The organism is Streptomyces sp. NPDC024698, from assembly GCF_055559015.1.
The window spans coordinates 112,855-169,702 of the sequence record NZ_JBVHLK010000007.1 but is presented as its reverse complement, the minus strand read 5'-3'; the positions used below and the strand labels follow the sequence as shown (position 1 = coordinate 169,702).

Sequence of the window (56,848 nt, the reverse complement as noted above, 5' to 3'; positions counted from 1 at the left end):
GTGGCGCCCTCGAACAGGGCCATGAGCTTCTGGAGCGGGTCGTAGCCCTCGGCGCGCCGGTCGTGGATGAGGTCGAGGGCGGTGGTGACCTCCTCCTCGCTGAAGCGGGCGATCGGCAGGATCTTGGAGGCGTGGACGATCGCGGAGTCCAGGCCGGCCTTGACGCATTCGTCCAGGAAGACCGAGTTGAGCAGGATGCGGGCGGCCGGGTTGAGGCCGAAGGAGATGTTGGACAGGCCGAGCGTGGTCTGGACGTCGGGGCGGCGGCGCTTGAGCTCGCGGATCGCCTCGATGGTCGCGATGCCGTCCTTGCGGGACTCCTCCTGGCCGGTACAGATCGTGAAGGTCAGGGTGTCGATGAGGATGTCGGACTCGTGGATGCCCCAGTTGGTGGTGAGGTCCTCGATGAGCCGTTCGGCGATGGCGACCTTGGTCTCGACGGTGCGGGCCTGGCCCTCCTCGTCGATGGTCAGGGCGATCAGCGCGGCGCCGTGCTCGCGGGCGAGCCGGGTGACCTTCGCGAACCGGGACTCGGGTCCGTCGCCGTCCTCGTAGTTGACGGAGTTGAGGACCGCGCGTCCGCCGAGGCGCTCAAGGCCCGCGCGGAGCACCGGGACCTCGGTGGAGTCGAGCACGATCGGCAGGGTGGAGGCGGTGGCGAAGCGGCCGGCCAGCTCGTCCATGTCGGCGACGCCGTCGCGGCCGACGTAGTCGACGCACAGGTCGAGCATGTGCGCGCCCTCGCGGATCTGGTCGCGGGCCATCTCCACGCAGTCGTCCCAGCGGGCCTCCAGCATGGCCTCGCGGAACTTCTTGGAGCCGTTGGCGTTCGTGCGTTCGCCGATCGCCATGTAGGCGGTGTCCTGGCGGAACGGGACCGTCTGGTAGAGGGAGGCGGCGCCGGGCTCGGGCTGCGGGCTGCGCTCGGGGGGCGTGAGGCCGTTCACCCGCTCCACGACCTGGCGCAGGTGCTCCGGGGTCGTGCCGCAGCAGCCGCCGATGAGGGACAGGCCGTAGTCCCGTACGAAGTTCTCCTGGGCGTCGGCGAGTCCCTCGGCGTCGAGCGGGAAGTGGGCGCCGTCCTTCGTCAGGACCGGCAGACCGGCGTTGGGCATGCACAGCAGGGGGATGCGGGAGTGGCGGGTGAGATAGCGCAGGTGCTCGCTCATCTCGGCGGGGCCGGTCGAGCAGTTCAGGCCGATCATGTCGATGCCGAGGGGTTCCAGCGCGGTCAGCGCGGCGCCGATCTCGGAGCCGAGCAGCATGGTGCCGGTGGTCTCGAAGGCCATCGAGACCAGCAGGGGCACGCGGACGCCGGTCGCCTCCATGGCGCGGTGGGCGCCGAGGACGGAGGACTTGGTCTGGAGCAGGTCCTGGGTGGTCTCGACGATCAGGGCGTCGGCGCCGCCGGCGAGCAGGCCCTCGGCGTTGGCCTGGAAGCCGTCGCGCAGGGTGGCGTAGGGGATGTGGCCGAGCGTGGGCAGCTTGGTGCCGGGGCCGATCGAGCCGAGGACCCAGCGCTGGCGGCCGTCGCGGGCGCCGAACGCGTCGGCGACCTCGCGGGCGATCCTGGCCCCTGCCTCGGAGAGTTCGTGGACGCGTTCGGCGATGTCGTACTCGGCCATCGCCGAGTGGTTGGCCCCGAAGGTGTTCGTCTCGACGCAGTCGACGCCGACCTCGAAGTAGGCCTCGTGGACGGAGCGCACGATGTCGGGGCGGGTGATGTTGAGGATCTCGTTGCAGCCTTCGAGGTCCTGGAAGTCCTCGAGGGTGGGGTCCTGCGCCTGGAGCATCGTGCCCATCGCGCCGTCGGCCACCACGACACGGGTGGCGAGCGCTTCTCGAAGGGCGTCGGTTCGCTGCGGGCCTTCGAAAGGACCGGACGAAAGGGACGGGTTCGGCAACGAGGCCATGAAGGTGCTCCCTGGAGTGCGACGGCTGTCGGCTTTGCGCTTCCCATGGAAGGCGCACGCCGTCAGGGTAGCCCGGAGCACCACGGATCGGTCCTGGGCGTCCACGAGGCGGACGGGTGTGGCGCGGATGACGTCGGCGTGGAGAGGGACGGAACGTGGGGCGACCACCCATTGGCGGGAGATCGGTGGCGACCGGTAGTGTTCGACATTGCCGAACGGCAGCGGGGTAGTCGCGCCGGCGGTCGAAGGGGACGGAGGCAGCACGGCGATGGCACGGAACATCCAGTCGCTCGAGCGGGCGGCGGCGATGCTGCGGCTGCTCGCGGGCGGCGAGCGGCAGCTCGGCCTGTCGGACATCGCCTCCTCCCTTGGCCTGGCCAAGGGTACGGCCCACGGCATCCTGCGCACCCTCCAGCAGGAGGGGTTCGTCGAGCAGGACGCGGTGTCCGGGCGCTATCAGCTGGGCGCGGAACTGCTGCGTCTCGGCACCACCTATCTGGACGTGCACGAACTGCGGGCGCGGGCCCTGGTGTGGACCGACGACCTGGCGCGTTCCAGCGGTGAGAGCGTGTATCTGGGTGTGCTGCACCAGCAGGGCGTGCTGATCGTGCATCACGTCTTCCGGCCCGACGACAGCCGTCAGGTCCTGGAGGTCGGGGCGATGCAGCCGCTGCACTCCACGGCCCTGGGCAAGGTGCTGTCGGCGTACGACCCGGTGGCGCACAGCGAGGTCCTGGAGGTCGAGCGCAAGGCGTTCACCCCCCGCACCATCAGCGAACTGGACGACTTCGAGGGCGTCCTCGACATGACCCGCGCGCGCGGGTACGCGGACGACGTCGAGGAGACCTGGACGGGCGTCGCCTCGGTCGCCGCCCCGATCCACAACCGGCGGCGGATGCCGGTCGGCGCGGTGGGCATCACCGGGGCCGTGGAGCGGGTGTGCAAGGACGGGGAACTGCGTCCGGAGCTGATCGCGGCGGTGCGCGACTGCGCCCGCGCGGTGTCGCGCGACCTGGGCGCCGGGCGGTTCTGACGCGAACGGCGTTCGCGGTGCCCGTACGGGGCCGCGAACAGCGCTGACGGGTCCGTACGGGCGAGCACACCGTCCATGGGCCGTCCCTGGCGTCCGCGTCCGCGACCTCGGGCGCCGGCGCGTACGGCTCCGGCGGAGCGCGGTGGCGCGCCGGCCCCCGGCCGGACTCACCGTCGCGCACGCCGGCCGCCCCGTCTCACGCACCGGTCGGCCGTCTTTTTCACATACGTCGGTCCCGTTTCGTACGGGCCGATGTCCGGGATCCACAGGAGTCGAGGCCGGGAAGCGGAATGCTTCCCGGCCTCCTTCGTATGCCCTCGGACGTGCGACGACGCATCGATAGCACACAGCAATCAATAACGATCCCGTTTTCGATAACCGAACCCTTGACGAGGTGGTGAACCGAGAGCAAGACTCCCGTCCATCGGTCGACATTGTCGAACACCTACCGGCAATAGGCGTTAGGGTGTGGCAATGCCAGGGCCGAGATCGCTCTCACTCCCCGAGAGCACGAACCACCGGAGGGACCCGGGGTTCGGCTTCCCCTGGACGAAGGACAAAGGAGTCGCGGGTGTCCAGCTCCGACATCTTCATCGGCGAGACCATCGGTACCGCCGTTCTCATCCTGCTGGGCGGTGGCGTGTGCGCCGCCGTCACGCTGAAGGCATCCAAGGCGCGTGGCGCCGGATGGCTGGCCATCGCCTTCGGGTGGGGCTTCGCGGTCATGACCGCGGTCTACATCTCGGCGCCGCTGTCCGGCGCTCACCTCAACCCGGCCGTGACCCTCGCGCTCGCGATCAAGAACGACGACTACAGCAACCTCGCCACCTACTGGGGCGGCCAGCTCCTCGGCGCCATGATCGGCGCGGCACTGGTCTGGGTCGCCTACTACGGCCAGTTCCTCGCGCACCTCACCGACAGCGAGATCGTCGGCGGCCCCGAGGAGCGGACCACGAAGGCGGTCGAGGCCGAGGAGCCGGGCGCGGGCCCGGTGCTCGGTGTCTTCTCCACCGGCCCCGAGATCCGCAACGTGGTGCAGAACCTCGCCACCGAGATCATCGGCACCGTCGTCCTGGTCCTCGCGATCCTCACGCAGGGACTGAACAACAACGGCGACGGCCTGGGCGTCCTCGGCGCGCTGATCACCGCCTTCGTCGTGGTGAGCATCGGTCTCTCCCTCGGTGGTCCCACCGGCTACGCGATCAACCCGGCCCGTGACCTCGGTCCGCGCATCGTTCACGCCCTGCTCCCCCTGCCCAACAAGGGTGGTTCCGACTGGAGCTACGCCTGGATACCGGTCGTCGGCCCGCTCATCGGCGGCGCGATCGCAGCAGGCATCTACAACGTCGCCTTCGCCTAGGAGCCCCCGCTCCAGCACGCTTGGAAGCCGCGCCCCATGCACCATGAGCCGCACAGCACCGCTTTGAAGCACCGCGCCGTACACAGCCCCTCATCCACGGACACCAGGAGCACACCGTGACCGACGCACACACCGCCGGCCCCTTCATCGCCGCCATCGACCAGGGCACCACCTCGTCGCGCTGCATCGTCTTCGACCGCGACGGACGCATCGTCTCCGTCGACCAGAAGGAGCACGAGCAGATCTTCCCGAAGCCGGGCTGGGTCGAGCACGACGCCACCGAGATCTGGACCAACGTCCAGGAGGTCGTCGCCGGAGCCATCTCCAAGGCTGGCATCACCCGGGACGACATCAAGGCCATCGGCATCACCAATCAGCGCGAGACCACGCTGCTGTGGGACAAGAACACCGGTGAGCCCGTCCACAACGCGCTCGTCTGGCAGGACACCCGCACCGACGCCCTGTGCCGGGAGCTCGGCCGCAACGTCGGCCAGGACCGCTTCCGCCGCGAGACCGGCCTGCCCCTCGCGTCGTACTTCGCCGGACCCAAGGCCCGCTGGCTGCTCGACAACGTCGAGGGGCTGCGCGAGCGCGCCGAGGCCGGGGACATCCTCTTCGGCACCATGGACACCTGGGTCATCTGGAACCTGACCGGCGGTGTCGACGGCGGCAAGCACGTCACCGACGTCACCAACGCCTCGCGCACCATGCTGATGAACCTGCACACCCTGGCCTGGGACGAGAAGATCGCCGAGTCGATCGGTGTCCCGCTGGCGATGCTGCCCGAGATCCGCTCCTCCGCCGAGGTGTACGGCGAGGTCACCGGCGGCCCGCTCGGCGAACTGCTCGGCGGCATCCCGGTCGCCTCCGCGCTCGGCGACCAGCAGGCGGCCCTGTTCGGCCAGACCTGTTTCGCCGAGGGCGAGGCCAAGTCCACCTACGGCACCGGCACCTTCATGCTGATGAACACCGGTGACAAGATCATCAACTCGTACTCGGGCCTGCTGACCACGGTCGGCTACCGGATCGGCGACCAGGAGCCGGTCTACGCCCTGGAAGGCTCCATCGCCGTCACCGGCTCGCTCGTGCAGTGGATGCGCGACCAGATGGGCCTCATCCAGTCCGCCGCCGAGATCGAGACACTCGCGTCCTCGGTCGAGGACAACGGCGGCGCCTACTTCGTACCGGCCTTCTCCGGTCTGTTCGCCCCGTACTGGCGTCCCGACGCCCGCGGTGTGATCGCCGGCCTGACCCGGTACGTCACCAAGGCGCACATCGCGCGCGCCGTCCTGGAGGCCACCGCCTGGCAGACCCGTGAGATCAGCGACGCCATGACCAAGGACTCGGGCGTCGAGCTCACGGCGCTCAAGGTCGACGGCGGCATGACCTCCAACAACCTGCTGATGCAGACCCTGGCCGACGTCCTGGACGCACCCGTGGTGCGCCCGATGGTCGCCGAGACCACCTGCCTCGGCGCCGCCTACGCCGCCGGTCTGGCCGTCGGCTTCTGGACCAACACCGAGGACCTGCGCGCCAACTGGCGCCGGGCCGCGGAATGGACCCCCAACATGGCCGCGGACGTCCGCGACCGTGAGTACAAGAGCTGGCTCAAGGCCGTCGAGCGGACCATGGGCTGGATCGAAGACGAGAACTGACGAGGAGTAAGAACCCGCAATGACCAGCCAGTCCACCACGCAGTCCGTGCCTGCCCTCGGTACGCACCCGGCCTCCGGCTCGAACCCGAGCCGTGCCGAGACCCGGGAACAGCTCTCCAAGGCGACGTACGACCTCCTCGTCATCGGCGGCGGCATCCTGGGCATCTCCACCGCCTGGCACGCCGCGCAGTCCGGGCTGCGGGTGGCTCTGGTCGACGCCGGCGACTTCGCCGGCGCCACCTCCTCCGCATCCTCCAAGCTCCTCCACGGCGGTCTGCGCTACCTCCAGACCGGCGCGGTGAAGCTGGTGGCGGAGAACCACTTCGAGCGCCGTGCGGTCTCCCGCCAGGTGGCACCCCACCTGGCGAATCCGCTCACGTTCTACCTCCCCGTGTACAAGGGCGGGCCGCACGGCGCGGCGAAGCTCGGAGCGGGCGTCTTCGCCTACTCCGCCCTGTCGGCGTTCGGTGACGGCGTGGGCCATCTGCTGAGCCCCTCCAAGGCCGCTCAGGACGTGCCCGAGCTGCGCACCGACAACCTCAAGGCCGTGGCCGTGTACGGCGACGACCAGATGAACGACTCCCGCATGGCCCTCATGACGGTCCGCGCGGCCGTCGAGTCGGGGGCCGCGGTCCTGAACCACGCCGAGGTCACGGGCCTTCGCTTCACCCGGGGACGGGTGACGGGGGCGGAACTGCGGGACCGGCTGTCCGGCGAGGAGTTCGGGGTGAACGCCCGGCTCGTGCTGAACGCGACCGGCCCGTGGGTCGACCACCTGCGCAGGCTGGAGGACCCGAAGGCGGCTCCCTCGATCCGGCTGTCCAAGGGCGCGCACCTGGTCCTGAAGCGCACCTCCCCGTGGAAGGCCGCGCTGGCCACCCCGATCGACAAGTACCGCATCACCTTCGCCCTCCCGTGGGAGGACATGCTCCTGCTCGGCACCACGGACGAGGAGTACGAGGGCGACCCGGCGGACGTCTCGGTCAACGAGAAGGACACGGCCCAGATACTCGACGAGGCCGCGTTCTCCATACGCGACCAGCAGCTCTCGCGCGACCTGATCACGTACTCCTTCGCCGGTCTGCGGGTGCTGCCCGGCGGCCCCGGCGACACGTCGAAGGCCAAGCGCGAGACGGTCGTCACGGAGGGCCGGGGCGGGATGCTGTCCGTCGCGGGCGGCAAGTGGACCACCTTCCGGCACATCGGCCGCACCGTCATGAAGAAGCTGGAGTCGCTGCCGGGCCACCCGCTGGGCGAGGACTTCGAGCCGATCTCCGAACTGCCCAAGAGGATGCCGCTCCCCGGCGTCGCCAACCCGCGCGCGGTCGCGCACCGCCTCCTGGTGGACGGCCCGGCGCCCGGTCCGCGCATGGCCGCCGACACGGCCAGGCATCTGGCCACCCACTACGGCTCGCTGGCCTTCGACATCGCCCGCCTGGCGAACGAGAACCCGGCGCTCGGCGAGCGCGTCCACCCGGACGCCCCGGAGATCTGGGCGCAGGTCGTCTACGCCCGGGACAACGAGTGGGCCGAGACGGCGGACGACGTGCTGCGCCGCCGTACGACGCTGACGATCCGGGGTCTGGCCACGGACGAGGTCCGCGGCCGGGTCCAGGATCTGCTCGACGACAAGTAGGCACCCGTCGACGGGTGAGGGGCGGCTCCCACGGGGGGGTGCCGCCCCTCACCCGCGCGCGGGCGGCGCGCGTTCTCGCGGGGCCCGTCCGGCGCGGCAATGGGTGCCGTCGCCGGGCGAGTTGACCGGTGGCGGCGCGGGCGGGTGCGCCGGGCGGGGTGGCCGGCGCGCGTGTTTCCGGGGCTTCGACGGGGCAGTGATCCGTTCACTCCCCCGTGCAAGGGGGCTGCGGAGGTCCCCTCGGCACGCCGTAAGGTTGAGGCGTACGCGAGGGCACATCGGAAGGAGGCGCTGGGTGATCGAGCTGGAGGGGGTTCCCGAGCTGATCGACCCAGTCATGGTGGCCGCGTTCGAGGGCTGGAACGACGCCGGCGACGCCGCCTCCGCCGCGGTCGCGCATCTGGACCGGGAATGGAAGGGCGAGGTGTTCGCGGCGCTGGACGCCGAGGACTACTACGACTTCCAGGTGAACCGGCCGACCGTGTGGCTGGACGCCGGCGTACGCAAGATCACCTGGCCGACCACGCGCCTGTCCGTGGTCCGGATCGGCGGCGAGAAGCCGCGCGATCTGGTGCTGGTCCGCGGTATCGAGCCGTCGATGCGCTGGCGCTCTTTCTGCAACGAACTGCTCGGCTTCGCGCACGAACTGGGCGTGGAGCTGGTGGTGATCCTGGGCGCGCTGCTCGGCGACACCCCGCACACCCGTCCGGTGCCGGTCAGCGGGGTCACCTCGGACGCCGATCTGGCGCGCACGATGGATCTGGAGGAGACCAAGTACGAGGGTCCCACGGGCATCGTCGGCATCCTCCAGGAGGCGTGCACGCACGCGGGTGTGCCCGCCGTGTCCCTGTGGGCGGCCGTACCGCACTACGTGTCGCAGCCGCCCAACCCGAAGGCGACCCTGGCACTGCTCAACCGTCTGGAGGACCTCATCGACCTGCGCATCCCGCTGGGCGAGTTGCCCGAGGACGCGCGGGCCTGGCAGCTGGGCGTCGACCAGCTCGCCGCCGAGGACAGCGAGGTCGCCGAATACGTGCAGACGCTGGAGGAGGCCCGGGACACCGCCGAGCTGCCCGAGGCGTCCGGCGAGGCGATCGCCCGCGAGTTCGAGCGCTATCTGCGCCGCAGGGACGGCGGCGGTCCGGCCGCGGGAGCCCCGGGCCACGCCACGGAGAGCGGCGAGCCGGCCACGTACCTCCGGGACAATCCCGGGGGCTTCACCCGGCCCCCGCTGACCCAGCGGCCCGAGTCCGGCAGCGGGCAGGAGGCCGGGGCGGACGCCCGGGACCACGATCCGGGCAGCGCATCCGGCACCGGGTCGGACAGCGAATCCGGCACCGAGGGCGGGGCCGAGTCCGGTTCCGAGGAGGGCTCGGACACATCGAGGACGCGGAACACGCCGGAGTCCCCGGACACTCCGGACGCCTCCGGCACCTCCGACCCGGAGGACTCCTCCGGGGACTGAACTGCGCTCCGGTCCCGGGGAATCGAGACCGCGGACCAGGCTGACGGCCGATCGGGAAGGGGCGGTACGCACACGCGTACCGCCCCTTCCGGCTCCCCGGCACCGGAGCGTTCCGAGGGTCGGCCACCGCTGCCGTCCCGGCACATGACACCCGTATCCACAGCCTTCGGCCGGAATTCGGCGTGACATCTGTTTCAGGACGGATTGCACACGTTGCCCAATTCAACTTGTTCTCAAACCAAGTTGGCGAATTCGGGGTGGACGGGATGCCGGGGGCGTGCCAGGTTGTGCGTCGAACGGCACACGCAGGGACCGGCACCCCAGGGATCGAAGGGAGCGGTACGCGATGACCGACCAGGTACAGCCGGCACGGGACCCGGGAACGTCCGGGCCGGGGCCCGACGGAGCGGGATTCACCTACCGAGGAGCCGAGCAGGAGCTGATCGTCGTCGCCCGTCCGGAGGCCAGGCTGCGCGCACGGGCCGAGGGCGTCCACTCGGCGGCGGGCGCCGACGTCTCGGCCCTCGACATGTTTCTCAGTGACGAACAGCTCGTCCTGGAGCCCCTGTTCGGCAGCGAGGAACGGCTTCGGCAGTCACCCACGGACACCGGGAACGGGCCCGGCCTCGCGCTCTTCTACCGGCTGCGCGGCACCCGGAACCGCGCCCAGGAACTGCGCGCGCGGATCGCGGCGCTGCCGGGGATCGAGGCCGCGTACGTGAAGCCCGGTGCCGTACCCGCGTCGCCCGAACCGGCGCCGTGGTCGGACCGGAGCACCGACGGCGGCGGGCGGCTGAAGGAAGGGACGCCGGTCACCCCGGACTTCACCGGCAGGCAGGGTTATCTGCGTCCGGCGCCCGAGGGCGTCGACGCGTACTGGGCGTGGCAGCGGCCGGGCGGTTCGGGCCAGGGTGTCACCGTGATCGACGTGGAGGGCGCCTGGCAGCTCGGACACGAGGATCTGTCGTCCAGGCTCGCGGGTGTCGTCGTCGGCACACCGCACACCGATCTCGCCTGGCGCAACCACGGCACGGCCGTCATCGGGGTGCTCGGCGGCGACCGCGACGAGCGCGGGATCACCGGAATCGTGCCGGACGCGGTGACCGCGGCCGCGTCCTTCCAGGGCATCGGGACGGCCGCGGCGATCCACGCGGCGGCGGAACGGCTGAGCCCGGGCGACATCATCCTGGTCGAACTGCACGCTCCGGGACCGCGGTTCGACTTCGAGGAGCGCGACAGCCAGGCGGGGTACATCCCGCTCGAATGGTGGCCCGACGACTTCGCCGCCGTCCAGGACGCGACCGCCCGGGGCATCGTGGTGGTGGCGGCGGCCGGCAACGGCGGCGAGTCGCTCGACGACGCGCTCTACGAACGGCGGCCCGCGGAGTTCCCCGAGTGGTGGCGCAACCCCTTCAACCCCTCGAACCCGTCCTCCGGGGCGGTCCTGGTCGGGGCGGGAGCGCCGCCTCCCGGCACGCACGGCCGCGACCACGGGCCGGACCGTTCACGGCTCGCGTTCTCCAACTACGGTGCGCGCCTGGACGCGCAGGGCTGGGGTCGCGAGGTCACGACCACCGGCGGCTTCTGGGACCGGCCCGGAGATCTCCAGGGCGGGGCCGAGGAGATCGCCTGGTACACGGACACGTTCTCGGGGACCTCATCCGCCTCCCCGGTGGTGGTCGGCGCCCTGGCCTCGCTCCAGGGCATGCTCAGGGCCGCGGGCCGGGCGCCGATGTCCTCGGAACGTGCGCGTGTCCTGCTGCGGGCGACGGGTTCCCCGCAGCAGGACGCGCCGGGCCGACCCGCCTCCCAGCGGATCGGCAGCCGGCCGGACATCAGGTCCGCGGTCACCCGGCTGCTGCCGGAGGCGGTCGGCTCGGGCCGGGCGGAGCGGTACTGGGACGAACTGCTGCCGTATCCGCGTGAACTCCCGCCGAGGCTCCGGCTGTACGTGTCCGGTGCCTGGCGCAGTCTCGACCGTCCGTCCCCCGAGATCCGCCAGGCGGTGCACTCCGCCTTCGCGCGGGGACGGCACGACGTGCGGGTCTGGTTCGCGGACGACGAGATCGTCGGCCTGGTCGTCACGGGCTGAGGACGTGGTCCCGACGGGCCCGACCCGACGGAACGCAACCAACCATGAACGGAAGGTGGCACCCAGCATGAGCACGATCCCGCAGATGAGCCAGCAGGGACAGCAGGGGCACCAGCAGTACCCGAGCACCTCGCCCTACCAGCAGCAGGGCTTCGGCCAGCAGATGCCCATCGGCCAGCAGATGCCGATGGCACAGCAGCAGATGCCGATCGGGCCGCAGACGCAGCAGCCCTTCGGGCGGCACGAGACCGGGCAGCAGATTCCGCAGCACCTCCAGCAGCAGATCCAGCAGCTCGGTCAGCAGCAGCCCTTCCAGCAGCTGCTCCAGCAGCTCGGCGGCCAGCAGCAGCACCAGCAGATCCAGCAGGGCGAGCCGCTGATCCTCCAGAGCGCCGTCGAGACCCGGTCCCTGGCCATCGGCACCGCCCAGCACTTCCAGGACGTCGTCACCCCGCTCCCCGGCCAGCCGCAGGCCCTCTACCTGTTCATCGACAACGGCTGGCGCAGGCTCGTGCACCCCGACCCGGTCACCCACGAGGTGGTCCAGCGGGCCTTCGCCTTCGGGCAGCAGGTCCACGGGATCTACGACACCGGCACCGGTGCCCTCCAGTCCGTCATCGTGACCAGGTAGGGGCGAAGGCTCCAGGAACGTGAAGAGTGCCGGGCGGAGGATCTCCGCCCGGCACTCGGGTGTCCCGCCCCGCCCGTGGAGCGGTGGGGGACGCGGGGTCCTACAGGGCGACGCCGAGGAGGGCGTCGACGGCCCGCGAGACGACGCCGGGGGCGCCCTCGTCGGTGCCGCCCGACGCGTGCTGGAGCGCGGCCCAGCGGTCGACCGCGGCGAGCGCGGCGGGTGCGTCGAGGTCCTCGGCGAGCGCGGCGCGGATCTCCTCGACGAGCGCCTCGGCGGGCGGCCCGTCGGGGCGGGACACCGCGGCCCGCCAGTCGGCCAGGCGCGCGACGGCCTCTTCGAGGACGCCGTCCGTCCACTCCCAGTCGGAGCGGTAGTGGTGCGCGAGCAGCGCCAGGCGGATGGCGGCGGGGTCGACGCCGTCGTGGCGCAGCCGCGACACGAAGACGAGGTTGCCCTTGGACTTCGACATCTTCTCGCCGTCCAGCGCGACCATGCCGGCGTGGACGTAGGCCTTGGCCATGGGGAACTCGCCGGTCAGCACCTGGGCGTGCGAGGCGCCCATCTCGTGGTGCGGGAAGGCGAGGTCGGAGCCGCCGCCCTGGACGTCGAAGCCCATGCCCAGGTGGTCGAGGGCGATGGCGACGCACTCGATGTGCCAGCCGGGGCGTCCGCGGCCCAGTGAGCCGCCGTCCCAGCTCGGCTCGCCGTCACGGGCGGCCATCCACAGCATCGGGTCGAGGGGGTTCTTCTTGCCGGGCCGGTCCGGGTCTCCGCCGCGTTCCGCGGAGAGCAGGCGCATCGTGGCGGCGTCCAGGTTGGACACCTTGCCGAAGTCGGGGTCGGCCTCGACGGAGAAGTAGACGTCGCCCTCGAGTTCGTAGGCGGCTCCGGCGTCGCGCAGCCGCTCGACGAGCGGCACGATGCCGGGTATCGCCTCGACGGCGCCTATGTAGTGGCGCGGCGGCAGCATCCGCAGGGCGGTCATGTCCTCACGGAAGAGGGCGGTCTCCTTCTCGGCGAGTCCCACCCAGTCGACGCCGTCGCGCTCGGCCCGCTCCAGCAGCGGGTCGTCGACGTCCGTCACGTTCTGGACGTAGTGAACCTGCCGCTTGGTGTCGAGCCACACGCGCTGCACCAGGTCGAACGCGTTGTAGGTCGCCGCGTGTCCCATGTGGGTGGCGTCGTACGGCGTGATGCCGCACACGTAGATACGGGCGACGGGACCGGGGTCGAGGGTGACGAGCCCCCCGGTCGCGGTGTCGTGGATCCGGAGGTCGCGGCCCTCACCAGGCAGGGCGGGGACCTCAGAAGCGGGCCAGGCATACATGTCATGAGCCTAACCGGACGGGACTTCCGTATACGAACCGGGCAGCGGTCGAGGGCCGTGAGACCCGTCCCACCGTGGCCCGCCCGCGTCCTGCGGACCGGGCCGCCGCGCTACACCGGGGGCCAGGGGATCGCGGGCCAGTCCCCGCTCGGCTCCGGGTGTCTCCCCGAGGCGAGCATGGCCAGGACCCGCGCGCGTGTGGCCTCGGTCTCGGCCGGGGTGACGAGTTCGGCCAAGCGGGTGGCCAGCGGGCCCCCGGGCGCCAGCGCGTCGCGGAGGGAGGCCAGGACCTCCAGTGCCTCGTCGGTGAGCGGCTCCCCCGCCCATCCCCACAGCAGGGTGCGCAGTTTGTTCTCGGCGTTGAAGGTGACGCCGTGGTCGATGCCGTAGAGGCGGCCCTCCGGCGTGGGCAGCAGATGGCCGCCCTTGCGGTCGGCGTTGTTGATCACGGCGTCCAGGACGGCGAGCCGCCGCAGCCGGACGTCGTCGGCGTGCACGAGCAGGGCCGTCTCGCCCTCGCCGACCTCGGCGAATCCGATGGCCTTCCAACCCTCGGCGGGCTCCTCGCCCTCCACGAGCGCGAGCAGTCCGTCCCCGTCCTGGTCGGCGGAGGGCTCGATCCACATCTGGCACATGCCCTCGCCGTACGGCCCGTCGCGCAGGACGGTGGTGGGCACGAGCCCCCAGCCGGTCGCCTCGGAGACCTCGTAGGCCGCGACCTCGCGCTGGGCGAGCGTGCCGTCGGGGAAGTCCCACAGGGGCCGCTCCCCGGCGACGGGTTTGTAGACGCAGAAGGCCTCACGGCCCTCGTAGGCCACGGAGCAGTACAGCACCGCGTTCGAGGCCTCGCGGATCTGTCCCCGTACCTTCAGCTCGCCCCGGGCGAGCAGCTCGGCGGTGGTCACGCTCCGCGGCGGTATCCGTTCTGGCGCGGACATACGTGTCCTTCCGGGTCGAGCGGGAGGCTGCACAGCGGGCAGGGGGGCCGGCCGGCGTTGACGACGTCGAGGGCGCGCTTGGCGAAGGCCCTGGCCTGCGCGCCGGTGAGCCGGACGCGGAGCATGGGCGGGCCGTTCTCCTCGTCCTGGAGGAGCCGTTCCTCGGCCTCGGCGAGGTCCTCGTCGGACTCCGCCTCGACCTCGACGAGGGCCTGCGCCTCGACGATCATGCGCTGTTCCTCGCCGTCCCAGGCCAGCGCCATGGTGCCGACCCGGAACTCCTCCTCGACGGGGGTGTCGAGGGGCGCGGTGTCGGACACCTCGGTCGGGGCCATCGCCGGGACCGGGGCGCTGCCCCCGGTGCGCCGGACGACCTCGTCGAGGAGTTCGTCCATCCGCTCGGCGAGGGCGGCGACCTGGGTCTTCTCCAGAGCCACGCTCGTCACCCGGGGGCCGGAGGATGCCTGGAGGAAGAAGGTACGGCGTCCGGGCAACCCGACCGTACCGGCCACGAAACGGTCCGGGGGGTCGTAGAGGAACACCTGACGGGACACGTCCTGTCTCCATTGAATCGGCATGAGGGCCGGCTGACCGCGCCGGCCCGCATCGGCTGAGAACGGGTTGACAACTGCTGTGCTGGTTCGACCGCTTCACCCTACTGCGGCCGACGATCACGGTGCGCCCGCACCGCCCCCGACCGGAGCGTCGCCGCCCGGGGTTTCCTCGCGCGGGGCCAGGGAGGCGAGATCACCGGTGTCCCCGAGACGCACGAGAAAGGGCCTGAGACGGGTGTAACGGATCGCTGTGATGGAACACGGTTCGACAGAGATCCGCTGAAAGAGGTCGAGATGAAGTCCGAGTGCGTCGGCGACGAGCGACTTGATGATGTCGCCGTGCGAACACATGAGGTAGACCGCGTCACCGCCGTGGTCGCGCTCCACGCGCGCGTTCCACTCGCGTACCGCCTCGGCGGCGCGGGTCTGCATCGCCCGCATCGACTCGCCGCCCGGGAACGCGGCCGCCGAGGGATGCGCCTGGACGACGTCCATCAGCGGCTCGTCCTTGAGCTCGGCGAGCTTGCGGCCGGACCAGTCGCCGTAATGCGCCTCCCCTATGCGTTCCTCGGTGTGGACCGGGACCTCGGGGCGGGCCTCCAGGAGCGGCTGGACGGTCTCCTGGCAGCGCTGGAGGGGGCTGGTGACGACCTCGGCGATCGGCAGCCCGGCGAGCCGGCCCGGCAGGGCGGCGGCCTGTTGCGTGCCGCGCTCGTCGAGGGCGACGCCGGGCGTCCAGCCGGCGAGCAGTCCCGCGGTGTTGGCGGTGGAGCGTCCGTGCCGGACGAGGATCAGGGTGGGCATGCGGCCCAGCGTAGACGGAGGGCCCCGGGAGGCGGCGGGCCCTGTGGAAAGCGGTCCCCGGGAGGGGGCGGGGCCTGTGGACAACGGTCCCCGGGAGACGGCGGGGCCCGGGCAAGGCGGTCCCCGGTGTGCGGGGGGACCATGGCGGCGGGAGAATGCGCACCGTGATCGTCGACTGCGCCATCTACCGCGACGGCCGCCGTACCGAGGGCGCCGACGACTTCTCCGACGCCCTGGCGCAGTGCCGGGCCGGTGGCGACTCCTTCGTCTGGATCGGCCTGCACGAACCCACGGAGGACGAGTTCGACCTGGTCACGCAGGAGTTCGGGCTCCATCCGCTGGCGGTCGAGGACGCCCTCAAGGCCCATCAGCGGCCCAAGCTGGAGGTCTACGAGGACTCGCTGTTCGTGGTCCTCAAGCCGGTCTCGTACGAGCCGAAGGGCGACACCGTCACCTCCGGCGAGGTCATGGTCTTCGTGGGCGACTCGTTCGTGGTGACCGTGCGGCACGGCGAGGAGTCGCCTCTCAAGGGGGTGCGGCGCCGTCTGGAGTCGGATCCCGAGATGCTGCGGCACGGGCCGACGGGGGTGCTCTACGCGATCGCGGACGACACGGTGGACCACTATCTGGAGGTGGCCACGGAGCTGGGCACGGACCTGGACGAGCTGGAGGCGGAGGTGTTCTCGCCGCAGCTCGGCGGGTCGCGCAACACCGCGTCGCGGATCTACGGGTTCAAGCGGCAGGTCCAGGAGTTCCGCCGGGCGACCGTGCCGCTGGCGGTGCCGCTCGGCCGTCTCTCGGGCACGGGCCTGAAGGGGGCGGCGGTGCCGTTCGTGGACGAGAAGGCGCAGCCGTTCTTCCGTGACGTCAACGACCATCTGCTGCGCGTCAACGAGTCCGTGGAGGCACTGGACCGGCTGGTGTCCGACATCCTGTCGGCGCATCTGGCGCAGATGAGCGTGCGGCAGAACGACGACATGCGGAAGATCTCCGCGTGGGCGGCCATGGCCGCGGTCCCCACGATGATCGCGGGGATCTACGGAATGAACTTCGACCACATACCCGAGCTGCACTGGCTGTGGGGGTATCCGGTGGTGATCGGGGTGATGGTCGTCCTGGAGATCCTGCTGTTCCGGCTCTTCAAGCGGCGGGGCTGGCTGTAGGCGCGCGGTTCAGGCGAATTCCGGTGCGGTGGTGACGGGGCCGTCGAGGGCTCCGCGCCGCTCGGGCATCTTCAGGGTGACCATGCGGCGCCAGCCGGCGGCTCGCTCGTAGGCGTACACGGCGTGGATGCCCGCGGCGAGGACGGCGGTCTTGGCCCGGGACCAGCCGAGGAGCCGGCCCATGCGGGCCATCACGGCGAGGCTGACGTCCCGGTAGATCCTGATCTCGGCGAGCGCGCACTCGCGCAGGGCCCCCTGGATCGCCCGGCCGTGGCCGGCGTGGGCGAAGCGCAGCAGTTCCTCGTGGCAGTAGGCGAGGTGGTTGTCCTCGTCGGCCGCGATCATCCTGACCGCGCGGCCGATGTCGGGGTGGCCGGCGAAGTGCCGGCGCAGCAGGTCCATCTGCTCGGAGGCGCGCTGTTCGGTGACCCGGCTGTGGGCCAGGTAGGTGACGATGTCCCGCACGGTGAGGGGCTGCTCGCCCTTGAGCCTGTCGTGGGCCAGGCCGATGCCGTGGCGCTCCAGGAGCATTGTGTAGTCGGTGTCGGGCGGTACGTCGACGGGTTCGAGGCCACGCTTCTTCAGGAGGGCGGTGAAGATCCGGCCGTGCTTGTCCTCGTCGGCGCCGTGCCGGGCGATCCTGGGGGCCAGCGCGCGTTCCCCGGCCGGGACCAATGCGGCGATCCGGGCGTTCTCCCAGCCGCCCTGGGACTCTCCGCTGGCCGCGATGGAGCAGAAGAGGCGGTACGACTCGTCGTGGTCGAGGATCTCCTGGAACAGGCTCTTGGCGGACAGCATCTTTGACACCCTCTCTCCGGAGTTGCGCAGAAAACGAGTCAAATGGGTTGTTCGCGACCCGGCAACCGATGTGTCCGACAAATCGGCCGAACGATGGACGACGGAGCGGGTCCGGATGCGTAACCAAGGGGCTGTCGGCGCGTTGTTCTCCGTGACGGCCGTGGCGGGGAAGACCCCCGAGCCCCCACCACGGCCGCAGAACTTCCCGGCGGGCCCTCGGCCGGGGTTACGCGAGTCCGGCCCGCTCCATGGCCTCGGAGCCGGCCCGCAGCGAGGCGAGCCGGTCGTCCAGCGTGAAGCCCGCGGGGGCCAGGGTGAGGGTGGTGACCCCGGCGGCGGCGTACGCCTTCATGCGGTCGGCGATGCGGTCCACGGAGCCGAGCAGGGTCGTCTGGTCGATCAGCGCGTGCGGGATCGCGGCGGCGGCGCCGTCCTTGTCGCCGGACAGGTACTTGTCCTGGATCTCGGCCGCTTCCTTCTCGTAGCCCATGCGCTGGGCGAGCTGGTTGTAGAAGTTCTGCTTGCGGCTTCCCATGCCGCCCACGTACAGCGCGGTGTACGGGCGGAACGTGTCGGCGAGCGCGGGGACGTCCTTGTCGGCGCCGACGGCGAGCGGAAGGGTCGGGCAGACGTCGAACCCCTCCATCGTCCTGCCCGCCTTCTCCCGGCCCGCGCGCAGATGCCGGATCGCCGTGTCCTCCAGGTGCTCGGCCGAGGGGAAGATGAGCAGCGCGCCGTCGGCGATCTCGCCGGTCTGCTCCAGGTTCTTCGGGCCGATCGCGGCGATGTACAACGGGATGTGCTCGCGCTCCGGGTGCACGGTCAGCTTGAGCGGCTTGCCAGGACCGCCCGGCAGCGGCAGGGTCCAGTGCTCGCCCTCGTACGACAGCCGCTCGCGCGTCATCGCCTTGCGCACGATCTCCACGTACTCGCGGGTGCGGGCCAGCGGCTTGTCGAACTTGACGCCGTACCAGCCCTCGGAGACCTGGGGTCCGGAGACACCGAGGCCGAGGCGGAAGCGGCCGCCCGACAGCGAGTCCAGCGTCGCGGCGGTCATCGCGGTCATCGCCGGCTGACGGGCCGGGATCTGGAAGATGGCCGAGCCGACGTCGATGCGCTCGGTCTGGGCCGCGACCCAGCTGAGCACGGTGGCCGCGTCGGAGCCGTAGGCCTCGGCGGCCCAGCAGACGGCGTATCCGAGCCGGTCGGCCTCCTTGGCCACGGCGAGATTGTCCGCGTCCATTCCGGCGCCCCAGTAGCCGAGATTGATGCCGAGCTGCATGGCCGATCCCCTTACTGATCAGTAACGTCCCTTGTGCCCGAGACCCTAGCGTGCGGGCACCCCGGGCGGGGAGCCCGTCCCGCGTGGCCTTCGCCGGGATTTCCGTTGTCCACAGGCCCCCACACCGCCGGTGCCGGACAGTAATCTCGGCGTCCATGGAGCAGAGGCATCTCGGCCGTACCGGCCTGCGTGTTTCCCGGATCGGACTCGGCACCCTCACCTGGGGCAGCGACACCGACGAGCATGACGCCGCGGACCTCTTGAAGACGTTCTGGGAAGCAGGCGGGAACCTCGTCGACACGGCGGACGTGTACGGCGACGGGGAGGCCGAGTATCTCCTCGGACAGCTGATGGAAGGGCTCGTTCCGCGCAGGGATCTGGTCATCTCGACGAAGGCGGGGAGCGTGCGCGATCCGGACCGCCGCTTCGACGGCTCGCGCAGTCATCTGCTGTCGGCCCTGGACGCCTCGCTGGCCCGTCTGGGCACCGACCACGTGGACGTGTGGCACGTGCACGCCTACGACCCCGAAACTCCCCTCGACGAGACCCTCCAAGCCCTCGACCTGGCCGTCAGCAGCGGCCGTGCGCGCTACGCGGGCGTGTCCAACTTCTGCGGCTGGCAACTCGCCAAGGCCGCCACCTGGCAGCTCTCCGCGCCCGGCATACGCACCCGGCTGGCCAGTACGCAGATGGAGTACTCCCTGCTTCAGCGCGGTATCGAGCGGGAGGTGCTGCCCGCCGCCCTGGACCTGGGCATCGGCCTGCTGCCCTCCTCGCCGCTCGGGCGCGGTGTGCTCACCGGCAAGTACCGGGGCGGCACACCGGCCGACTCCCGGGGCGGTTCGGAGCACCTGGCGCCCTTCGTCGCGCCATATCTGGACGACACGGCGAGCGGCGTCGTGGAGGCGGTGACGACCGCGGCGGACGGTCTCGCCGTGAGCGCGCTCCAGGTGGCGCTCGCCTGGGTCCGCGACCGGCCCGGGGTCGTCGCCCCCATCGTCGGCGCGCGCAACGCGCGGCAGCTCGCGGCCGCGTTGTCAGTGGAGACGCTTAGTCTTCCTGACGAGATCTGCCGGGCGCTCGACGACGTGTCGGCCCCGGTGCACCACTATCCCGATCACGACTGGAGCACGCTGTGAGCACGGAGCCCGAGACCACTCAGGACGCGGAGCCGGGGACGCCGGGCGCGGACACGGCCACCGACGCCCCTGAGCCGACGGGCGACGACGCGGACCGGGCGGACGCGCCCTCCGGGAACGCGGACGACTCCGACGGCGAGAGCGGCGAAGGCGGCGACACGGAGACGGACGCCGGGGCGGCCGGGACCGGCGAGGGCGGCGAAGTCGCCGCGCAGGTGACGGAGGCCGCCGCCGAGCTGGCCGCCCAGCGGGTGGAGCGGGAGCGGATCGAGCGGCGCAAGGCGGAGAAGCAGTCGCCGATCGAGGCCGGTGGCAAGCTCAGCGGCACGGCCGCGGACCTGCTCGCGGCGGTGCGGGCCGTGGAGAGCGGCGAGAAGCCCGTGGCCACCGCCTTCCGCGAGCCGGATCCCGCGCCGCGCAGGGCCGCGCCGGAACCCGTACGGCGGCCGCAGCCGGCCCCGGAGCGGACCGCACCGGCACCGGGCGCGGCACCCGAAGCCGTCGCCGCCGTCCGCTCCGTGCTGGCCGGGGGCGGCGCCCCCGAAGCGCTCGCGGCACCGGTCGTCGCGGTTCTGGGCGAGGGCGCCGACGGCGTGCTGCGGGAGGACCCCTGGCAGCTGCTGCGGGTGCCGGGGACGCGGCCCGAGCAGGCCGACGGGTTCGCCCGCGCGCTGCTCGGCGCGGAGTGCGGCCCGGACGACGAACGCCGGGGCACGGCGCTGACCGTGTGGCTGCTGGAGCAGGCGGCCGTCGCAGGACACACCGCGCTGGACGCTCCGGCGCTCGCCGCGGCGCTGTCCCAGCACGCGGTTCCGGACCCGGACACGGCCGTGCAGAGCGCCCTCGCGGAGGGCGAGGCCCTGGTCTTCCAGGACGCGCTGGACAGCGCTCCCCCGGCCCCGCCGGCCCAGGACGAGGAGGAGGAGCCGCAGGAGCGCCCGGTGCGGATCCTGATCGGCCTGGAACGGTACGCGCTGGCCGAGGAGAGCCTCGCCGACGGACTCGCCCGGCTGATGAACTCGGTGCCCAAGGAGGACGGTTCGGCCGCCGACTGGGAGGAGGCCGCGTCCTCGGCACCCCGCTCCGCGGCGGAGCTGGTCCGCGCGGCCGGCGCCCACGGTCTGGTGCTGCACACCGGCGGCGAGGCCTCGCGGTCCGAGGCGGAGGCACTGCTGCGCGCGGCACGCGCGCTCGGTCTGCGCGGCTGGGCCGCCGCGCACACCTCGGGCGGACGCGACGGCTTCGCGGCCCGGTTCGAAGGGGCCGAGGACTCCGCCGGCCCCGCCACCGGGGCCGCCACGGTCACCGGGCTTCTTTCCGGCGCCGAGGGCCCCGGCCGGGACGCGGACGGCGCCCTGGACCTGGACGTCCTGGTCGTCCTGGACGCGCCGCAGCTCGACGTGGAGACGGCGGCCATGCTCGTGGAGTCGCTGCCGGACGGGGCGCGCCTCGTGCTGAGCGGTGATCCGGGTGTGCTGTGGTCGGCCGGCCCCGGCCGGGTCTTCGCGGACCTGCTCGCCGCCCGCGCCTGCCCGCAGGTGGCCTCGCGGACCCCCGACCCCGGACCCATCGGGGAACTGGTCTCCGGGATCGGCATCGGCGAGCTCAACCAGGTCGAGGCGCCCGGCAAGGAGGTCGTGATCGTCCCGGTGCGCGACGCGGGCGAGGCGGTCCACCGCACGGTCCAGCTCGTCGCGGACTCGGTTCCGCGCGCGATCGGCGTCCCGGCCGAGCAGACGCAGGTCATCACCCCGGGCCACGGGGGCGCGGTCGGCACCCGCGCCCTGAACGCGGCGCTCAAGGAACGGCTGAATCCCGGTCCCGGCCGCTTCGGCGGCTTCGACCCCGGCGACCGGATCGTGCACTCCCCCGCCCCTGGCCGTGCGCTGCCGGGCCGCGTCGTGAAGGCCGACGCCGAGGGACTGCACCTGGACTGCCCGGACGGCCCCGTGGTCGTACCGAAGGAGCGGGTGGAGCAGACCGTGCGGCACGGCTGGGCGCTCACCGCGCACCAGGCGGTGGGGCTGCGCTGGCCGGCCGCGGTCGTGGTGCTCCCGGGGGACGCGGCGGCGGCCCTGACCCGGCCCTGGGTCTACACGGCCTTCGGACGGGCCGAGCGTCACCTTTCCGTCGTGCACGGGGTGGAGCAGGCGCTGCCGCACGCGGTGGCGGAGGTCCCCCAGAAGCCGCGCACGACGCGCCTCCAGGCCCTGCTGAAGGCACAGACGCCGACGGCGGACTGAACCGGCACCGGGCTTGCGTGGGGTCCCTGAGGCGAAAACGCGCGGGTGGCGGTCACCGGATCGGTGACCGCCACCCGCGCGAACCGTGCCGGAGCGCTCCGTGCCGGACAGGCCCGGCCCTCACGGACAGGGCCGAGCCGGGCGGGGCACCTCTCAGCGATCCGCGTCCAGCGGGTCGAGGGAGTCGGTCTCCCCGTCGGGGCCGAGGTCGTCGTCCAGATCGTCGTCGTCCGCGTCCTCGTCGAACACGGCGCTGACGTCGAAGCGGCAGACGACCCGCTGCGGATCGATCGACTCGAACGGCGTCTCCAGCCACTCCCCCGGCTCGGCGGGTTCGTCGGCGGCGGTCACCCAGAGCGTGGAGTCACCCTCCTCCAGCCCGAATTCCTTGTGCCGGGTGGCGATCTCGTCCGGCTCGAACTCTCCGAACAGGACCCCGAGCGCGCCGTGAACGGTGCCGGCCGCCGCGTCGAAGCCCTCACTGACGGTGGCGCCGTCCTCCTCCACCGCCTCCACCCGCTGGGCCTGCGCCAGAAGTCGCTGCGGCTCCACCACGGCGTAGTCCCGGCGGATCACCACGCTGAGCGCGTTCGGCTCCTCGGGACCGGTGTACGGGGGCAGGGTGTCGTCACCACCGGGGATCTCGAAGGGCGTGACCTCGTCGTAGCGGTCGTAGAGGAGCTCGTCGTACTCCTCGGCGGCCGCCGCGAGCTCGTTGAAAGCCTCGTAGACGTCCGGGTCGTCGTCGCCCGTCCTGCGCTCGACCGCGGCCAGGTGGCGGTCGAGTGCGGCCTTGACAGCCTCGGCGGCGGCGCGTACCTCGGCAGCGGTGGGCTGCACAGCATCAGACATAGTGCAGACGCTATCCGTACCGGGCCTCTGCCCGCACAATAGATGCGATGCCGGAATACGAATTTGTCGACGTGTACGTACCTCGCGGGGTCTCCCGCAAGGAGACGACACGTCTGCTGACGGACCATGCCGAGTACGGACACTGGGAGTTGGACCGCCTGAGCCTGCTCCGTGACGGCAGCCGCAGAGTGCGGTTGCGCCGACGGATCATTCGTCAGGTACGCGCCACGTGGTGACAGACGGTCGCTGAACCGGTGCGGACCCCGTCGTCGCGGGGCCCGCACCGTCGCTCACGTCACGGGGAGGACCGTGGCGCCCCGGCCGCGACCGAGCCGCGCTGAAATCGCGGCTGCGCGCGCCGGGTCATGCCCACACCTCGCCCCCCGATGCGATCATCACACCGCCCTCGCGTCACGCCGCGGCGCGCGCCCGGCGGTAGAGCACGGCGCCGGCCAGCAGCGCGGCGGCTCCCGCCGGTACGACCGCTCCGATCGGCAGGTCGCTGCCCGTGTGGGCCAGCTGGGCCGCGCTGTCCGCGGCCGGTGTCCGCACGACGGCCCGCGCGCCCGGCCGTCCGACCTGGACGACACCGCCGCGGTGCTTGCCGCCGCCCGAGGTGGAGGTGCCGGGGTGGGCCGGGGTTCCGGGGGTGCCGGGCGTTCCGGGCTGGCCAGGGGTCCCGGGGTGGCCGGGGTGGCCGGGGTGCCCAGGGTGGCCAGGCTCTCCCGGGTGACCCGGGTGACCGGGGTGTCCCGGATGACCCGGGTGCCCGTGGTGTCCCGGGTGCTCGCAGTGACCGTGGTGGCCGGGCTGACCCGGGTGTCCCGGCTGGCCGGGGTGACCCGGGTGTCCAGGGTGGCCGGGGTGACCCGGATGTCCCGGCTGACCCGGGTGGCCTGGGTGGTGTGTCCCGTGGTCGCCCGTGGACGAGCCGTTCGCGCAGTTGTCACCCCCCGCCGCGTTGCCGATCCCCACGACGTTCACGCTGTTGCCGCAGGCATTGACCGGGACGTCGACCGGAACCTGTACGTGGTTGCCGGAGCCCACTCCGGGCGAGTGAGCTGTGCCGCCTCCGGCCCGCGAGCCACCGCCCGAGCCGGTCCCCCGGTGGTCGGACGAGCCGCCGCGGCCGCCGTGGTTGACACAGGTGTTGCCCATCGCCGGGTTGAGCAGCCCGACCACGTTCACGGTGTTTCCGCAGACGTTGACCGGCACGTGCACCGGAGCCTGCACCGAGTTGCCCGACAGCACGCCGGGAGAGTCCGAGGCGGAGCCGAACGCGCCCGAGTCGGCGTGTGCGGAGACGGCGGTGACCGCGAGTACTCCACCGGCCGCGGCCACGGTCATCAGGCCCTTGCGGGTGACCTGTCGCATAGCTGAAATCCCTGCCTTGAGTCCTTGGGACGTGGACCAACAGTCCTGGGGACGTGGACCATCGAGAACACGCGCACGCCACCTGACGTACGCGGGAAGCCGGTCGGCCCCGGAGCGCATGGCGCGCACTCCGGGGCGGACGGCTCAGACCTTCACGAAGTGACCCTCACGAGGCAACCCATGGGACTCATGGGCCTCACGGGATCCCCCCTCATGGGATGAGGCGACGTCAGTGGTTGAAGCAGGTGTTGCCGAAGGCGGGGTTCAGCAGTCCGATCACGGAGATCGTGTTGCCGCAGACGTTCACGGGAACGTGGACGGGAACCTGAACGACGTTGCCGGAGGCGACACCCGGGGAACCCACAGCGGCACCCTGCGCACCGGAGTCGGCGACGGCCAGACCCGCACCCGCGAGAACCAGACCACTCGTGGCGACGGCGGCGGCGACGATCTTCTTGATCATTATTCCTCCTGGTAGGCAAAACGCGGTCCAAAGCAGCGGATCGCAACACCTGTAACGAGGAGGGAGTAGTAGAGCTATGGGCTTATGGTCGCATTCACCCGTCCCGGGCGATCTCCGCACGCGCGGGCGAATGACCGCGTCAACACGCCGTTCCCGCCCGGCGGGACGAGGGCCCGACCCGGCGGCACGACGGCCCGAGCCGGCCGGCGGCACGGTGGTCCGGCCCGCCGGTGCGGGCCGGGGCGTGCCGCCGGCGCCCCGTCAGGACGCGTCGATGAACCGGCCGAGGACGCGGACGCCGAACTGGAGCGCGTCCACCGGCACCCGCTCGTCGACACCGTGGAACATGCCCGCGAAGTCCAGCTCCGGGGGCAGCTTCAGCGGCGCGAAGCCGAAACAGCGGATACCGAGATCGGCGAACGACTTGGCGTCGGTGCCGGCCGAGAGCATGTAGGGCACGGCACGCGCGATCGGGTCCTCGGCCGAGAGCGCGGTCTGCATGGCGTCGACGAGCGCACCGTCGAAACCGGTCTCCAGCGCCTTGTCCGCGTGCACGTCCTCGCGCTTGACCCGGGGGCCGAGGATCCGGTCGAGGTCGGCGAGGAACTCCTCCTCGTAGCCCGGCAGATACCGGCCGTCGACATGCGCGGTGGCCTGCCCCGGAATGACGTTGACCTTGTAGCCGGCGCCCAGCTGGGTCGGGTTGGCCGTGTTCTGGAGGGAGGCACCGATGAGCTTGGCGATACCGCCGAGCCTGGCGAGCGTCTCGTCCATGTTCTCCGGGTCCAGCTCGGTTCCCAGTGCGTCGCCGAGCTCGTCGAGGAAGTGCCGCAGGGTCTTCGTGACCCGCACCGGGAACTTGTGCCGGCCGAGCCGCCCGACGGCCTCGGAGAGCTCGGTGATCGCGTTGTCCTTGTGGATCATCGAACCGTGCCCGGCGGTGCCGTCCACGGTCAGCTTCATCCAGTGCATGCCCTTCTGCGCGGTCTCGACGAGATACAGCCGCAGCTTCTCGTTGACCGTGAAGGAGAACCCGCCGACCTCGCCGATCGCCTCGGTGACGCCGTCGAACAGGTCCGGGTGCTTGTCGACCAGGTGCCGGGCGCCGAACGTTCCGCCCGCCTCCTCGTCCGCGAGGAAGGCGAGGACGATGTCACGCGGCGGCTTGCGGCCGCTGCGCATCCGCTCCCGTACGACCGCCAGCGTCATGGCATCCATGTCCTTCATGTCGACCGCGCCCCGGCCCCAGACCATCCCGTCGGCGATCTCGCCCGAGAAGGGGTCGTGGGTCCAGTCCGCCGCGTTGGCCGGTACGACATCGGTGTGGCCGTGGATGAGCAACGCGGGCCGCGAGGGGTCCTCGCCCTCGATACGGGCCACCGTGGAGGCACGCCCCTGGTGGGACTCGAAGATCTGCGGTTCGAGTCCGACCTCGGCGAGCTTCTCGGCGACGTACTCCGCGGCCTTGCGCTCGCCGGGTCCGGAGTGGTCCCCGTAGTTGCTGGTGTCGATCCGGATCAGCTCACGACAGAGGTCCACGACCTCGTCCTCGCCCGTGACGTTCCTGGTCGTGCCGCTCTCGCTCACGCTGCTTCCTCCCGCTGTCGCCGCTGGTGGTCCCCCTCATCCTCTCCCCGACCCGCCCCCGGACCCAAGGGCGGGCCCCTCCCGTCACGTGCCGTTCACGCCGCGAGGGGGTGATCGGGGCCCCCGGAAAGCCTGGTAATGTTTCACCTGTCGCCGCGAGGGAAACCCCGCGCGAAAGACACCTTGTCCGGGTGGCGGAATGGCAGACGCGCTAGCTTGAGGTGCTAGTGCCCTTTATCGGGCGTGGGGGTTCAAGTCCCCCCTCGGACACCAGCGGGACCCCACTTCGGTGGGGTCTTTTGCGTTTCCGGGTCGCACTCCGCCCACTGGGCCCTCATCTCGCCCCTCACCTCCGGTCGAACGATTCGGGGAGTCTTCGAAAGTTTCGAAGACTTGATGAGGTCGCATTGATCTTGACAAGCGGGCCTTCACTGAACAGCCGTTACCCGGCGGGGCATACAACCCGTCTGAACAGGCATTACACCCCCCATAACCCTTACCGGGCGTGACGAATGTTTCGACTATCACGTCGAAACTATTGACACTTGACAGGGCCAGTTCAACACTGTGGGCGATTCGCAGCGCGCCACCTCACGAGGACGAGGAGGAAGAACGCACATGATCGACGCACCCGCACCCCCGCCGCGCCGCCGTAGCGCTCGCGCCGGGACGTTCCGTCGGTTCAGGCTGCTCATCAGCGGCGTCTGCACCATGCTGCTGGTCGCCGTGGCCGCGATGACGCTGCCCGGCACGGCCCAGGCGGACACGGTCATCACCTCGAACCAGACCGGCACCAACAACGGGTACTACTACTCGTTCTGGACCGACAGCGGCGGGACGGTGTCCATGAACCTGGGCTCCGCCGGCAACTACGGCACCTCCTGGAGCAACACCGGGAACTTCGTCGCCGGAAAGGGCTGGAGCAACGGCGGACGAAGGAGCGTCACCTACTCGGGCAGCTTCAACCCGTCAGGCAACGCCTACCTGTCCCTCTACGGGTGGACCTCCAACCCGCTCGTCGAGTACTACATCGTCGACAACTGGGGCACCTACCGGCCCACGGGGACGTTCATGGGCACCGTCACCAGCGACGGCGGCACGTACGACATCTACAAGACGACACGGACCAACGCCCCCTCCGTCGAGGGCACCCGCACCTTCGACCAGTACTGGAGCGTCCGCCAGTCGAAGCGGACCGGCGGGACCATCACGACGGGCAACCACTTCGACGCCTGGGCCCGCGCCGGAATGAACCTGGGCAGCTTCAACTACTACATGATCCTCGCCACCGAGGGTTACCAGAGCAGCGGGAACTCCAACATCACCCTGGGCGACTCCGGATCGGGCGGTGGGTCCGGGGGCGGCTCGGGCGGCGGCTCCGGCGGGTGCGCGGCGACCCTGTCGGCCGGGCAGCAGTGGAGCGACCGGTACAACCTCAACGTCGCCGTCACCGGCTCCAGCAACTGGACCGTGACGATGAACGTGCCGTCCCCGGCGAAGATCCTCTCGACCTGGAACATCAGCGCGAGCTACCCCAGCGCCCAGGTCCTGACGGCCAAACCCAACGGCAGCGGCAACACCTTCGGCGTCACCGTCCAGTCCAACGGCAACTGGACCTGGCCCACGGTCTCCTGCACCACGAGCTGACCCCTGCCCTCCCCCAAGGCACTAGGAGCACCTCGCATGAGATTCCGCACGAGATCCGGACGACTCGGCTCGTCACGCACGCTGGTCACGGGACTGGCCGTGGTGGCGTCGGCCGCCGCGGGCACCCTCGCCCTCGGCACCGGACCGGCGCGGGCCGCCACCTGCAACGGGTACGTCGGACTGACCTTCGACGACGGGCCGTCCAGCACCACGTCGGGCCTGCTCAACGCCCTCAAGCAGAACGGGCTGCGCGCCACCATGTTCAACGAGGGCCAGTACGCGGCGTCCAACCCCGCGCAGGTACGGGCCCAGGTCGACGCCGGCATGTGGGTGGGCAACCACAGCTACACCCATCCGCATCTCACCCAGGAGAGCCAGGCCCAGATCGACTCGGAGATCTCCCGGACCCAGCAGGCCATCGCCGGTGCGGGCGGCGGCACCCCGAAACTGTTCCGCCCTCCGTACGGAGAGACCAACGCGACGCTGAAGGCGGTCGAGGCCAAGTACGGTCTCACCGAGATCATCTGGGACGTCGACTCGCAGGACTGGAACGGCGCGAGCACCGACGCGATCGTGCAGGCGGCCGGCCGGCTCACCAGCGGCCAGATCATCCTCATGCACGACTGGCCCGCCAACACGATCGCCGCGATCCCGCGCATCGCTCAGGGACTGGCCTCGCGCGGCCTGTGCGCCGGGATGATCTCTCCACAGACCGGCCGCGCCGTGGCACCCGACGGTGGCGGCACGGGCGGTGGCGGTGGCGGCGGATGCACCGCGACGCTGTCCGCCGGGCAGCAGTGGAGCGACCGGTACAACCTCAACGTCGCCGTCACCGGCTCGAACAACTGGACCGTGACGATGAACGTCCCCGCTCCCGAGAAGATCCTCTCGACCTGGAACATCAGCGCGAGCTACCCCAGCGCCCAGGTCCTGACGGCCAAACCCGACGGCAGCGGCAACACCTTCGGCGTCACCGTCCAGACCAACGGCACGTGGACGTGGCCGACGGTCTCCTGCGCCACGAGCTGACCCGGGCGGAACCGCACCCGGGCCACACCTGGACCGCACCGAGGAACAGCGCGCCCCGCGTCACCCGGCACGCCCTGCGAGGGCTCCGATCACCGGATCGGGGCCCTCGCTCGCTGTGTTCACGGAGTTACGGAAAGATGTGGGGCAGATCTCGTCACGCTGACGTATTCCCACGTCACAGCGCTGCGGGAGAGGACCTGAGGACCCTCTCGGGAGGGCCTCGCATCGCTGATCCCCAGGTCAGAAGCTAGCGTCGTACTAAAATTGCAGGCTTGTTCGGAGCTGGACCGGAATATCCCCAGGCGTACCTGCGGGCCCACCGGCTCCCCGGAGTATCCGGGAACAACACGTGAGGACCCGATGGCAGCCCTCCAGCAAAGCCCCGCACTCGCGTTGTCCGACGACGAGGTGCGTGCGGAGCTCGGTGACCAGGCGCGCTTCTCCGCAGCCTCGGCCGCCTCGCCGCGCACGCTCGTCGACATCCTCGACGCCTCCGTACGGGCGTACCCCGAGGAGCCCGCCCTCGACGACGGCCGGCGCGCCCTCACCTACCGGGCCCTGGCCGCCGAGGTGGAAGGCGTGCGGTCGAGGCTCGCGGCGGCCGGGGTCGGACTCGGCGACCGGGTCGGCGTACGGGTCCCGTCCGGCACGAACGAGCTGTACACGGCGATCCTCGGCGTCCTCGCGGCCGGTGCCGCCTATGTCCCGGTGGACGCCGAGGACCCCGACGAGCGGGCCGAGCTGGTCTTCTCCGAGGCCGGGGTGCGCGCGGTCGTCGGCGCCGGGCACGAACTGACCGTGAACGGCCGCTCCGGGGTTCTGGCAGGGCGGCCGGGCGTCGAGCACGACGCCTGGATCATCTTCACCTCGGGTTCCACCGGAAAGCCCAAGGGCGTGGCGGTGAGCCACCGCAGCGCCGCCGCCTTCGTGGACGCGGAGGCGAGCCTCTTCCTGACCGAGGAGCCGATCGGGCCCGGTGACCGGGTCATGGCGGGCCTGTCCGTCGCCTTCGACGCCTCCTGCGAGGAGATGTGGCTCGCGTGGCGGTACGGGGCCTGTCTGGTGCCCGTACCGCGCTCCCAGGTGCGCAGCGGCGCCGACCTCGGCCCCTGGCTGGTCGAGCAGGAGATCACCGTCGTCTCCACCGTGCCCACCCTGGCCGCGCTGTGGGAGCCCGAGACCCTGAACGAGGTCCGGCTGCTGATCTTCGGCGGCGAGGCCTGCCCGCCCGAGCTGACCCAGCGCCTGGTGACCGAGGGCCGCGAGGTGTGGAACACGTACGGGCCGACCGAGGCGACCGTGGTGGCCTGTGCCTCGCTGCTGACCGGTGAGGAGCCCATCCGGATCGGGCTGCCGCTGAACGGCTGGGAGCTCGCGGTGGTCGACGAGGCGGGCGAGCCGGTGCCGATGGGCGGCAGCGGCCAGCTGGTGATCGGCGGGGTCGGGCTCGCCCGCTATCTCGACGCGGAGAAGGACGCGGAGAAGTACGCGCCGCTCCCGTCGCTCGGCTGGGAGCGGGCGTACCGCAGCGGTGACCTGGTCAGGGCCGAACCCGAGGGGCTGATCTTCCTGGGGCGGGCCGACGAGCAGATCAAGCTCGGCGGCCGCCGGATCGAACTCGGCGAGGTGGACGCGGCGCTCCAGGCGCTGCCCGGGGTCGCGGGCGCGGCGGCCGCCGTACGGACCGCGCGTGGCGGCAATCAGCTGCTGGTCGGCTATGTCGTCACCCAGGAGGGCTGGGACCAGGCGGCGGCCGTCGAGAAGCTGCGCGCCGAACTGCCCGCCGCGCTGGTTCCGCTGATCGCGCCGGTCGGGGACCTGCCGACCCGTACGTCGGGCAAGGTCGACCGGAACGCGCTGCCCTGGCCGCTGGAGGGTCTGGAGAGCGCCGGCGCCAAGGAGGAGCTGTACGGCACCGAGGCCTGGCTCGCCGAGCAGTGGAGCGAGGTCCTGGGCATCCCGGTGGGGGGCGCGGGCGACGACTTCTTCGCGATCGGCGGCTCCAGTCTGGCGGCCGCCCAGCTCACCACCCGGCTGCGCGCCCGCTACCCGAGCGCCGCCGTGCTCGACGTCTACCAGCAGCCCGTGCTGCGCAAGCTGGCCCGGCATCTGGAGAGATCCGGTCAGGACGACGGGGCGGAGCGGGTGATCGCGCCGGTCCCGGTGCGGGCCAAGCTGGTCCAGCTGCTCGTCCTGGTTCCGCTGTTCGCCCTGCTCGGACTGCGCTGGACGGTGGCCCTGGCCGCGGCCGGCAACGTGCTGCACCGGTTCGGCCCCTATCCGTGGGCGCCCGGCGCCTCGTGGTGGCTGGTGGGCGCCGGCGCGCTCGTCCTGTACAGCCCGCCGGGGCGGCTCGCCGTCGCCGCGGGCGGTGCGCGGCTGCTGCTGCGCGGGGTGAAGGCCGGCCGGTATCCGCGGGGCGGGAGTGTCCATCTGCGGCTGTGGACGGCCGAACGGCTCGCCGCGTTCAGCGGCGCGACCTCGCTGACCGGGTCCTGGCTGGAGCGGTACGCCCGTGCGCTGGGCGCCCGGATCGGTCAGGACGTGGATCTGCATTCGCTGCCGCCGGTGACCGGCATGCTCAAGATGGGCCGGGGCGCCGCCGTCGAGTCCGAGGTGGACCTGTCGGGGTACTGGCTGGACGGCGACCGGCTGGAGATCGGCCCGGTCAAGGTGGGCGCCGGTGCCGTGGTCGGGACGCGCAGCATCCTCTTCCCGGGGTCCCGGGTGGGCAAGCGTGCCGAGGTGGCGCCGGGTTCCGCCGTGACGGGCCAGATCCCGACCGGGCAGCGGTGGGCCGGGGCGCCCGCGGTCAAGCTCGGCAAGGCGAAGCGCGCGTGGCCCAAGGACCGGCCGCGGCGCGGCACGTACTGGCGGGCGATGTACGGCGCGGCCGGGTTCGGGCTGAGCGCGCTGCCGGTGCTGGCCGCGGTCGCGGCGCTGCTCGTGGCCCGGGTGTTCGTGAGCGCGGACGCCGGTCCGGGCGCGGCGCTGCGGGGTGCGGCGCTCGCCCTGGTCCCGGCGACGCTCGTGTTCGGGCTCGTGTACGCGCTGATGCTCCTGGTGGCCGTGCGGCTGCTGAGTCTCGGGCTGCACGAGGGCACGCATCCGACGCACAGCCGGATCGGCTGGCAGGCATGGACCGTCACCCAGCTCATGGACCGTTCCCGGGAGACGCTGTTCCCGCTGTACGCCGGGCTGATCACGCCGGTGTGGCTGCGGCTGCTCGGCATGCGGATCGGCCGGGGCGCGGAGGTGTCGACGGTGCTCGCGCTGCCGAGTCTGACGACGGTCGGCGACGGCGCGTTCCTCGCGGACGACACCCTGACGGCTCCGTACGAGCTCGGTGGCGGCTGGATGCGCATCGGGCGGGCGGAGATCGGGCGGCGGGCCTTCCTCGGCAACTCGGGGATGACGGCTCCGGGCCGCAGCGTGCCGGACGGGGGCCTGGTCGGGGTGCTGTCGGCGACGCCGAAGAAGGCGAAGAAGGGCAGTTCCTATCTGGGGCTGCCGCCGATGAAGCTGCCACGTGCGGCGCAGGGCGGCGACCAGAGCCGTACGTACGAACCGCCGGCCCGGCTGCTGTGGGCGCGTGGTCTGGTGGAGCTGTGCCGGCTGCTGCCGGTGTTCTGCTCGGCGGCGCTGGCCGTGCTGACGGTCGCCGCGCTGTGCGCGCTGGGTCCGTGGGCATGGGCGTTCGCGGGTCCGGTGCTGCTCGCCGTGGGGGTGCTCGGGTGCCTGGTCTCCATCGTGGCGAAGTGGCTGCTGGTCGGGCGGCACCGTGCCGGTGAGCACCCGCTCTGGAGCAGTTTCGTGTGGCGCAACGAGCTGGCCGACACCTTCGTGGAGGTCGTGGCCGTGCCGTGGCTGGCGGGATCCGTGCCCGGTACGCCGCTGATGACGGCGTGGCTGCGGGGGCTCGGCGCCAGGATCGGCCGGGGCACCTGGGTCGAGAGCTACTGGCTGCCCGAGTCGGATCTCGTGACGCTGGGCGACGCGGTCACGGTGAACCGGGGCTGTGTGCTCCAGACCCACCTCTTCCACGACCGGATCTTGCGGACGGATACTGTGGTCCTCCGTGAGGGCGCCACTCTGGGTCCGGGCGGAATCGTCCTGCCCGGCAGCACCGTCGGGGCCCGCTCCACCCTGGGTCCCGCGTCGCTGGTGATGGCGGCGGAGTCCGTTCCCGACGACACCCGCTGGCTGGGCAACCCGATCGAGGCGTGGCGTTCCTAGCAGAATCGACCTGATCGGACAGGAAGGGCGGTACAGCGGTACGTCGAGCACAGGGCAGGGAGCAGTCGCAGCAGTGAGCGTTCAGCAGACAGCGGGACCGGACCCCTATTTCCCGGCCAACGGAGATCCCCGTTACCGGGTGCACCGGTACGAGCTCGCGCTGGACTACCGCCCCGGCCCGAACCGGCTGTCAGGCACCGCGCGGATCAACGCCATAGCGGGCCGTTCCGCGCTGACCGAGTTCCAGCTGAACCTGGCCGACTTCCGGATCGGCCGGGTCCGTGTCGACGGCAAGGCCCCGCACTACACGCACCGGGGCGGCAGGCTGCGGATCCGTCCGCCGAAGCCGCTGCGGGCCGGTACCGCGTTCACCGTCGAGGTGCACTGGTCGGGCAACCCCAAGCCGGTGAGCAGCCCCTGGGGCGGGCTCGGCTGGGAGGAGCTGGAGGACGGGGCGCTGGTGGCGAGCCAGCCGGTCGGTTCGCCGTCCTGGTACCCGTGCAACGACCGGCCGGCCGACAAGGCCGCGTACCAGATCTCGGTGACGACGCCCTCCGCCTACGCGGTGGTGGCCGGCGGGCGGCTGCTGACACGGACGACGAAGGCGTCGACGACGACCTGGGTGTACGAGCAGCCCGCCCCGACCTCCAGCTATCTGGTGGGCCTGTCGATCGGCAAGTACCAGACGGTGCTGCTCGGCGACCCGGGCCTCGGGGGCGTGCCGCAGTCGGGGTATCTGCCCGCTCAGCTGCTGCCGGAGTTCTCCCGGGACTTCGCGCGGCAGCCCGCGATGATGGAGCTGTTCCAGGGCCTGTTCGGGCCCTACCCGTTCGGCGAGTACGCGGTGGTGGTGACCGAGGAGGAACTCGACGTCCCGGTCGAGGCGCAGGGTCTGTCGCTGTTCGGCGCCAACCATGTGGACGGGGCGCGGGGTTCGGAGCGGCTGATCGCGCACGAGCTGGCGCACCAGTGGTTCGGCAACAGTGTGACCATCGCGGACTGGCGGCACATCTGGCTGAACGAGGGGCTCGCGAAGTACGCCGAGTGGCTGTGGTCGGAGCGCTCCGGCGGACGCCCGGCGCGTCAACTGGCCGCCGCCGCGCACCGGAAGCTGGCCGCGCTGCCGCGGGATCTGCTGCTGTCGGACCCGGGCCGCAAGCTGATGTTCGACGACCGGCTCTACCAGCGCGGCGGGCTCACGGTGCACGCGATCCGCTGCGCGATGGGGGACGAGGCGTTCTTCCGCATGCTGCGCGGCTGGGCGACGCTGCACCGGGGCGGCACGGTCACCACGTCGGTCTTCACCGCGCACGTCTCGCGCTACGCGGCCGAGCCGCTGGACGAGCTCTTCACGGCGTGGCTGTACGAGACCGCGCTGCCGCCGCTGCCTGAGCCCGCCCCGCAACTGCCCGAGGCCGCACGTCGGTTGCCGGCCCGGCCCGCCTATCCGCCCACCTTTCCGCCGCCGGGCGCCGACCCGGCGCGGGTCCGGGGAGAATGACGCGATGACCAGCCGATCCTGCCCCTGCGGGCTCGCCGAGCCGTACGCGCGCTGCTGCGGGCGCTTCCATCGCGGTGAGGCCGCGGCGCCGAGTGCCGAGGCGCTCATGCGGTCGCGTTACAGCGCCTTCGTGCACGAGGACGAGGGATACCTGCTGCGCACCTGGCATCCGCGGACCCGTCCGGCCCGGGTGGAGTTCGACCCGGGGATGCGGTGGAGCGGTCTGGAGATCCTGGAGACGGGTCAGGGCTCGGCCTTCCACACCACGGGGACCGTGACCTTCCGGGCCTCCTACCGGGGCGGCTCCCTGCACGAGCGGAGCCGGTTCGAGCGGGTGGACGGGGCCTGGGTGTACGTGGACGGGGAGTTCCTGGACTGAGCCCCGCCGCGCGCCGGGCCTCAGGGGGCCAGCACGTCCAGTTCCTGGAGCGCTCCGGCCGTGATCTCCCGGGTCAGCCGCTCGGCACGTGGGGCGTCGCCCTCGCGGACGGCCTCGGCGAGCTGGACGTGCAGGGTGACGGCGGCGGGGTCGGGGTCCGCGAACATGACGTCGTGGTGGGTGCGGCCGGAGAGGACCTCCGCGACGACGTCCCCGAGGCGGGCGAACATCTCGTTGCCCGACGCCCTGAGGATCACCCGGTGGAAGGCGACGTCGTGGACCAGATAGCCCTCCAGCTGGTGCCCGCGTGAGGTGGCGACCATGCCGAGCGCGCACTCGGTGAGCTCCGCGCACTGCTCCGCGGTGGCGTGCCGCGCGGCCAGGCCCGCCGCGACGGGTTCGATCGCCGAGCGCAGGACGGTGAGGGATCGCAGCTGGTGGGGACGGTCGGCACCGGCCAGCCGCCAGCGGATGACCTGGGGGTCGTAGACGTTCCACTCGGACTTGGGGCGGACCGTCACGCCCACACGGCGGCGGGACTCGACCAGGTACATGGATTCGAGCACCCGGACCGCCTCGCGCATCACGGAGCGGGACACCTCGAAGCGCTGGGCGAGTTCGTCGGTGCGTAGAACACTCCCCGGCGGGTAGTCGCCCGCCGTGATCGCCGGCCCGAGGGACTCCAGTACGTGTCCGTGCAGCCCCCGGTCCCGTGTGGTCATGAGGTCAGGGTACGAGGCCGACGTCACGATTAAAAAGTCAGACTTATACGTCACACACTCTTGAATTTGTCGTACCTAATGCGTTTCAGTGGCGTCGACGTCAGATGTCGACGAAGACAGCGAGAGCGCGATGCAGCACAGTCCCACCCCCCATGTCGTCGTGGTCATGGGTGTCGCAGGCACCGGGAAGACCACCATCGGCCCGTTGCTCGCGGCCCGGCTCGGCGTTCCGTACGCCGAGGGCGACGACTTCCACCCGCAGGCCAACATCGCCAAGATGTCGGCCGGGACGCCGCTGACCGACGAGGACCGGTGGCCGTGGCTGGACGCCATCGGGCACTGGGCGCACGAGCGGGCCGGGCTCGGCGGGGTGGTCAGCAGCTCGGCTCTCAAGCGCGCCTACCGGGACCGGCTGCGCGCGGTCGCGCCCGGGGTCGTCTTCGTGCATCTGACCGGTGACCGCGAGCTCATCGAGAACCGGATGTCGCACCGCAAGGGGCACTTCATGCCCACAGCGCTCCTGGACTCGCAGTTCGCCACGCTCCAGCCGCTGGCGGCCGACGAGGCCGGGGTCGACGTGAACGTGTCCGGCGGGCCCGCGGAGATCACCGAGCGGGCCGTGACGGCGCTCGGCGCCCTCGAACCGCCCCGCCCGTAACACCCGGGCGCCGCCCCGGCCCCGGAGTACCCCGGGCTCCGACGCCCTACCCCGTGCCCTACCCCCGTGCCCGTGCCCGTGCCCGTGACAACGCTGTCCTGCGGGCGACAGCGCGCACCACCTTCCCCACGACCGTTTCTCAAGCAAGGGACAACCGTGACCAGACTCAGTGTCGAGATGCTGGCAGCGGACGCCGTCGAACCGATCACGTCGGCGGGCCACGCTCAACTGGGCATAGCCGTGCTGGCGGGCATCGCCGTCATCGTCCTGCTCATCACGAAGTTCAGGCTGCACGCCTTTCTCGCCCTGACCATCGGCTCGCTGGCGCTCGGCGCGTTCGCCGGCGCCCCGCTCGACAAGGTCATCGTCAGCTTCACCACCGGACTCGGCTCGACCGTGGCCGGTGTGGGTGTCCTGATCGCCCTCGGCGCGATCCTCGGCAAACTGCTCGCCGACTCGGGCGGCGCCGACCAGATCGTCGACACGATCCTCGCCAAGGCGGGCGGTCGCGCCATGCCCTGGGCGATGGTGCTGATCGCCTCGGTGATCGGCCTGCCGCTGTTCTTCGAGGTCGGCATCGTGCTGCTGATCCCGGTGGTCCTGATGGTCGCCAAGCGCGGCAACTACTCGCTGATGCGCATCGGCATCCCGGCCCTCGCGGGTCTGTCGGTGATGCACGGTCTGATACCGCCGCACCCCGGTCCGCTGGTCGCGATCGACGCGGTCCACGCGAACCTCGGCATCACGCTCGCCCTCGGCGTCCTGGTCGCGATCCCCACGGTGATCGTCGCCGGTCCGGTGTTCTCGCGGTACGCGGCCCGCTGGGTGGACGTCCAGGCGCCCGACCGGATGGTCCCCGCGCGAGCCTCGGAGGATCTGGAGAAGCGTCCGAGCTTCGGCGCGACCCTCGCGACCATGCTGCTGCCCGTGGTGCTGATGCTGGCCAAGGCCCTGGTGGACATCATCGTCGACGACCCGGCGAACATGACCCAGCGCGTCTTCGACGTCGTCGGGGCGCCGCTGATCGCCCTGCTCGCGGCCGTGATCGTGGGCATGTTCACGCTGGGCCGGGCGGCGGGCTTCACCAGGGACCGCATCTCGACGACCGTCGAGAAGTCCCTCGCGCCCATCGCCGGCATCCTGCTCATCGTCGGCGCGGGCGGCGGCTTCAAGCAGACGCTGATCGACTCCGGTGTGGGCCGGATGATCCTGGAGATCTCCAAGGACTGGTCGATCCCCGCGCTGCTGCTGGCCTGGCTGATCGCGGTGGCGATCCGGCTCGCGACCGGCTCGGCGACCGTCGCCACCATCTCGGCGGCCGGTCTGGTCGCGCCCCTGGCGGCCGACATGTCGACCACCCACACGTCCCTGCTCGTCCTCGCGATCGGCGCGGGCTCGCTCTTCTTCAGCCATGTCAACGACGCCGGCTTCTGGCTGGTGAAGGAGTACTTCGGCCTGGACGTCGGCCAGACGGTGAAGACCTGGTCCGTCATGGAGACGATCATCTCGGTGATGGCCGGAGGACTGGTGCTGCTGCTGTCGCTGGTTCTCTAGGACCGCTGTCCCCCCGGCCGTGTCCGACCCGGCTGACGACGGCGAACGGGCCGCGGGAAGAACCTGGACCGGTTCTTCCCGCGGCCCGTTCGCCGTCGTCAGCGCGTGCTCACGGCCGCCACAGCGGATGTTCACGCTCGGCCCACCGGCGGCTCACCGATCCCGTACGCAGGCCCCGCCTGGCCTCCGGATCCGCCAGCGCCATACCGATGTGGCCCCCGAGCACGATCCCGACGGTGAGGGCCAGCCAGTCGTGGACGAAGGTCGCCGAGGTGCGCCACATCAGCGGGGTGAGGTGGGTGAACCACATCAGCAGGCCCGTGCCCAGCATCACCAGCGTGGCGCCGGAGATCCAGGCGGCGTAGATCTTCTGTCCGGCGTTGAACTTGCCCGCGGGACGGGAGCCCGGATCCCTGTCGCGGCGCAGCGCCGCCCGCAGCCACACCCGGTCGTGCGGGCCGAAGCGGTTCAGGAAGCCCAGGTCGCGCCGGAACGCACGGGAGGCCAGGCCCGCCAGGACCGGCAGCGGAAGCATCACACCGGCCACCTCGTGGACCCGGACGACGAGTTCGCGGCGGCCGACGAGCTCCGCGAACTGGGGGATGTAGAGGCAGGCGGCGGTGGCCACGCACACGCCCATGAGCGCGCCGGTGACCCGGTGCACCCAGTGCTCGGCGCGGGTGAAGCGCCGTACGTGGGAGGAGTGCGCGGAGACGGCCGGGGATCCGTCAGCTCGTGGGTTCATCGTCGCGTCCGTTCGAACGGCCGACCCAGGCGTCGACGTCGTACCCCCGGTTCTCCCAGTACCCGGGACGGACGTCCTTGGTGACCGTGATGCCGGAGAGCCACTTGGCGGATTTGTAGAAGTACATCGGGGCCACGTAGAGCCGGACCGGGCCGCCGTGGTCGTGGCCGACGGGCTTGTCCTGCATGCGCAGGGCCACCAGGACGTCCGGGCGGTAGGCCTGGCGCAGGCTGAGGCTCTCCGTGTAGGTCCCGTCGAAGCAGGTGAAGCGGATGGCCCCGGCCGAGGGGCGCACTCCGGCGGCGTCGAGCAGCTGCGACAGGCGTACGCCCTCGAAGGGGGTGCCCGGCACGCGCCAGCCGGTGACGCACTGGACGTCGTGCACCAGCCGGGTCTGGGGCAGGGTGCGCAGGTCCGCGAGGGTGTAGTCGGCGGGGTGGTCGACCAGGCCGTCGACGGTGAGCCGGTAGTCCGTCTCGTTCTTGTGGGGGACGGAGGCGGCCACCGAGTAGTAGCGGAACCCGCCGCCGTTGGGCAGCAGTCCCGTCAGGCCCGTGGGGTCGCGCTGGGAGGCACCGGCGAGGAAGGCGTCCGTCGCGCGCTGGAGCGTGGGCGCGGCCAGGACGCCGAGGGCGCCGAGTCCGAGCGTGCCGAGCAGGACCCGGCGGCCGATGGGCCTGCCGTGCGCCTCGGACGCCTCGTGCTCCACGTCTCCGTGCTCCGCGTCGGTCTGCTCGTGGTGCTCCGGGCGCTCTTCGCGCTCGTGGTGCTCCGGGCGCTCCTCGTGCCCGCGCTGCTCCAGGGCTTCCTGGCGCCCCGAGCCTTCCTGGTGCTCCCGGCCGTCCTCGTGCTCCTGGCGTTCCTCGTCCTCGGGTTCCCGGGGCCGCTCTCGCTCCGGGTCCGGTTCCCCGGGCCTTTCAGTGTTCACCCCTTGATTCGAGCACCCGCGACCCCCAAAAAGCCAGCGGCGGCGGGTGCTCGTCAGCGTTCCGTCATTTCTTCTTACCGACGGTCCGGAATCAGCGGCTCCGAAGAGGACGGCGGGGCCGCATCAGGAGGCGGACTCGGCCGCCTTGTCCAACTGGAACGCCTCGTTCCCGAGGCCGATCCGGGCGTGCGCCTCGGGCTTGCGGGAGCGCAGCACCAGACCCTGGACGAGACCGGCGACCAGTGCGAGGCCGATGACGGCCGGCAGAGCCACGTTCAGGACCGAGTCGGGACCCGAGCCGACGAGCACGTCGAAGTCCTTGACGGTGTAGACCGCGATGACGAGCAGGGCGAGGCCCGCGATCGCGGAGGTGACCAGGCGCCAGGACTGGGCACGGGCCGCGCCGCGGCGGACGAAGAAGACGATGACCGAAAGGGAGGCGGCCGCCATCAGCAGGGTGACACCGAGCGCTCCGACGTTGCCGCCCCAGGTGAACAGCCGGAGCACGGGCGCGGTCGGGTCGCCGGCCGGCTTGTCGTCGGAGAGGGCGAAGCCGCCGACCACGATGAGGGACACGACGGTGTGCAGGAGCGAGCCGGTGCCGGGCGCGCCGCTGGCCTCGGAGGTGCGGCCGAAGGCGCTGGGCAGCAGGCCCTCGCGGCCCATGGCGAAGGCGTAGCGCGCGACCACGTTGTGGAAGCTGAGCAGCGCGGCGAACATGCCGGTCACGAACAGCACGTGCAGGACGTCGGTGAACGTGGAGCCGAGCCGTGACTCGGTGAGGAAGAACAGCAGTCCGGCGCTCTGCTTCTGGGACGTCCCGACGATCGCCGAGGGGCCGGTGGCGACGGTGAGCGCCCAGGAGCTGATGGCGAAGAAGACGGCGACGAAGCCGATCGCCAGGAACATCACGCGCGGCACGAGGATGTGCGGGCGGCTGGTCTCCTCGGCGTAGACCGGGGCCTGTTCGAAGCCGGTGAAGGCCGCGATGCAGAAGCACAGCGCGGTGCCGACGCCCGCTCCGGTGAGGGTGTCGGGGTTGAAGGCGTGCAGCGACAGGCCGGCCTTGGCGGGGTCGCCGACGGCCGCGACGTCGAAGACGACGACGAGGGTCACCTCGATGACCAGCAGCACGCCGAGCACCCAGGCGTTGACGTCGATCTTGAGCCAGGCCAGCGCGCCGACGACGAGCACGGCGGCCAGCGCCGGTATCCACCAGAGGAGATGGGTGTCGAGGTAGGTGGCGAACAGCCCGGAGACCTCGAAGCCGAAGAGGCCGTAGATGCCGACCTGGAGCGCGCTGTAGGCGACGAGGGCGACGGCGGCCGCGCCCGCGCCGGGGGTGCCGCCGAGTCCGCGCGAGATGTACGCGTAGAAGGCGCCCGCGTTGTGGACGTGCCGGCTCATCTCGGCGTACCCGACGCTGAAGAGCACGAGGACGATGCCGAGGATGACGAAGAGCAGCGGCTGTCCGACGATCCCCATCACCGCGAATGTGGTGGGCATGACACCCGCAACCACCATGAGCGGAGCGGTCGCCGCGAGGACGGACAGCAGGAGGCCCGCCGCGCCCAGCCGGCCGGCGCGCAGGGCCCGGTCCTGCCCCTTGAACGTGCTGATGCCGGCGCCGTCGGCGTCGGGTCTTCCCGTGCTCGACGTACTCGGTGTGCTCGAACTGCCCGTCGTCATCGCGGGGTCGTCCTTTCGGATGTCGGTCTTCGGGGGGCGTTCACACCGTGCCGAGCACGCGGTCGCGCGCGGCACGGAAGGCCTGGTACCCGTCGCGGTCCGGGTAGGACCACGGAGCCGCGGTCGGGTGCTCCGCGATGCGCAGGAACAGGGCGGCGGCCTCGCCGTCCCGGCCTTCGCAGATCTTGGCGTGGGCGAGGTAGTTGAGGTCGACGAGCCGGCGCGGGTGGTCGCCCTGCTGCCATTCGAGCCACCAGTCGAAGGCGGCCTTCATCACCTGGCGGGCCCGGCGCCCTGCCCAGTGTCCCGAGGTGACCGGGTCGGGGGCCTCGCTCCCGGCGCCGGCGAGCACCCGGTAGCGCTCGGCGTGCGCGACGACCGGAAGGATCGCGAGCGGCGAGTCGTCGGGCGCCTGCTCGGCCGACCAGTTGGCGAAGTCGTACACCTCGTGCAGCGGGTCCTGGCCCGCCGCGGCGCGGCGCTCGGCGAGCCGGGCGACCATCAGATGGTGCGCGTGGTGGTGGACGGCGTGCCGGTGGCGCACCTCGTCGAAGAGGCGGACCACGTCGTCCTCGGCGCCGAGGACGCGTTCGAGGAGCAGGAGCCCGAGCCAGGGGGTGGGGTCGTCGGGGACGAGGTCCGCCGCGCGACGGCAGGCCTCGCGGGCGCTGTCCGGGCGCTCCTTGCCGTGCAGGGCGCGTTCCACGGTGGCGCAGCCGAGCAGCACGGCGGCGTCGGCGGACTCCGGTTCGGCGAGCTGCCAGTCGCGGACCCAGGCGAGCGTCGCGGGCTCCTGCGCGAGGACGGTCACGCGGTGCCCGCGGCGGTCCCAGTCGTCACCGGTCGCGGCGAGCAGGTCGCGGACGTCGGTCCACCGCCCCTGGTTCAACGAGGTACGTGCGGCAACGAGTTCGGCGTCGTCGAGAGCGGCGTCGAAGGCCTGGGACGTCCGCTTGCGGCCGCGGCCCAGGGGAGGTGGGGGTGGTGACACCGCTGCTCAACCTCACAGGCGCGGTTCGTCAAAGGGTGATCACACACAGCAAACCCGGAGCCAGGCATTCAAGTCAAGCTCAGGCCAAGTCGCTACACGTGTCAACTGCTCCCGTGTACAGGCCAGTTACTCTCGCGCCGTCCCACAAAGTCCTGAACAGGCACCTTTTCCACCCGACTTGGGCCGTGCCGCTGCCCCGGAACGTCGGCGGGCCGCCGTTGTCCTGATGGCAACGGCGGCCCGTGTCCGACGACATGGACGTCGGCCGTGATCAGCCGAGCGCCTCGGCCGCCGCCCGGCCCGCCGTGCGGCCGGAGAAGAGGCAGCCGCCGAGGAAGGTGCCTTCGAGCGACCGGTATCCATGGACACCGCCGCCGCCGAATCCGGCGGCCTCACCGGCGGCGTACACACCCTCCAGCGGGTCGCCGCCCTCGGTCAGCACCCGCGAGGACAGGTCGGTCTCCAGACCGCCGAGGGTCTTGCGGGTCAGGATGTTCAGGCGTACCGCGATCAGCGGGCCGGCCGCGGGGTCGAGGATGCGGTGCGGGGGCGCCGTGCGGATCAGCTTGTCGCCGAGGTAGTTGCGGGCCCCGCGGATCGACATGACCTGGAGGTCCTTGGTGAACGGGTTGGCGATCTCCCGGTCCCGCGCGACGATCTCGTGGCGCAGCGCCGCCTCGTCGATGAGCGGCTTCTCGGTGAGCGCGTTCATCCCGCGCACCAGCGCGCCGAGGTCCTTCTCGACGACGAAGTCGACGCCGTTGTCCATGAACGCCTTGACCGGTCCTGGCACGTCCGCGCGGGCCCGTCCGATGACGCCCCTGATGGACTTGCCGGTCAGATCGGGGTTCTGCTCCGAGCCGGAGAGGGCGAACTCCTTGCCGATGATCTTCTGGTCCAGCACGAACCAGGTGTAGTCGTACCCGGTCCTCATGATGTGTTCGAGGGTGCCGAGCGTGTCGAAGCCCGGGAAGAGCGGGACCGGCAGCCGGTTGCCGCGGGCGTCCAGCCACAGGGAGGAGGGGCCCGGCAGGATGCGGATGCCGTGCTTGTCCCAGATGGGGTTCCAGTTCTGGATGCCCTCGGTGTAGTGCCACATGCGGTCGCGGTTGATGAGGCGGGCGCCGGCCCCCTCGGCGATCCCGAGCATGGCGCCGTCGACGTGCGCGGGCACACCCGAGATCATCCGCTCGGGCGGGGTGCCGAGCCGCTCGGGCCAGTTGGCCCGTACGAGGTCGTGGTTGCCGCCGATGCCGCCGGAGGTCACGATCACGGCCTGGGCGCGGAGCTCGAAGGAACCGGTGACCGCACGGCTGCTGGCCTGGCCGCGCTCGATGCCGGACGGCTCCAGGACCTCCCCCGTGACGGTGTCGACGGAGCCCGCGCTGCGGGACAGGCCGGTGACCCGGTGCCGGAAGCGCAGCTCGACCAGTCCGCGGGCCACGCCTTCCCGTACCCGGCGCTCGAAGGGAGCGACGAGGCCGGGACCGGTCCCCCAGGTGATGTGGAAGCGGGGCACCGAGTTGCCGTGCCCGTTGGCGTCGTAGCCGCCGCGTTCGGCCCAGCCCACCACCGGGAAGAAGCGCACACCCTGCGCGTGCAGCCAGGACCGCTTCTCGCCCGCCGCGAAGTCCACGTACGCCTCGGCCCAGCGGCGCGGCCAGTGGTCCTCGGGCCGGTCGAAGCCGGCCGTGCCCATCCAGTCCTGGAGGGCCAGCTCGTGCGTGTCCTTGATCCGCATGCGGCGCTGCTCGGGCGAGTCCACGAAGAAGAGCCCGCCGAAGGACCAGTGCGCCTGGCCGCCGATCGACTGCTCGGGCTCCTGGTCGAGAAGGATCACCCTGCGGCCGGCGTCGACGAGCTCCGCGGTCGCCGCGAGGCCCGCGAGCCCCGCTCCGATGACGATCACATCTGCGTCGTAGGCCATGGGCCCGTCCTCTCGCATTCCGACGGGTCTGACCGGGCCGGCGTCACGGGGACGACCTGATGACGTTTGTCACGAACCGATCGGCGGCGTCGCTGGTTGGTGAGACATTGGTGGTGACGGTGGTGGTCGACCGCGCGGCCGACCAGCACTTGTTACTGATCGGTCCGAATACTCGGCAAGAAAGGTGACCGAGTCAACCGCCTGGTTCCGGTTACTCCCGGGGCGGGGCCCCGGCCCTTGGCACTACAGTCGGCGGCATACGCACCACTGGCCCGCCCCGACTCCTGACGCATCGAGGTACCCAGCGTGTCGGTACTGGTTCTGGTCCTCTCGGTGAGCGCCGCCTGCTGTCTCGGCTTCGGCTTCGTGCTCCAGCAGAACGCCGCCTCGCACGCCCCGCTGAGCGACTTCCTCTCGCCCCGCATCCTGATCGACCTGATCCGTGTCCCGCGCTGGCTGGGCGGCATCGGGCTCATGGTGTGCGGCATGGTGCTCGGGGCGATCGCGCTCGGCAACGGCGAGGTGTCGCTGGTCGAGCCACTCCTGGCGACCAACCTGCTCTTCGCGCTCGCTCTTTCCCGGCATCAGACCAAACAGCCGCTCGGCCGGCAGGGCTGGGCCGGGCTCCTGCTGCTCGCGGGCGGAGTCTCGGCGTTCATCGTGGCCGGGCAGCCACAGGGCGGGGAGGCCATCGACGACCCGCTGCGGCACTGGCTGATCATCGGGATCGTGGTCGGTCTCGCGCTGCTGCTCACCACCTTCGCGAAACGGTCCCGGCTCAGCGCCGGCCCCGTCCTCCTCGCCACCGCCGCGGGGCTGCTCTACGGCCTCCAGGACGCCCTCACCCGGGTCAGCGGCCAGCGGTTCAGCGCGGGCGGTATGGGCGAGCTGCTGACCGGCTGGCAGCCGTACGCGGTGCTCGTCCTCGGCGTGAGCGGGCTGATCCTCGTCCAGAGCGCCTTCGAGACCGCGCCGCTGCGGATGTCGCTGCCCGCGCTCACCGCCGCCCAGCCGCTCGCCGGGATCGTCTGCGGGGTGGGATTCCTCGGGGACCAGCTGCGCACCGACCCCGGCGCCCTCGCCTGGCAGGCCGCGGGGCTCGCGGGCATCGTGACGGGGATCATCCTGCTGGGCATGCACCCGGCGATGCCCTCGGGCACGACGGAGCCGGAGCGCTCCCGGGACCTCCAGCCGCACTGACCGGCCCCCGGGCCGCCGGGAGCTGCTTGGATGGATCCCATGAGTGCCGCTGACGAGATCCTCGACATCGTGGACGAGAACGACGAGATCATCGGGCAGTCCCCGCGCGGGGAGGCGTACGCGCGCGGGCTGCGCCACCGGTGCGTGTTCATCGAGGCACGGGACGCCCAAGGCCGGGTCTTCGTCCACCGGCGCACCGCCACCAAGCTGGTGTTCCCCTCGTTCTACGACATGTTCGTCGGCGGGGTCGTCGGCGCGGGCGAGTCCTACGACGACGCGGCGCTCCGCGAGGCCGAGGAGGAACTCGGCGTCTCCGGGCTCCCGCGCCCGACCCCCCTGTTCACGTTCCTGTACGACGACGGGGCCGGCGCGAGCTGGTGGTCGGCCGTGTACGAGGTCCGCTGCGAGCTCCCGGTGAACCCGCAGGCCGAGGAGGTCGCCTGGCACGACTTCCTCACCGACGACGAGGTGGAGCGCAGGCTGGACGAATGGACCTGGGTGCCGGACGGCCTGGCGGCCCGCGAGCGGCTCAGGGACTACCGGGCGATGGACTGATCCGTCCGGCCGAACGCGGCCGGGCGGGATCAGGGACGCCCGCGCCGGGCTTCCCGTACGGGCACCCGGGGAGCCCCGCGCCGGGCTCGGCGGTAGGGTCCTGGGCGTGATCGAACTCGTGCGCAACGTCCGGATGTGGTTCGCGCCGCGGGAGATCCGGCACGAGGGCACGACCCCGGACTACCGGTTCTCCCTGGCCAACGAGCGGACCTTCCTGGCCTGGCTGCGCACCGCGCTCGCGCTCATCGGCGGCGGCTTCGCCGTGGACCAGTTCCTGCCGGACCTGCGCTGGGCCTGGCGCGCGGGCCTCGCCCTGGCGCTGCTGGCCTCGGGCGTGCTCTGCGCGCTGCGCGCCGTGAACCACTGGGTGCGCTGCGAGCGGGCGATGCGACGAGGCGAGGACCTTCCGGTGTCACGGTTCCCGGCGGTGCTGAGCATCGTCGTCGCGATCGTCGCGGTCGCGATGGTCGTCGTCGTCCTCGTCGGCTGGGCGGGATGAGCCCGCCGCCGAGGGACGAGCGCGACCCGGGCCTCCAGCCGGAGCGCACCCGGCTGGCCTGGCGCCGTACGACCCTCTCCTGCACCGTCGCCGCCGTGCTCGCCGCGAGGGCGGCCCTGCACGAGCGGCACTCGGACGCCGGGATCGTGGCCTTCGCGCTCTGCTGCCTTCTCTGGCTGCTGTTCCTGGCCCTCGCCCATCGCCGCATCCGCGCCCTGGCGGCCGCCGGCCCGGCGGGGCCGTCCGCGCTCACGCCCGGGCACACGGCGGCGGCGGCGCTGTGCACGGTGGCGCTGGCCGTGTGCGCGGCGGCGCTGGTGTTCTAGGCACGACACGAGGCGTGTTCCGGGCCGAGGTCCGCTTGATGTATTCCGATATGGGAATACGATGGCTGCCATGGCACGAGCAGCGACGACGTCGGACGCGTTCAACGCGATAGCGGAACCGCAGCGCCGGGACATCCTGGTGCTGCTGCGGGCGGGTGAGCGGCCGGTGACCGATGTGGCCCAGGAGCTGGGGATGAGCCAGCCGGGGGCGTCCAAGCATCTGCGGGTGCTCCGGGAGGTGGGGCTGGTGCGGGTCCGCGAGGCGGGCAAGCAGCGCCTCTACGGCCTCGACGCCCGCGGGCTGCGGCCGATCCACGAGTGGGTCGGCGGCTTCGAGCGGTTCTGGAACGAGAGCTTCGACCGGCTCGACACCTATGTGCAGGACCTCAAGCAGACACGGCAGGAGGACTGACCGATGACGGGAACAGGGCGACAGGCGCGGGCGGAGTCGGCGACGGCCGACCGGGAGATCGTGATCTCCCGGGTCGTCGACGCCCCGCGGGAGCTGGTGTTCGAGGCGTTCACCGAGGTCCGGCACCTGGCGCGGTGGTGGGGTCCGGAGGGGTTCACCACCACCACGCGGTCCTTCGCGTTCCGCGAGGGCGGGGAGTGGGTCTTCGTGCTGCACGGGCCGGACGGGACCGACTACCCCGAGTGGATCCGCTGGGTGCGGATCGTCCCGCCGGAGCGGATCGAGCTGCTGCACGGCGAGCGCCGCGACGACCCGGACGCCTTCGCGTCGGTCCTGACCTTCGCGCGCAACGGGGCGGGGACCCGGATCGTGATGCACACGGTGTTCCCGACGAAGGAACTGCGCGACGAGGCGGTCGAGAAGTACCGCGCGGTCGAGGGCGGCCGGCAGACCCTGGGCAACCTGGCCGCCTATGTCACCGAGACCCTCGCGAAGGGAGCTGAGGACTGATGGCCGGGAAGGTGTTCTTCAGCGTGTCGATGTCGCTGGACGGCTTCGTCGCGCCCGAGCCCGTCCCCGTCGAGAACGAGCTCTTCTCGCCGGACCGGCAGGACGACCCCGACGTCCGGCGCTGGATGGCGCAGTGGATGGAGCTCCAGCAGTGGATCTTCCCGCAGCGGTTCTTCCGGGAGAACCTGGGGCTGGGCGAGGGCGGCGAGGAGGGCGTCGACAACGACATCGCGCGGGAGACGTTCGAGCGCACCGGCGCGAGCGTCATGGGCAGGCGCATGTTCGATCTCGGCGAGCGGTCATGGCCCGAGGACGCGCCCTTCCACACCCCGGTCTTCGTCGTGACGCACAGCCGGCGCGACCCGTGGGAGCGGCCCGGCGGCACCACCTTCCACTTCGTCGACGACGGCGTCGAGCACGCCCTCGACCGGGCCCGCGAGGCCGCGGGCGACCGCGACGTCCGTATCGCCGGCGGGGGCGCGACGATCCTCGAGTACCTGAACGCCGGCCTGGTCGACGAGTTCTCGGTCACGGTGTCTCCGGTGCTGTTCGGCGCCGGCACCCGCCTCTTCGACGGCGTGGACGCGTCCCGGATCGCGCTGGAGCCGCTCCGCTCGGAGCCGTCGTCGCGCGTGACGCACCTGACCTACGCCGTACACCCGCGGTAGCCGCGCCACCGCTCCGCCCGGGCGAGACGCCGATCACGTTTCGGTCAGCCGCTGGACGACATACCGACTGGTCGGCATCATGGTCGATGTCCCGTTCCCGTGTGCTGAGGAGCAATGATGAGCCCGGACCACCCGCCAGGTCTCGATCTCGACCGGCTGCGCGGCCTGCTCGACCGTGAGCGGCCCGGACTCGTGACCGGTCCGCTGACCGGCCGGCTGATCGAGGGCGGACGGTCGAACCTCACCTACGCGGTCACCGACGGCACCGGCCGCTGGGTCGTACGACGGCCCCCGCTCGGCCATGTGCTGGCGACCGCGCACGACATGAGGCGCGAACACCGGGTGATCAGCGCGCTGCACCCGACGGCCGTGCCGGTCCCCGACCCCGTGCTCCTGTGCGAGGACGAGTCGGTGCTCGGCGCCCCGTTCTACGTCATGGAGTTCGTGGAGGGCACCCCGTACCGCACCGCCGACCAGCTCGCCCCGCTCGGCCCGCAGCGCACCCGCGACGCGGTGCTCGGCCTGGTGGACACCCTGGTCGAACTGCACGCGGTGGACCCCGCCGAGGTCGGACTCGCCGACTTCGGCCGCCCTGAGGGCTTCCTCGACCGGCAACTGCGGCGCTGGGGAAAGCAGTTGGACGCGTCGCGCAACCGCGAGCTGGCAGGCATCGACGAACTGCACGCCGCCCTGGGCCGCGAACTGCCCACCTCCCCCGCGCCCACCGTCGTCCACGGCGACTACCGGCTCGACAACGTGCTGATCGGACCCGACGACCGGATCAGGGCGATCCTGGACTGGGAGATGTCCACGCTCGGCGATCCGCTCACCGACCTCGGGCTGCTCGTCATGTACAGCACGCGCCTGGAACTGCCCGACTCCCCCATCAGCACGACCGCTTCGGCCGCCGGGCACCCCGAGGCCGCCGAGATCGTCGAACGGTACGCCGCGCGCTCGGGGCGCGACGTCTCCGCGGTCTCCTGGTACACGGCCTTCGCCTGGTTCAAGCTCGCCGTGATCCTGGAGGGCATCCACTACCGCTACACCAAGGGGCAGACGGTCGGCGGCGGCTTCGACCGCATCGGCGAACTGGTCCCCGCCTTCATCGAGCACGGCCTGACCACCCTTCAGGAAGGCTGACCCGCAATGGACTTCGCATTCGACGCGCGCACCGAAGAGCTGCGCGGGAAGCTGCTCGCCTTCATGGACGAGTACGTGTACCCGGCGGAGGCCGTCGCCGAGGAGCAGCGCGCTCTGCTGGCCTCGCCGTGGGACACGCCCGCCGTGGTCGGCGAGCTGAAGGCCGAGGCCCGCAGGCAGGGTCTGTGGAACCTGTTCCTGCCGGACTCCGAGTACGGTGCCGGGCTGACCAACCTCCAGTACGCGCCGCTCGCCGAGATCACCGGCCGCAGCCCGCATCTGGCGCCCACCGCGCTGAACTGCGCCGCCCCGGACACCGGGAACATGGAGGTGCTCGCCCAGTTCGGTGACGAGGCGCAGCGCAAGCAGTGGCTGGAGCCGCTGCTCGCCGGGGAGATCCGTTCCGCGTTCGCGATGACGGAGCCCGAGGTCGCCTCCTCCGACGCCACGAACATCACCACGCTGATCGAGCGGGACGGTGGGGGAGAGTACGTCGTCACCGGCCGCAAGTGGTACATCTCCGGGGCGATGAACCCCGACTGCAAGATCTTCATCGTGATGGGCAAGACGGACCCGGACGGCGCGGACATCCGCCGCCAGCAGTCGATGATCCTGGTCCCGCGCGACACGCCGGGCCTGGAAGTACGGCGTGCCATGCAGGTGTACGGCTACGAGGACCACTCGCACGGCGGGCACGCCGAGGTCGTCTTCGACCACGTCCGGGTCCCGGCGAGCAATCTGATCGGCGAGGAGGGCGGCGGTTTCGCCATCGCGCAGGCACGGCTCGGTCCGGGCCGGATCCACCACTGCATGCGGCTGATCGGCATGGCCGAGCGTGCCATCGAGCTGATGTGCCGCCGGGCGGTGTCGCGTACGGCGTTCGGCAAGCCGCTGGCCCAGCAGGGTGTCGTGCAGAACTGGATCGCCGATGCCCGGGTCACCGTCGAGCAGCTGCGACTGCTGGTCCTGAAGACGGCCTGGATGATGGACACGGTGGGCAACAAGGGGGCCCACACCGAGATCCAGGCCATCAAGATCGCCACTCCGCGCGCGGTCGTGGACATCCTCGACAAGGCGGTCCAGCTGCACGGTGCGGGTGGTGTCAGCCAGGACTTCCCGCTGGCCGAGCTGTGGGCCGCCGCGCGGACCCTGAAGCTCGCGGACGGCCCCGACGAGGTCCACCAGCGCTCGCTGGCCCACCGGGAGATCAAGAAGCACGTGTGACGCCGGTGGGGGCGGAGGGGAGAGTTCTTCGCCCCCTCCGCCCCTGCCCGACCCGTACCCGGGGGCGCTGCCCCCGGACCCCCGCTCCTCAAACGCCGGAGGAGCTGAATTCTCTCCTCCGGCGCCGGAAAGTTTCAGCCCGTCCGGCGATCGAGGACAGAGCTTGCTACGGGCGCAGGGCGCGGAGCAGCAGGTCGGCCAGGTGGTCGGCGACCTCCTGGGGAGCGAGGGGGCCGTCCGGGCGGTACCACGTGGACAGGTGGTGGACCGAGCCGAAGTGGTAGTCGACGACCAGGTCGGCGGGAGTGGCCGTGGAGAAGACGCCCTTCTTCTGGCCCTCCTCGACCAGCGCGCGGAAACGCTCGTGATAGCGGCGCCGCTCCGATCGCACCTGCTTGAGCTTCTCGGGCCCGAGCTGATGCATCGACCGGAAGAAGATCGAGGCGTCGTCGAGGTTGTCGATGGTCGTGACGACCACGTCGGCCGCCGCGCGCCGCAGCCGCTCCTCGACGGGCGCGTCCGCGTCGGCGAACGCGTCGAGCCGCTCCTGCTGGAGGCGCAGCACGCGGGCGTAGACCTCGTGCAGGAGGTCGTCCTTGGAGCCGAAGTAGTGGTAGAGCGCCCCCTTGGTGACGCCTGCCGCCTCGACGATCTCCTGCACCGACGTGCGGTCGTAGCCCTGCTCCGCGAAGAGCCGGGTGGCGGCGGCAAGGAGTCTCTGCGGGACAGGAGTCCCGTCACCGTCCGTCGTCCTGGGCACTGCCGCCACCTGCTTTCCGTGCGTTGGGTCGAACGTCGTCTGTCGTCCGCGAGGAGTCCTGGAGACTACTGGGAGTCCCGTGGCCGGGAACGCAGCTCCCGCCGGAGGATCTTCCCACTCGCCGTCTTCGGCAGTTCGGGCAGGATCTCCACCCGCCGCGGATATTTGTACGCGGCCAGTCTCTCCTTGCAGTAGGCGGCCAGCGCCTCGGGATCCTCGGTGGCTCCGGGCCGCAGGCTGATGTACGCCATGACGGTCTCCCCCCGGTAGCCGTCCGGGATCCCGACGACGGCGGCCTCGCGGACCGCCGGGTGGGTGTGCAGGACGTCCTCGACCTCGCGGGGCCAGACCTTGAAGCCGGACGCGTTGATCATGTCCTTCTTGCGGTCGACGACGTAGAGCCAGCCGTTCTCGTCCATGAAGCCGATGTCCCCGGTGCGCAGTTCGCCGTCCGGGAAGGTCTCGGCGGTCGCCTCGGGGCGGCGCCAGTAGCCGGGCACCACCTGCGGACCGCTGACGAGGATCTCGCCCTGCTCGCCGAAGGGGACCTCCTCGCCCAGGTCGTCGACGATGCGGACGACGGAGTCCGGTCCCGGCACGCCCACGGCGAGGGTCCCGGAGGCGGGGTCCACCGGCGCTTCGAGACCCGGTGGCACGGAGGCACAGGGCGCGGTGCACTCGGTGAGCCCGTAGCCGTTGCGGATGTACGGCCCGAAGCCGGCCCGGAACCGTTCGACGAGGGCGGGCGGCAGCGGGGCACCGCCGGAGGAGATGTTGGCGAAGGACGAGAAGTGGTCCGGTGTGACGTCCGGGTGGGCGGCCAGGGCCATGAAGGCGGTCGAGGGGCCGACGGTGTAGAGCGGCCGGTGCTCGGCGAAGGCCTCCAGGACGACCCCGGCCTCGAAGCGGTAGGCGAGGACCAGGGTGCCGGCGCTGTCGAGGCAGGCGGCGAGCTGGCAGACCATTCCGGTGATGTGGAACAGCGGCGCCAGCGCGAAGTACACGGGCGCCTCGGGCAGCGCGAGGCCGGTCCGCTGGCGTTCGGCGTTGTACATGATGTTGCCGTGCGTGTTGGTGGCTCCCTTGGGGGTGCCGCTGGTGCCCGACGTGTAGCTGATCAGCGCGATGTCCGACGGGCCGAGGACACGGTCGCCGGGCGCCTTGTGCCCCTGCCGGGCGACGGCGAGGAGGTCGTCGGCGGCCTCGTCGAGGGGCAGGCGCTCGAAGGTCAGGACGCGCGGGTCGTTCCGGGTCTGGAGGTCGAGTTCACAGGCCGTGAGGACGACGCGTACGGGCGAGTCGGCGGCGGTCTCGCGCAGATAGGCGTCCCAGGCGCGGTCGGAGCAGACGAGGGCGGCGACCTCGGCGTCGTGCAGGACGTGCCGGACCTCGCCGGACTTGTACATCGGGTTGACCGGTACGACGGTCGCGCCGGCCTTCCACGCGCCGAGCAGGGCGATCACGAAGTGCGGGGAGTTCTGGAGCATGACCGCGACCCGGTCACCCCGTTCCACGCCCCGGGCGGCGAGGTGCCCGGCCACGGAGTCGCTCAGCTCGTCGAGTTCGCGGTAGTCCGTCCGCCCGTCGAAGTAGGCGAGCGCGGTGCGGTCCGGGGTGCGGGCGGTCACCTCCGCGAGGGCGTGCACCAGGGTGTCGGCGGGGTTCACCGGGCCGCGCTGCGCCTCGCTGAGCAGCGCGGTCCAGGGCCGGTCCGCGTAGCGGGTCATTCGGCGGCCTCCCACTTCTGCTGGAGGTGGTTCATGTTCGTCATCCAGCGGTCGGGGTCGGCGGCCCGCGCCTGGTAGTAGGCGGCGACCTCGGGGTGCGGCAGGACCAGGAAGCGGTCCTCCTCGATGCCCTTCATGAGCGCGTCGGCGACGGCCCCGGGCTCGATGGCGGTCGGCTGGAGCACCAGGTCGCCCGCGCTGCCGGTGGCCTCCAGCATGTCGGTGCGCACACCCTGGGGGCAGATGGCGTGCACCTTCACCCCGCGGTGGCGGTAGGTCAGGGACAGCCACTCGGCGAAGGCGTAGGCGCCGTGCTTGGTGACGCTGTACGGGGCGGCGCCGATCATCGTGAGCAGTCCGGCGGCGGAGACGGTCGAGACGAACCGGCCGCTGCCGCGCTCCAGCCAGTCCGGGAGCAGCGCGTGGGCGGCGCGGACATGGGCCATCACGTTGACGTCCCAGGCCAGGGCCCACACGCTCTCGTCGGCGGCCTCGGAGCCGCCCGAGCCGACGCCCGCGTTCGCGCAGTAGACGTCCACGGTGCCGCCGAGTGCGTCCCGGGCCTCGGCCACGATCCCGGAGGCGTCGCCGACGACCGCGATGCCGCCGATCTCGTCGGCCACGGCCTTCACCCTGCCGGCGTCGAGGTCGTTGACCACCACCCGCGCTCCCTCGGCGGCGAATCTGCGGGCCAGCGCGGCCCCGATCCCGCCCCCCGCTCCGGTGACGACGACTCCCGCACCCTGCATGGCTTCCACCACGGGTCTCCTTCGACGCGACGTGACACGGCTCTGCTGCGATGCCAGACTAACCAGTCGGTATGTAGCAAGGGAAGGGTTCCAGGCCGCCGCACGAGCGGCCTGCGTCACGTCCGCCCCGGCAGCCCCGCACGGAGCCGCGACAGGCCGACGGTGTTCGTGCCCTACGAACTTCCCCCGCAAGCGCCTAGCGTGCTCGTGCCAGCCTTCCGCGATCACGGAGGTCCCACCATGCGCCTGTCCCGACGGTCACTGCTCACGGCCGGCACCGCCGCGGCCGCCCTGACCCCGCTGCCCGCCGAGGCGGCGGGGCGGGCCGCGAACCCCGGCACCCGGCTGCGCACCGGGTTCGAGCGCCTGGCCGGGAACGGGTACGCGCGGCTCGGCGGGCGGCGCGTCGGGATCGTCACCAACCCCACGGGCGTCACCCGGGACGTCCGGCACATCGTCGACGTCATGCACGCCGACGCCCGGGTGGACCTGACGGCCGTCTTCGGACCCGAGCACGGTTTCCGGGGCACCGCGCAGGCGGGCGGATCCGAGGGCCGTTACGACGACCCGGCGACCGGACTGCCCGTCTACGACACGTACTTGAAGAGCGGTCAGTCCCTCGCCGACGTGTTCACCGCGTCGGGCGTGGACACCGTCGTCTTCGACATCCAGGACGTGGGGGCGCGCTTCTACACGTACATCTGGACGCTGTACGACTGCATGGAGGCCGCGCGGCTCGCCGGGAAGCGGTTCGTGGTCCTCGACCGGCCGAACCCGGTGACCGGCCGCTCGGCCCGAGGGCCGGTCCTGCACAGGGAGTTCGCGACGTTCGTCGGGCGGCAGCCGATCGCGCAGGCGCACGGGATGACGGTGGCGGAGCTGGCCCGGCTCTTCAACGGGGAGTTCCTGACCTCACCCGTGGAACTCGACACCGTGCTCATGTCGGGCTGGAACCGCGGGGACTTCTACGACGCCTCGGGCCTGCCCTGGGTGCCGCCGAGCCCGAACATGCCGACGGCGGACACCGCGTTGGTGTACTCCGGGACCTGTCTGTTCGAGGGGACGAACCTCTCGGAGGGGCGGGGCACGACCCGGCCCTTCGAACTGCTGGGCGCAGAGGGCCTCGACGGGCGCTGGGCCGCCGCGGCCGGTGAACTGGGCCTTCCCGGCGTGCACTTCAGAGAGGCGTACTTCGCCCCCACCTTCTCCAAGTTCCAGGGCAAGACCGTCGGAGGCGTCCAGATCCATGTGCACGACCGGGCCGCCTACGAGCCCGTACGCACCGGAATCGCCCTCCTGGTGACCGCGAAGAAGGTCTGGAGCGGCTTCGCCTGGCGCTCCGACGACTGGATCGACAAGCTGACGGGCTCGGCGCTGGTGCGCACGATGATCGACGCGGGCGCCGGCACCGACGAGGTCGTGGCGGCCTGGCAGGACGAGCTGGAAGCCTTCCGCGCGGTCCGCAAGCGCTACCTCATCTACAAGTGATCGGGGGCCCTCTTGCACGAACGAGTGACTTGTGCGTGACGGATAGGTCGTGACGTATGGCCAACTTTCCCCGCAGGGTGGACGATGCGCCCCAATCGCATCGCCCGCGGGGTCAGGGGGCCAGACATGACGGAACCGGCAGTGAGCGTTTCTCCCTACTGGGAGCTGACCTTCGACGCGGACGGGGACGCGGACGTCCGGGAACGGGACCGATGGCTCCAGGAGGTGCCACGGCGCGGGGTCCGCGACCTGATCGTCTTCACGCACGGCTGGAACAACGACCGCTCCGCGGCCACCAGCCTCTTCAGCCAGTTCTTCGCGCCTATCCCGGAACTCGCTCCCACCGCGCGCCTCGGCTACGTCGGAGTGGTGTGGCCCTCGATGCGGTTCTCGGACGAACCGATCCCCGACTTCCCCGCGTCGGCCGCCGCCGCCCTCACCGACGACAGCGCCTCGCCGCTCGGCAAGAACACCCGGCACGCCCTGCTGGAGGTGTTCCCCGGCCGCGCCACCGTGGTCGAGCAGATCGCCCGGCTGCTCGACCAACAGCCGGACGAGGGAGCCTCGTTGGAGGAGTTCGGCCGTCTGGTGCGGCTGCTCGTCGAGGTCCGTCCGCAGGGCCCGCAGGCCTCCTTCGCCGCGGACACCCTCGCGGAGGGCGTACCGGAGAGCGATCCCGAGATGCTCTTCGGGGACACCGCGACGGTGTGCGCGGAGTTCGCGCAGGCGCTCGCCGGGGCGCAGGCCCCCGGCTTCGCGCTGCCCCGGCTGTGGGACGGGGCACTCGAACTGCTGCGCCAGGCCACGTACTACGCCATGAAGAGACGCGCGGGCACCGTCGGCGAGCGCGGGCTCGGGCGGGCGGTGGGCCTGCTCGCGGCGGCGGCACCGGAGGTGCGCGTGCATCTGGTGGGGCACAGCTTCGGCGGCCGGCTGGTCTCCTTCGCCCTGCGCGGGCTGCCCCCCGGGGTCCACACGGTCAAATCGGTGACGCTGCTCCAGGGCGCCTTCTCGCACTACGCGTTCTCCCCACGGCTGCCCCACGACCCGCGCGCGAGCGGTGTGCTGGACGGGCAGTACCACCGGATCGACGGCCCGCTGGTGTGCTGCTACTCCCACTTCGACTCGGCGCTGGGCACGGTCTACCCGCTGGCCTCCCGGATGGCGGGGGACGACCGGTCGGTGGTGGCGGACTTCGGTATCGGCGGCATGCTCGGCGCGCAGTGGGGCGCGATGGGCCACGACGGGGTGCAGGCGGTGCCGGGGACGGCG

General features: G+C 71.6%; 49 protein-coding genes and 1 tRNA gene (2 of these 50 running past the window's edge). 30 read left to right on the top strand and 20 right to left on the bottom strand.

Going from position 1 to position 56,848, the window contains the following annotated elements; translation table 11 throughout:
• Nucleotides 1-1,913, bottom strand: partial view of a methionine synthase gene (gene metH, locus ACZ4AA_RS18755; protein ID WP_467602803.1) — the 5' portion only. 1,615 nt of this gene lie to the left of the window's left edge; the window shows 1,913 of its 3,528 coding nt (coding positions 1-1,913); its start codon is at nt 1,911-1,913; the stop codon falls past the left edge of the window.
• A 268-nt stretch (nt 1,914-2,181) separates the two neighbouring features.
• Between metH and ACZ4AA_RS18750 the strand changes: the two genes are divergently transcribed.
• The 7 genes from ACZ4AA_RS18750 to ACZ4AA_RS18720 all read left to right on the top strand — a co-directional run bounded on the left by ACZ4AA_RS18750 (nt 2,182) and on the right by ACZ4AA_RS18720 (nt 11,785).
• Nucleotides 2,182-2,946: an IclR family transcriptional regulator gene (locus ACZ4AA_RS18750; protein WP_467602801.1), complete on the top strand. Its 765-nt coding sequence runs from the start codon at nt 2,182-2,184 to the stop codon at nt 2,944-2,946.
• A 571-nt stretch (nt 2,947-3,517) separates the two neighbouring features.
• Nucleotides 3,518-4,306 (top strand): MIP/aquaporin family protein, encoded by a 789-nt coding sequence (locus ACZ4AA_RS18745; RefSeq protein ID WP_467602799.1) that lies wholly within the window; start codon nt 3,518-3,520, stop codon nt 4,304-4,306.
• A gap of 116 nt (nt 4,307-4,422) precedes the next feature.
• Entirely contained in the window at nt 4,423-5,961 is a 1,539-nt protein-coding gene (glpK, locus tag ACZ4AA_RS18740; protein WP_467602797.1) for a glycerol kinase GlpK, read from the top strand.
• 19 nt (nt 5,962-5,980) lie between these two features.
• Entirely contained in the window at nt 5,981-7,597 is a 1,617-nt protein-coding gene (locus ACZ4AA_RS18735; RefSeq protein ID WP_467602795.1) for a glycerol-3-phosphate dehydrogenase/oxidase, read from the top strand.
• Nucleotides 7,598-7,892: 295 nt separating this feature from the next.
• Nucleotides 7,893-9,062: a PAC2 family protein gene (locus ACZ4AA_RS18730; RefSeq protein WP_467602793.1), complete on the top strand. Its 1,170-nt coding sequence runs from the start codon at nt 7,893-7,895 to the stop codon at nt 9,060-9,062.
• A 346-nt stretch (nt 9,063-9,408) separates the two neighbouring features.
• Entirely contained in the window at nt 9,409-11,154 is a 1,746-nt protein-coding gene (locus ACZ4AA_RS18725) for a S8 family peptidase (protein ID WP_467602791.1), read from the top strand.
• Between the two features lie 67 nt (nt 11,155-11,221).
• On the top strand, nt 11,222-11,785 hold the full coding sequence (locus tag ACZ4AA_RS18720) for a hypothetical protein (RefSeq protein WP_467602788.1): 564 nt from the start codon (nt 11,222-11,224) through the stop codon (nt 11,783-11,785).
• A 100-nt stretch (nt 11,786-11,885) separates the two neighbouring features.
• Here ACZ4AA_RS18720 and mshC read toward each other — a convergent pair whose 3' ends face one another.
• The 4 genes from mshC to ACZ4AA_RS18700 form a co-directional block, all read right to left on the bottom strand.
• Complete coding sequence (mshC, locus tag ACZ4AA_RS18715; RefSeq protein WP_467602786.1) at nt 11,886-13,115, bottom strand: cysteine--1-D-myo-inosityl 2-amino-2-deoxy-alpha-D-glucopyranoside ligase; 1,230 nt, start codon at nt 13,113-13,115, stop codon at nt 11,886-11,888.
• A 110-nt stretch (nt 13,116-13,225) separates the two neighbouring features.
• The gene (locus ACZ4AA_RS18710; protein WP_467602784.1) at nt 13,226-14,053 is read right to left on the bottom strand and encodes an SCO1664 family protein; all 828 of its coding nucleotides are present in this window, start codon (nt 14,051-14,053) and stop codon (nt 13,226-13,228) included.
• On the bottom strand, nt 14,017-14,607 hold the full coding sequence (locus ACZ4AA_RS18705) for a DUF3090 domain-containing protein (protein WP_326788750.1): 591 nt from the start codon (nt 14,605-14,607) through the stop codon (nt 14,017-14,019). The genes ACZ4AA_RS18710 and ACZ4AA_RS18705 overlap by 37 nt, the downstream gene beginning before the upstream one ends.
• Before the next feature lie 117 nt (nt 14,608-14,724).
• Nucleotides 14,725-15,411, bottom strand: a complete 687-nt coding sequence (locus tag ACZ4AA_RS18700; protein ID WP_467602781.1) for a histidine phosphatase family protein — start codon at nt 15,409-15,411, stop codon at nt 14,725-14,727.
• Nucleotides 15,412-15,575: 164 nt separating this feature from the next.
• Between ACZ4AA_RS18700 and corA the strand changes: the two genes are divergently transcribed.
• Complete coding sequence (corA, locus tag ACZ4AA_RS18695; protein WP_467603314.1) at nt 15,576-16,574, top strand: magnesium/cobalt transporter CorA; 999 nt, start codon at nt 15,576-15,578, stop codon at nt 16,572-16,574.
• Nucleotides 16,575-16,583: 9 nt separating this feature from the next.
• Here the strand turns inward: corA and ACZ4AA_RS18690 are convergent, their stop codons facing one another.
• Together ACZ4AA_RS18690 and ACZ4AA_RS18685 are read right to left on the bottom strand one after the other, a co-directional pair.
• A complete protein-coding gene (locus ACZ4AA_RS18690) occupies nt 16,584-17,372 on the bottom strand; it encodes a ferritin-like domain-containing protein (RefSeq protein ID WP_467602779.1) in 789 nt (262 codons plus the stop codon).
• A gap of 226 nt (nt 17,373-17,598) precedes the next feature.
• Nucleotides 17,599-18,654 carry an LLM class F420-dependent oxidoreductase gene (locus ACZ4AA_RS18685; RefSeq protein ID WP_467602777.1) on the bottom strand — a complete coding sequence of 352 codons (1,056 nt, stop codon included), beginning with the start codon at nt 18,652-18,654 and terminating at the stop codon, nt 17,599-17,601.
• A gap of 155 nt (nt 18,655-18,809) precedes the next feature.
• Here ACZ4AA_RS18685 and ACZ4AA_RS18680 point away from each other — a divergent pair, with 155 nt between their 5' ends.
• Both ACZ4AA_RS18680 and ACZ4AA_RS18675 read left to right on the top strand, forming a co-directional pair.
• Nucleotides 18,810-19,793, top strand: a complete 984-nt coding sequence (locus tag ACZ4AA_RS18680; RefSeq protein WP_467602775.1) for an aldo/keto reductase — start codon at nt 18,810-18,812, stop codon at nt 19,791-19,793.
• Nucleotides 19,790-22,036, top strand: a complete 2,247-nt coding sequence (locus tag ACZ4AA_RS18675) for a helix-hairpin-helix domain-containing protein (RefSeq protein WP_467602773.1) — start codon at nt 19,790-19,792, stop codon at nt 22,034-22,036. Before ACZ4AA_RS18680 ends, ACZ4AA_RS18675 begins: the two co-directional genes overlap by 4 nt.
• Nucleotides 22,037-22,189: 153 nt before the next feature.
• On the opposite strand, the gene ACZ4AA_RS18670 is transcribed toward ACZ4AA_RS18675, so the two are convergent.
• A complete protein-coding gene (locus tag ACZ4AA_RS18670) occupies nt 22,190-22,888 on the bottom strand; it encodes a hypothetical protein (RefSeq protein ID WP_467602770.1) in 699 nt (232 codons plus the stop codon).
• Between the two features lie 47 nt (nt 22,889-22,935).
• Between ACZ4AA_RS18670 and ACZ4AA_RS18665 the strand changes: the two genes are divergently transcribed.
• Nucleotides 22,936-23,124 carry a DUF5703 family protein gene (locus ACZ4AA_RS18665; protein ID WP_081223519.1) on the top strand — a complete coding sequence of 63 codons (189 nt, stop codon included), beginning with the start codon at nt 22,936-22,938 and terminating at the stop codon, nt 23,122-23,124.
• A 175-nt stretch (nt 23,125-23,299) separates the two neighbouring features.
• Here ACZ4AA_RS18665 and ACZ4AA_RS18660 read toward each other — a convergent pair whose 3' ends face one another.
• The 3 genes from ACZ4AA_RS18660 to ACZ4AA_RS18650 all read right to left on the bottom strand — a co-directional run bounded on the left by ACZ4AA_RS18660 (nt 23,300) and on the right by ACZ4AA_RS18650 (nt 26,312).
• Nucleotides 23,300-24,262: a chaplin gene (locus ACZ4AA_RS18660; protein ID WP_467602767.1), complete on the bottom strand. Its 963-nt coding sequence runs from the start codon at nt 24,260-24,262 to the stop codon at nt 23,300-23,302.
• 229 nt (nt 24,263-24,491) lie between these two features.
• Complete coding sequence (gene chpH, locus ACZ4AA_RS18655) at nt 24,492-24,725, bottom strand: chaplin ChpH (protein WP_339128361.1); 234 nt, start codon at nt 24,723-24,725, stop codon at nt 24,492-24,494.
• A gap of 261 nt (nt 24,726-24,986) precedes the next feature.
• The gene (locus tag ACZ4AA_RS18650) at nt 24,987-26,312 is read right to left on the bottom strand and encodes a M20/M25/M40 family metallo-hydrolase (RefSeq protein WP_467602764.1); all 1,326 of its coding nucleotides are present in this window, start codon (nt 26,310-26,312) and stop codon (nt 24,987-24,989) included.
• A gap of 185 nt (nt 26,313-26,497) precedes the next feature.
• Here ACZ4AA_RS18650 and ACZ4AA_RS18645 point away from each other — a divergent pair.
• From ACZ4AA_RS18645 to ACZ4AA_RS18620, 6 genes are all read left to right on the top strand, one after another.
• Nucleotides 26,498-26,585 (top strand) — tRNA-Leu (locus ACZ4AA_RS18645).
• A gap of 345 nt (nt 26,586-26,930) precedes the next feature.
• Entirely contained in the window at nt 26,931-27,959 is a 1,029-nt protein-coding gene (locus ACZ4AA_RS18640) for a glycoside hydrolase family 11 protein (protein WP_467602761.1), read from the top strand.
• Between the two features lie 36 nt (nt 27,960-27,995).
• The gene (locus ACZ4AA_RS18635) at nt 27,996-28,988 is read left to right on the top strand and encodes a polysaccharide deacetylase family protein (protein ID WP_467602759.1); all 993 of its coding nucleotides are present in this window, start codon (nt 27,996-27,998) and stop codon (nt 28,986-28,988) included.
• Nucleotides 28,989-29,348: 360 nt separating this feature from the next.
• Nucleotides 29,349-33,224: a Pls/PosA family non-ribosomal peptide synthetase gene (locus tag ACZ4AA_RS18630; protein WP_467602756.1), complete on the top strand. Its 3,876-nt coding sequence runs from the start codon at nt 29,349-29,351 to the stop codon at nt 33,222-33,224.
• 73 nt (nt 33,225-33,297) lie between these two features.
• A complete protein-coding gene (locus ACZ4AA_RS18625; protein WP_467602754.1) occupies nt 33,298-34,725 on the top strand; it encodes a M1 family metallopeptidase in 1,428 nt (475 codons plus the stop codon).
• A 4-nt stretch (nt 34,726-34,729) separates the two neighbouring features.
• Complete coding sequence (locus ACZ4AA_RS18620) at nt 34,730-35,104, top strand: YchJ family protein (protein ID WP_467602752.1); 375 nt, start codon at nt 34,730-34,732, stop codon at nt 35,102-35,104.
• A gap of 20 nt (nt 35,105-35,124) precedes the next feature.
• On the opposite strand, the gene ACZ4AA_RS18615 is transcribed toward ACZ4AA_RS18620, so the two are convergent.
• Nucleotides 35,125-35,826, bottom strand: a complete 702-nt coding sequence (locus ACZ4AA_RS18615; RefSeq protein ID WP_467602750.1) for a FadR/GntR family transcriptional regulator — start codon at nt 35,824-35,826, stop codon at nt 35,125-35,127.
• Nucleotides 35,827-35,956: 130 nt separating this feature from the next.
• Between ACZ4AA_RS18615 and ACZ4AA_RS18610 the strand changes: the two genes are divergently transcribed.
• Entirely contained in the window at nt 35,957-36,484 is a 528-nt protein-coding gene (locus tag ACZ4AA_RS18610) for a gluconokinase (protein WP_467602748.1), read from the top strand.
• Nucleotides 36,485-36,640: 156 nt separating this feature from the next.
• The gene (locus ACZ4AA_RS18605; RefSeq protein WP_467602745.1) at nt 36,641-38,038 is read left to right on the top strand and encodes a GntT/GntP/DsdX family permease; all 1,398 of its coding nucleotides are present in this window, start codon (nt 36,641-36,643) and stop codon (nt 38,036-38,038) included.
• A 109-nt stretch (nt 38,039-38,147) separates the two neighbouring features.
• On the opposite strand, the gene ACZ4AA_RS18600 is transcribed toward ACZ4AA_RS18605, so the two are convergent.
• The 5 genes from ACZ4AA_RS18600 to ACZ4AA_RS18580 form a co-directional block, all read right to left on the bottom strand.
• Complete coding sequence (locus tag ACZ4AA_RS18600; protein ID WP_467602743.1) at nt 38,148-38,783, bottom strand: cytochrome b/b6 domain-containing protein; 636 nt, start codon at nt 38,781-38,783, stop codon at nt 38,148-38,150.
• Complete coding sequence (locus ACZ4AA_RS18595; RefSeq protein ID WP_467603311.1) at nt 38,767-39,492, bottom strand: molybdopterin-dependent oxidoreductase; 726 nt, start codon at nt 39,490-39,492, stop codon at nt 38,767-38,769. The genes ACZ4AA_RS18600 and ACZ4AA_RS18595 overlap by 17 nt, the downstream gene beginning before the upstream one ends.
• Before the next feature lie 342 nt (nt 39,493-39,834).
• Nucleotides 39,835-41,400, bottom strand: coding sequence for an APC family permease (locus ACZ4AA_RS18590; protein ID WP_467602741.1), 1,566 nt, complete (start codon nt 41,398-41,400; stop codon nt 39,835-39,837).
• 40 nt (nt 41,401-41,440) lie between these two features.
• Entirely contained in the window at nt 41,441-42,391 is a 951-nt protein-coding gene (locus ACZ4AA_RS18585) for a hypothetical protein (protein WP_467602738.1), read from the bottom strand.
• 271 nt (nt 42,392-42,662) lie between these two features.
• Complete coding sequence (locus tag ACZ4AA_RS18580) at nt 42,663-44,318, bottom strand: FAD-binding dehydrogenase (RefSeq protein WP_467602736.1); 1,656 nt, start codon at nt 44,316-44,318, stop codon at nt 42,663-42,665.
• Nucleotides 44,319-44,624: 306 nt separating this feature from the next.
• On the opposite strand from ACZ4AA_RS18580, the gene ACZ4AA_RS18575 reads away from it, so the two are divergent.
• From ACZ4AA_RS18575 to ACZ4AA_RS18535, 9 genes are all read left to right on the top strand, one after another.
• On the top strand, nt 44,625-45,518 hold the full coding sequence (locus ACZ4AA_RS18575; protein ID WP_467602734.1) for a DMT family transporter: 894 nt from the start codon (nt 44,625-44,627) through the stop codon (nt 45,516-45,518).
• A 39-nt stretch (nt 45,519-45,557) separates the two neighbouring features.
• Nucleotides 45,558-46,073: an NUDIX hydrolase gene (locus tag ACZ4AA_RS18570; RefSeq protein WP_467602732.1), complete on the top strand. Its 516-nt coding sequence runs from the start codon at nt 45,558-45,560 to the stop codon at nt 46,071-46,073.
• Between the two features lie 106 nt (nt 46,074-46,179).
• Nucleotides 46,180-46,572, top strand: coding sequence for a YidH family protein (locus ACZ4AA_RS18565; protein ID WP_467602729.1), 393 nt, complete (start codon nt 46,180-46,182; stop codon nt 46,570-46,572).
• Nucleotides 46,569-46,898 (top strand): DUF202 domain-containing protein, encoded by a 330-nt coding sequence (locus tag ACZ4AA_RS18560; RefSeq protein ID WP_467602727.1) that lies wholly within the window; start codon nt 46,569-46,571, stop codon nt 46,896-46,898. The genes ACZ4AA_RS18565 and ACZ4AA_RS18560 overlap by 4 nt, the downstream gene beginning before the upstream one ends.
• Nucleotides 46,899-46,968: 70 nt before the next feature.
• Entirely contained in the window at nt 46,969-47,310 is a 342-nt protein-coding gene (locus ACZ4AA_RS18555; protein WP_467602725.1) for an ArsR/SmtB family transcription factor, read from the top strand.
• Nucleotides 47,311-47,313: 3 nt separating this feature from the next.
• Nucleotides 47,314-47,820 carry an SRPBCC family protein gene (locus tag ACZ4AA_RS18550; protein WP_467602722.1) on the top strand — a complete coding sequence of 169 codons (507 nt, stop codon included), beginning with the start codon at nt 47,314-47,316 and terminating at the stop codon, nt 47,818-47,820.
• Entirely contained in the window at nt 47,820-48,488 is a 669-nt protein-coding gene (locus ACZ4AA_RS18545) for a dihydrofolate reductase family protein (protein WP_467602719.1), read from the top strand. The genes ACZ4AA_RS18550 and ACZ4AA_RS18545 overlap by 1 nt, the downstream gene beginning before the upstream one ends.
• Before the next feature lie 117 nt (nt 48,489-48,605).
• Nucleotides 48,606-49,628 (top strand): phosphotransferase family protein, encoded by a 1,023-nt coding sequence (locus ACZ4AA_RS18540; RefSeq protein ID WP_467602717.1) that lies wholly within the window; start codon nt 48,606-48,608, stop codon nt 49,626-49,628.
• A 6-nt stretch (nt 49,629-49,634) separates the two neighbouring features.
• Nucleotides 49,635-50,852 carry an acyl-CoA dehydrogenase family protein gene (locus ACZ4AA_RS18535; protein ID WP_467602715.1) on the top strand — a complete coding sequence of 406 codons (1,218 nt, stop codon included), beginning with the start codon at nt 49,635-49,637 and terminating at the stop codon, nt 50,850-50,852.
• 166 nt (nt 50,853-51,018) lie between these two features.
• Here ACZ4AA_RS18535 and ACZ4AA_RS18530 read toward each other — a convergent pair whose 3' ends face one another.
• The 3 genes from ACZ4AA_RS18530 to ACZ4AA_RS18520 all read right to left on the bottom strand — a co-directional run bounded on the left by ACZ4AA_RS18530 (nt 51,019) and on the right by ACZ4AA_RS18520 (nt 54,100).
• Nucleotides 51,019-51,612, bottom strand: coding sequence for a TetR/AcrR family transcriptional regulator (locus ACZ4AA_RS18530; protein WP_362400234.1), 594 nt, complete (start codon nt 51,610-51,612; stop codon nt 51,019-51,021).
• 65 nt (nt 51,613-51,677) lie between these two features.
• Nucleotides 51,678-53,339: an AMP-binding protein gene (locus ACZ4AA_RS18525; RefSeq protein WP_467602712.1), complete on the bottom strand. Its 1,662-nt coding sequence runs from the start codon at nt 53,337-53,339 to the stop codon at nt 51,678-51,680.
• A complete protein-coding gene (locus tag ACZ4AA_RS18520) occupies nt 53,336-54,100 on the bottom strand; it encodes an SDR family oxidoreductase (protein ID WP_467602710.1) in 765 nt (254 codons plus the stop codon). Before ACZ4AA_RS18520 ends, ACZ4AA_RS18525 begins: the two co-directional genes overlap by 4 nt.
• Before the next feature lie 228 nt (nt 54,101-54,328).
• Here ACZ4AA_RS18520 and ACZ4AA_RS18515 point away from each other — a divergent pair, with 228 nt between their 5' ends.
• Both ACZ4AA_RS18515 and ACZ4AA_RS18510 read left to right on the top strand, forming a co-directional pair.
• Nucleotides 54,329-55,576 (top strand): exo-beta-N-acetylmuramidase NamZ family protein, encoded by a 1,248-nt coding sequence (locus ACZ4AA_RS18515; protein ID WP_467602708.1) that lies wholly within the window; start codon nt 54,329-54,331, stop codon nt 55,574-55,576.
• A gap of 126 nt (nt 55,577-55,702) precedes the next feature.
• Nucleotides 55,703-56,848, top strand: the 5' portion of a protein-coding gene (locus ACZ4AA_RS18510; RefSeq protein WP_467602706.1) for a serine-threonine protein kinase. The gene runs 168 nt beyond the window's last position; 1,146 of the gene's 1,314 nt are visible here — the first part of the coding sequence; the start codon lies at nt 55,703-55,705; its stop codon lies off the right edge, out of view.

Excerpts from the sequence above, each read along its gene's own strand:
- ACZ4AA_RS18615 (WP_467602750.1), bottom strand. The coding sequence starts at position 35,826 with ATGACCACACGGGACCGGGGGCTGCACGGACACGTACTGGAGTCCCTC.
- ACZ4AA_RS18685 (WP_467602777.1), bottom strand. The coding sequence starts at position 18,654 with ATGCAGCTCGGCATCAATCTCGGCTACTGGGGCGCCGGAATGGACGCG.
- ACZ4AA_RS18600 (WP_467602743.1), bottom strand. The coding sequence starts at position 38,783 with ATGAACCCACGAGCTGACGGATCCCCGGCCGTCTCCGCGCACTCCTCC.
- ACZ4AA_RS18670 (WP_467602770.1), bottom strand. The coding sequence starts at position 22,888 with ATGTCTGATGCTGTGCAGCCCACCGCTGCCGAGGTACGCGCCGCCGCC.
- ACZ4AA_RS18725 (WP_467602791.1), top strand. The coding sequence starts at position 9,409 with ATGACCGACCAGGTACAGCCGGCACGGGACCCGGGAACGTCCGGGCCG.
- ACZ4AA_RS18690 (WP_467602779.1), bottom strand. The coding sequence starts at position 17,372 with ATGCTGTCCGCCAAGAGCCTGTTCCAGGAGATCCTCGACCACGACGAG.
- ACZ4AA_RS18535 (WP_467602715.1), top strand. The coding sequence starts at position 49,635 with ATGGACTTCGCATTCGACGCGCGCACCGAAGAGCTGCGCGGGAAGCTG.
- mshC (WP_467602786.1), bottom strand. The coding sequence starts at position 13,115 with ATGTATGCCTGGCCCGCTTCTGAGGTCCCCGCCCTGCCTGGTGAGGGC.
- ACZ4AA_RS18550 (WP_467602722.1), top strand. The coding sequence starts at position 47,314 with ATGACGGGAACAGGGCGACAGGCGCGGGCGGAGTCGGCGACGGCCGAC.
- ACZ4AA_RS18735 (WP_467602795.1), top strand. The coding sequence starts at position 5,981 with ATGACCAGCCAGTCCACCACGCAGTCCGTGCCTGCCCTCGGTACGCAC.
- ACZ4AA_RS18710 (WP_467602784.1), bottom strand. The coding sequence starts at position 14,053 with ATGTCCGCGCCAGAACGGATACCGCCGCGGAGCGTGACCACCGCCGAG.
- ACZ4AA_RS18680 (WP_467602775.1), top strand. The coding sequence starts at position 18,810 with ATGGAGCAGAGGCATCTCGGCCGTACCGGCCTGCGTGTTTCCCGGATC.
- ACZ4AA_RS18660 (WP_467602767.1), bottom strand. The coding sequence starts at position 24,262 with ATGCGACAGGTCACCCGCAAGGGCCTGATGACCGTGGCCGCGGCCGGT.
- ACZ4AA_RS18620 (WP_467602752.1), top strand. The coding sequence starts at position 34,730 with ATGACCAGCCGATCCTGCCCCTGCGGGCTCGCCGAGCCGTACGCGCGC.
- ACZ4AA_RS18555 (WP_467602725.1), top strand. The coding sequence starts at position 46,969 with ATGGCACGAGCAGCGACGACGTCGGACGCGTTCAACGCGATAGCGGAA.
- ACZ4AA_RS18525 (WP_467602712.1), bottom strand. The coding sequence starts at position 53,339 with ATGACCCGCTACGCGGACCGGCCCTGGACCGCGCTGCTCAGCGAGGCG.
- chpH (WP_339128361.1), bottom strand. The coding sequence starts at position 24,725 with ATGATCAAGAAGATCGTCGCCGCCGCCGTCGCCACGAGTGGTCTGGTT.
- ACZ4AA_RS18580 (WP_467602736.1), bottom strand. The coding sequence starts at position 44,318 with ATGGCCTACGACGCAGATGTGATCGTCATCGGAGCGGGGCTCGCGGGC.
- ACZ4AA_RS18630 (WP_467602756.1), top strand. The coding sequence starts at position 29,349 with ATGGCAGCCCTCCAGCAAAGCCCCGCACTCGCGTTGTCCGACGACGAG.
- ACZ4AA_RS18540 (WP_467602717.1), top strand. The coding sequence starts at position 48,606 with ATGAGCCCGGACCACCCGCCAGGTCTCGATCTCGACCGGCTGCGCGGC.
- ACZ4AA_RS18700 (WP_467602781.1), bottom strand. The coding sequence starts at position 15,411 with ATGCCCACCCTGATCCTCGTCCGGCACGGACGCTCCACCGCCAACACC.
- ACZ4AA_RS18560 (WP_467602727.1), top strand. The coding sequence starts at position 46,569 with ATGAGCCCGCCGCCGAGGGACGAGCGCGACCCGGGCCTCCAGCCGGAG.
- ACZ4AA_RS18720 (WP_467602788.1), top strand. The coding sequence starts at position 11,222 with ATGAGCACGATCCCGCAGATGAGCCAGCAGGGACAGCAGGGGCACCAG.
- ACZ4AA_RS18515 (WP_467602708.1), top strand. The coding sequence starts at position 54,329 with ATGCGCCTGTCCCGACGGTCACTGCTCACGGCCGGCACCGCCGCGGCC.
- ACZ4AA_RS18545 (WP_467602719.1), top strand. The coding sequence starts at position 47,820 with ATGGCCGGGAAGGTGTTCTTCAGCGTGTCGATGTCGCTGGACGGCTTC.
- ACZ4AA_RS18590 (WP_467602741.1), bottom strand. The coding sequence starts at position 41,400 with ATGACGACGGGCAGTTCGAGCACACCGAGTACGTCGAGCACGGGAAGA.
- ACZ4AA_RS18635 (WP_467602759.1), top strand. The coding sequence starts at position 27,996 with ATGAGATTCCGCACGAGATCCGGACGACTCGGCTCGTCACGCACGCTG.
- ACZ4AA_RS18750 (WP_467602801.1), top strand. The coding sequence starts at position 2,182 with ATGGCACGGAACATCCAGTCGCTCGAGCGGGCGGCGGCGATGCTGCGG.
- ACZ4AA_RS18640 (WP_467602761.1), top strand. The coding sequence starts at position 26,931 with ATGATCGACGCACCCGCACCCCCGCCGCGCCGCCGTAGCGCTCGCGCC.
- ACZ4AA_RS18610 (WP_467602748.1), top strand. The coding sequence starts at position 35,957 with ATGCAGCACAGTCCCACCCCCCATGTCGTCGTGGTCATGGGTGTCGCA.
- ACZ4AA_RS18665 (WP_081223519.1), top strand. The coding sequence starts at position 22,936 with ATGCCGGAATACGAATTTGTCGACGTGTACGTACCTCGCGGGGTCTCC.
- ACZ4AA_RS18570 (WP_467602732.1), top strand. The coding sequence starts at position 45,558 with ATGAGTGCCGCTGACGAGATCCTCGACATCGTGGACGAGAACGACGAG.